We start from the raw sequence: 57,671 nt of genomic DNA on the forward strand, positions 1-57,671 counted from the left end.
TTTTCCCGGAACATCAGGACAAGAAAGTCTATGGCATTCTCGCCGGAGTGGATGTTTCCCGTGATGTCAAAAAAAGAGCCGCGCAGGAAGGCGTCTATTTGGCGCTGATTCATGATGACCTGTTTGACCTCAAGGTTCCCGCACATTTCCAGCCCAGAGCGATCACCGCCCCCATTGCCAATCCGTATTGATTTTACTCTGCACTCGGCAGGATTCAGTCACGGATGGTAACAGGCAAACCATTCCGGATGCGTAATCCAGTCCTGTCTAAATTCTTCCAGTTTCTGGATGGTGCCAATGTCCTTCCAGTAGCAAGAGCCTGTGTTGAAGCAGCGAACAGGGTATTTCATATGACTGAGGCGGAGGTAAGTGTCGATGATGGAAAAAGAGCCTGATTCAGTCATGACAGGGAAAATTGAGGGTGAAATGACATGAATGCCGCTGAAGCCTGCTTCATACACCTTTCCTTCCGGAGGACGCGTCTGCACCCGGAGATCTTTTTTATAATAGTGAATGCCGCACAGAAAACCGGACTCATCCACGAGCAGGCGTGTTTGGGTTTCTCGTTCCTGAACACAGAGAGTGGCAAGATTCTGTGCTTGCAGATGATACTGATAGGCCTGCTTTAAATCGGCATTGCAGAAAATGTCGGCATTGTGCAGAAAAAATGGGGAATCGTCCCAGAAATCAAGGGTTTTAAGCAGTCCACCGCCTGTTCCCAGAATTTCCTCTTCATGCGAAGTTTCGATTTTCAGTCCATCGGCCGGACGGTTTTTCAGATATTGCTTGATTTGATCCGCAAGATAATGCGTATTAAGGATGACGGAGGTGACTCCCAGATATTTTAACCGCTGAATCGTCCATTCCAGAGCTGGAATATTGTCCACAGGCACCAGTGCCTTGGGAAGTGCTAATGTGATCGGTTGAAGTCGTGTGCCTTTGCCAGCGGCAAGAATCATGGCTTTCATAAGAAGGACTCCTCTTTTATTACCTGAAATCTGGCTTGTTCAGGGCTTGGTCAGATAAAGACAATTGTCAAAACGTCGATCGTTTTATGGGAGATCGTTATGTTAAAAAAAGTAGCTACGCGCACCATTGATGACCTGTTGTTTGATTTTTCTCCGCACAAAACCAAAGATATCAAACTTCGGGAGTTGTGTGAACGGATTTATTCGCTCTTTCAGCAATGTGCTTCTCCTAGTGGAAAAAATCTGGTGGAGGTTCTGGAAGACATCAATGAAACGCATTATCAGTATATTTTTGAAAAAATATGCCAGCATGTGCGGCAAAAGTATTATCATTCGCTGTCAGACGGTTTGAAGCAGAATCGAAGCTATGTCAAGGAATATGAAAATGAGTTTTTTCTGGCAAACTATCAGTCTTTACGAGACATTCTGGGGTTGTTCAAACTCCATGAAAACCATAAACGAATGCCAACCTATCTTCAAAAACGGGTTTCTGAAAAGATGGTCACAACCCTGTATGAAGAAATTATTCCCAAATCAAGAATTCTGTATACACATCGCCATAATCTGCTTCGTGCTCTGGATAACAAGATTGAAACCATTGAACTGATTGATTACCACTATGATGGCGAACCGATTCCCCTGTTCATCAAGAATATCTATATTCATAAAATCAATAAATTTCAGGGATACTCCATCAAAGTATGGGAAATCACTCCGGCCAAAGTGACTCAACCGACTCCGGTCTGTCTGATTCCCGGTGTTTCCGGCAATTATTTCAGTTTTCATTGTATTGGCAATAACAGCCTGGATTACCATCTGGTCAAGGAAGGCAGTCGGGTGTTTGTGCTGGATCACGATTGGGAAGGACATAATGCCAGCATGGATTTTTACGCGGAATATCTGATGACCGCCATCATTGATTTTGTGAAACACCGAACTGCCAGGTCACAGGTGATGTTATTGGGACATGGTCTGGGTGGTTCGATGATCCTGTTCAATCAGGTTCTCAACGCGGTTCAGCATCCTCGTTTGATTGATGCGGTCAAGGCGATCCTGCTGGTGAATACACCAATCACCATCAATTCCAATCATCCGCTGTTTAAAAAGTTGAAAAAAACGGCGGAATTTGCGGTGTCGATGCTGGATCGGCAAAAATATTTTTCAATCAAAAAAACAACGTCCTTGCTGGCGCGTTTCCCCGGTCTGATTTCGTTGCTGAGTGTGGATTTTCAACTCAACACAAAAATGGTGGAATGGGTGGAACAACAGACACAACAGCATTTACCCTGGGAGGGAAATCATTTTCAGTTCAATCCTTTCACCAATCATCCGCAGGCGTTGAAAACCCTGTTGGAACGGGGCATGACCGATCCTCCGCATATGGTTCTGAAACATTTGTTGCATATCCTCAACTCCGGAGTGGATGGAATGGTTTCTGCCAATTATGAGGAAGTTCACTCTGCCGCTGATGGAGAAATTAAAGACATTCAAAAAGATTGGGAACATGAATGGGAGCATAACACACCCTCCAGTCAGGTGTTGGGCATCAATTATACGGAAAATCTCTATCGCATACAGGGCAATGTTCCGATTCTGGCAGTTCATGCCTCTAACGATGTGCTGTGTCCTCCGTCCGGATTTCTCAAATATTGGGATTCCCTGCCACATCTCAACAAGCTTAAACTGGACAGTTCCCCCAGAGATTTCAGCAATCAGGAAAGCAATCTGCGGGAGATTGAGCGGTTCATTGAGTCTGGCCGTTGCTCCTCTGCCATCCATGTCACTGTTCACGAAGGTCAGCACCTGGATTCGTTGATCACGCAGAAACGTGTGTTTTCAACCTTCATTCACGCTGTGGAGCAATTGCCCATGAAACCTGAAGAGGCGGTGCGCAAGGAACTCAAGGTGTTTCAGGAATGGATGAACAAAGACATCAGTGTGGAGAAAAAACTGATTCTGACCAAGGACCTGTCTAATAAGATACGTGCTCTGGAACCACATTTTTTCATGAGTGAAACCATGAAAATCATTGATATTCTGCTTGAGGTTCTATTGCTGGAAATTCCTTTGCCGGGATATGACAAAATTTTTCAGGATCTCATGGTTCGGGGTGATGAACAGATGGCAGAGCCTGAAGAACTCAAACACAATGTTTACTGGTGTACCATTCAGACGATTATTTCCCTGGAACCTGATCCTCAGGAATTGATGGGGATTGTGCTGGAACGACTGCGGGAGGGTAAAAAACTGCCGGACGTCACAGTCAGAACATTTCTTGATCTGGGGTCCGCCTTGTATGACTATTCCCTCACCCGGAAAAAGGAGCTGACTCAGGCTGTCATGACTTTGTTTGAAGCGATTATGATGGAAGGCATTAAACATTCAAACAGCAAGGTGGCCCTGCATGCGGTGAGAGGTTTTTTTCACACCAGAAATTCAGATTTTATTCACAAGGGAATTGATCTCTACCTGGGGTTCCCCAAGGCCTGGAAAGATAAAACCCGTACTATTTATTGGGATGAAATCAATAAATTCATTTCAGAATCACTGCATCACACGTCTGAGGATATTGTTTCCAGCATGGAAGCCTTTCTCAAATTGTATGATGAAATTGGAACTCACGCAGAACAAAGCGGTGTGTGACTGTCATAATCCTGGAGCACCATGGAAGCAAAAAATTCTTACATCCAGTATCTTAAAGATGCGCAACCCGGTTTATGGCATTCGGTCGTGTCAGCCGCTAACGACGGCCTGATCATGGTGGATGAGGACAATGACGCGGTTACAGCTACCAATCGTTTGTTGCTGACTTATCCGGGGTTGCATGACGTTCTGTCATTTTTGCATGATCAATGGGTTGAGCAGTTTTTGGATGATCATGGAACACTCTCTACCCTCCTTCAGAATCTTCCTCAAAAAAAATTAGATTAGGCATTCCTATTTCTTTTCAAACTTGTTAAGTCTCAGTTTAAGGTGGGAACCGTCAGAGGTTCCCCGGTTGCGTTGAACACGCGTCAGAATTGTGAAACAGTTTCAGCCTTGGGGATTCGTTTTGTCGCCGGATGCTCAACGGGTTGGTTCTGTTTTACGGTTTCTACTCAATCATAACAATGGTGACAGACAGGATGAGTATGGAATTGGCTGAAAAAATGAAATCTCTTCTCAGTTTTGCCAATCTGCAAACAAGGATCGGTGAAACTCACAAGAATACGGGCACTCTGGGCTATGATCCCTGGGGGTATAACGAAGATAGATTGCGCCAGTTTGCGAAACTGGGACAATGGATCTATGAAAAATATTTCAGGACCGAAGCCTTTGGACTGGAAAATATTCCGTCCCAGGGACGTGCGCTGATCATTGGAAATCATAGTGGGCAGTTGCCGATGGATGGTATTCTCGTTTCTATCGCGCTATTGACCAATCCGCATGGATCCAGAGTTCCACGGGCCATGATTGAACGGTTTTTTCCCACAGTTCCTTTTCTGGGAAACTTCCTGAATGAGATTGGTGCCGTTGTGGGCGATCCGGTGAATTGTATTAAAATGCTACAGCGAGATGAATCTGTGATTGTTTTTCCCGAGGGGGTCGGTGGTTCGGGTAAACCCTGGAAAAAACGCTATGAATTGCAACGGTTTGGAACAGGTTTTCTCAAAATCGCGATTGAAACCAAGAGCCCGATTATCCCGGTGGGGATTGTCGGCTGTGAAGAAACAATCCCGTCATTGGGAAGTATTGACCCCCTTGCCCGAATGCTGGGGTTGCCCTATGTTCCGATTTCATTGCCGGTGATTCTGCCAGCAAAGGTCTATCTCCATTTTGGCAAACCCATGATGTTTGAAGGAGATCCCACGAATGAAACACGGCTCAAGGAAATGGTAGAGGAAGTTAAAAACTCAATCAGATCTTTAATTCAGGATGGTTTTGATAAACGTCAAAGGGGGCGTTGATTTATGGCACAACAAAATAAACCACAAATATTGATCACCGGTGCCGGTGGAGAGCTGGCTCATCGGGTCGCTGAAAAACTGAAAAAAAATTATGATCTCATCGGTGTCGATTTCCGTGATGATTCCCACTATGATGATGAACTGGTGAAATACCGTCTGGATTTTTCAAAGCGGGGATTTGAGGAAGTATTCCGCCATCATGAATTTGAAGGTATCCTGCACCTGGGACGTTTGCGCATGACTCAGAAAGACCGGTTTAAACGGTATAATGTCAATGTGCTTGGAACACAGCGTCTATTGGAACTGGGCCGCAAATATGGGGTGAACCATTCCCTGGTTTTGTCCACTTATCATGTTTATGGTGCCCATCCTTATAATCCGTCCTTGATTGATGAAAGCTTTCCAATGAAAGCCGCGAACTGGTCCTCGGAACTGGTGGATGGTGTGGAGTTGGAAAATCTGGTGGCCATCAACATGCTGCGTCATCGCCGATCCCGGGTGACCATCCTGCGCCCCTGCAATGTCATTGGACCGGGAGTGAAAAACCAGATCAGCGGGTTGTTGTCGCAGAAAAAAGCACCGGTGATTTCAGGGTATGCTCCACTGATGCAGTTCATCCATGTGGAAGATCTGGCCGAAGCCATCGCCAAAGCCTACTCAACCAATCACCCCGGTATTTATAATGTGGCAACTGAAGACTGGATTCCTTATACGCGGGCGCTGGAACTGGCAGGTTGTGAAACTTTTTCGATTCCATCCGTGCCGCCATTGCTGACGCGACGGATCTGTTCTGTGATGAAAATCAAAAATTTGCCACCGCACATGGTCAATTATTTCAAATATCCCATTATTCTGGAGAGTTCATTGTTCAATAAAACATTTCATTTTGAGCCTAAATATACTTTGGATGAGATGTTTGGCTATTATCGTGGACTTAAATCGAATCAAAAAGATTGAACAAGGATAAGCTCCTTTGCAAAAACGCACGATCGATCAGAGCGATTTTTTTAGACGCACGATCGTGAGTTTTCACGCTGGATAGCAAATCGAACAATGTTTCAACTTTCGTAGTATAATCCAGATTCGTCAACAGGGTTTTTTCTGATGAATCCTGTTGACGATTCAATCAGGTTTTTAAGGCTTTTATTTTATGTTTTCCAATCGAACTCTTACATTCCGGCATACATTGCTGTTGTTGTTTCCATTGCTGACAGCATTGATTTATTTTGGATTTCTGGCCTTTGACAGCGTCAGCGAATATTTAAAACTCCAGAAAATTGTTCCCGTCACTGATAATTTGCATCCAATGCATCAGGTGGTGCACGGGCTACAGGATGAACGAAAACAGACGTTTCAATTTTTACTGGCCCACAACAGCCCGGACATGCAATCTTTGAAAATCCTTCAAAAAACCAATGATTCTCTGATACAAAATTTGATTGGCGGTCTTCGTCAGATGGAACCTTTTCTCAACAATAAATCAAAAACTGATATTCAAAAAATCATTTCAACACTGGATTCGCTTCACGGTTTAAGAAAGCAGGCACTATCGCGGTCAGTCTCAGCCTCAGAATGGTATGAGGGGTCTGATAAAATCATCCATCAACTGCTTGAGTTTCAGCTTGAGGTGGTGAATCTCGAAATGAGGGATATCACCCGTGAGTTTTATACCTATATCAGTGTTCTGGAAATCATGGAGCGACTGAGGGGGGAACAGCTCCTGCTGTATGCGGTGTTCCTCAATCAAACGCTTCCAGTGGGAGGGTATGAACGCTTTCTGGCCTTAGTGAATGAGCAGGATATTTATTGGCAGTTGTTTGAAACCTTTGCCGGGGATTCAACGATGGCAGGGCTTGGGCGAATTCTCACTCCGGAAACTTTGAATCCTGTGGAAGTCGGTCGAAACGCGTTCATTCAGGGAATTGCCGAACAACGGTTTGAATATTCTCCGGATGACTGGTTGCGAGCCTGTGAAGAACGTATCATGGCTCTGGATAATCTTTTTGAACAAATTGAACAGCATTTGAGCCTGCGGGTTCATCAGGACATGAGTAATCATTTCCGGCATAACCTGATACTGCTGTCGGTTGGCGCCCTTACCCTGTTGGGGATAATCATTTTCTCCGTTAAATTAACACGTTCCATGATTGAGGATTTGAGCAGGGATGTGTTCACACTGAACAGAACGACCGATCAATTACAAACTGCCTCGGCGATGCTTGCAGAGTCCAGCGAAGAACTGGCCAGAGGATCCATGTCCCATTCCTCTTCAATTGCGCATGTGTCAACCGCGTTGGAACAGATTGCCAATCATATCCAGGATAATGCCAGAAATTCACGTCAGGTTCAGAAAATGGCGGATCAATCTGAATCTGAAATCAGCACCTTGTCCGCAACCATGACACTGCTGAAAGATTCCAGCGGTAAAATTTCAGGAATCACCCAAACCATTGACGATCTGGCCTTTCAGACCAATATTCTTTCACTCAATGCCGCCGTGGAAGCGGCCCGTGCGGGAGAACTGGGGATGGGCTTTTCTGTAGTGGCTGATGAAGTTCGAACCCTTGCGCTTAAAAGTGCGGAAGCGGCCAGAGATATTTCATCCTGTATCGAAGAAAACGTCATGAAAACCATTGATGGCGTGGACATCACCGCCAGAGTGATTTCTTCTTTCAAAAATATCAACAAGCACATTGCTGAAATTGCGACAGCCTCTCAGGAACAGACACAAGGTATCACGCAAATTCATACATCCATTCTGGAAATGGATGATTTCACACAGCGTAGCGCCGCGACAGCCGAGCAGAATTCAACGGCGGCATCAGAGTTGTCCATGCAGGTGCTTCAGTTGCAGGGCTTTGCTGAACGCCTGTTGAGGCTTTTGGGGTTAGATGTTGAGACAGCCAATTCCCAACCACCTGCGCCCTCTCCCAGGGATGAGGCTGTGATTTCCCTTGATTTCCATTCCGATCCATCCTCCTGACTATGCTTTTCTGACAAAACCCTGTTTTGTGATTGTAATTTAATAAGGTTTTAAAAAATTTTCTTTTGTCAGAAAAACTTCTTGACAGTCAAAAAACCACTATTACTATCTCATGGATAATGCGCGAGTGAATTAGCCGCCATTGTTTTTTACGGAACAGGTGACAGAATTATTTTTGGATGTTGCCGCAACATGGAGTGTGTTTATGAAAGTTTATGGATATATCAGGCTGAACGAACAGCGAGCCCCTAAGACCAGTTTTTTATCTCTGGAAAAACAAACTCAGATGATTCGGGATTATGCCGCTGAGCATCAGTTAGAGTTGGAAGAAATTATTGAAGATTCTGAGGTCACCAGTGCTTCTCTCAAAATGCCGGGAATTCAAAAAGTACTGGAACTCGCACGAAACCACGAAATGGATGCGTTGATCATTGCCCGAATGGATCGGGTGACCCGAACAGTCCGCCTCTTCAATGAATTTTTGGAAAAGATTCATATCAAACATAAAGTTCGGTTTATTTCTGTTGAGGAAGAGCTTGATTCAGGGACTGAAAGCGGCGCTTTGGCAATGAAAGTGATCAATATCATCGGGAAATGGGATCTCAAAATGATTTCAGACCGGACCAAGGATCTGATTGAACGCAAACGTGAGGTGGGTGAGAGTGTCGGACATGCGCCCTTTGGTTACGTTTATCTCCACAAAAAATTGGTGCCCCATATACCAGAATTGAAAATCGTGCATTTGATCCTGGAAAAACGTGATAATGATTCATTGAGTTATCACAAAATCGCACGCTACCTGAACGAGCACATGATCCCCTCCAAACGTGGCGGTAAATGGTATGCGGAAACCGTCAAAACCATTTATGAAAATCCACTGTATAAGGAACAGGAAATCGCGAAAATTATTCAGGCTTCGTGATCATAATTCTCATTGATCCAGCTTTCAGTGAGAACATGCCAGATCCAGCACTTTGTAAGCACCCTCATACACACCGGCCTGCTTCAGTTTTTTGATATTGTGCACATATCGCTGGAGCAATCCGTCTTCCTGTATCAGCAGATCCAGGGTTGGAAAGAGCAGGGCATTGCTGTCACACTCAATCGTACTGTCTCCGATTTCCGCGCCACGGATCGCCCCCCATTTTTCATGCCCACCGACTCGTTTTATAAACAGTTTCGGGATCGGATAAAAGGCGAGTTCACTGGGTTTGGTGATCAGTAAATCACTGATGCGCATGAGCAGATTTGTGGTATAAACGGCTGAAAAAATATCCTTGTTTTTGAACAAGTAGATTCCCTGGAGTTTTTCTGATTGTGCCATGTCCAGAAATTCCCGCACTTTCTCCAGATTATCAAAAACCTGATGCGCTGATCGGCTTTCTTCCGGAAATGCTTTTTGGAATTCAGACCAGACTGCATCGTGGTCGCCCATATTCAGCAGAATCGCGACTTTTTTCTGCTCAATGGCGGGCTTCAGATAGCGGATGATTTCCACCACAGTATCCATCTGGGCACCAGCGCCACCAATAGAAAACAGCAGTCGCCGTTCCTGCCTGTTGCTGATTCGGTCAAGGCGTTGGTCACAATCATGATCAAGATTGCTCACCAGTTCGTGATCGACATAATGTCCAGTCATTTGAATGTCTGATTCCGGCATGGGTTTCAAGGGCTGGTTGTCCGCTCCCATTTCTCTCAGCAAGCGATATCCCAGATAGGCGGATTCACTCTGAACCGCATGAATGCTGCCTTCTGCCAGATGCAATCCCATAGGCCAGTTGTCGGGAACAACATTGACCACATGTTTCATTCCCGCGGCCAGGGCGGATTGTGCGGCCCAGGCATGACAGGCAACCACCGGCATCTCGTTGGGCAATGTTTTGTAAATGGAATTCATCAATTGAGTCATGTGCAGATCTGCCGCATTATAGGACAGTTTCTTGAATCCCTCATAATTCAGGGGTTCCCAGTAATATTTGTTGAATGGTTCTATTTTTTGCGAAAGGCGGGATCCCAGAGAATAAAGTTGATTCAGCATGTTGATGATTCTGGCCCCTGCCGTCTTCTCGAAGGATAGCAGATCAAACCAATAGGGTACCAGGCCTCTGGATTGTGCGACCGAAGCGATAGCCATGGCAATCCGGTAGTGTCCATATCCCATCCGAATAGTTCCCAGCAGGACACCACGTTCCCTGTCAATTGGCGATCCGTGATTTCCAATTTCCACCTGCTGAATTCCGAGCATATCAGACAGCACTGTCGGCGTTGATGACAACGAGTAGGAAATATCAGGATTGTAGCGGAATATTTTTGAGAATAATTGTTTTTGTCGATTCGCCTTTTTAACGGTTTTGGAATCAATCGGATTTCCGTAAATATGCATTTCCTGTTTTTTCATAAAACACTCGTGATATGGAATTGAAGAATATTTTTAAATTTGATCAATGGTCAATGATGTCATTCAGACTGGAACAGTATTCTTGCTGAATTATGCTGATTGCCGTAGTTTCGTTTATCAGATTTAATGAATCAGTTGAGCTTCCAGGGCTTCTGCCAATTGACGCAATTGTTCCACGCTCTTTCGTTGTAATTCTGCAGTCGAAGTTTGAGGTTGTTTGAGGATGGATTCAAAGGCATGAATTTTCCCAATCCATTCGCCTTTTTCAATTCCCTGTTCAATTCCCTGTTCAATTCCCTGCTCAATTCCCTGCTCAATGCCTTTCATGGTACCAATTTGAATACCTTCCTGTAAAATGGCGTCTCGAATCATGATTCCCTCTTGTTTTTTAGTCAGTGTTTCAATGATGAGGTTTTTTTCCTCTGGCTGGATGTGGGCGTAACGATCCACAAAATCCATATATTTTTCAAACATCCGTAAGCTCAATACTCCTGATAGCTGAGTATAGGTCTTTAGGGCTATATCTAACCGTTCCTCTGGCCGATAGTCAAGTGTCGGTACCAGAATGTTGAGCACTGGATTGTTACTTTCCAGTGCTTCTTTTGCGGACATGTCCTTGAGTTTGATCTTTTTGAAACGGAACAGCATCCACAAATCCCCCCACAGTTCGTTGCGGATTTCTGTCTGGATGTCTTTTCGCCATTTGCGCTCATCCGCAAAGATCACCATCGGAATTACCGGGATATCGCCAAACTGCTCCATGACATCCAGAGTGTAATGGGCCAGTTTGAAAATGCTGAAAGCGGCTTTGTCGCGCTGATGTTCGATGAGCACAATCAGCAGTTGCTGATGCTCAAAGGTGTATTGCACCGGCACATCCAGTTCCCGGCCTTCATCGGATAACCACTGTTTTTTCATTTCCTGACGGATGAAATCGACCTTGATGATCTTGCCAAACCGTTGCTCAGCTTCAGGCAGTAGCCAACGCAAGGTGTCTTCGGGAAAATCAGTGATCAAGTTCTTGAATGAAGGATCATGCTGGATGGAGTTGCTTTTATCAGATTTGCTTTGGTTACGTGGCATGAAAATGTCCAGGCAGGAGGAATCATCCGAGTTTAGTGTGAACCTGTTATAAAAGCTGAAACTGGGAGGATCAATTCTTTTCTGCTTCAGAAACGGGATGATTCAGTTATATGGTGTTTAAGGCGGAATTTTGGGATTCTATGGTTTGCCAGACGTTTTGAAATGCATGTCGCAATAAATTTGCAAACGTTTGGGCGAAATGGGGGCAGGGGTTTTGATTTCGGGGGCAAACAGAGTGATCCTGAATTCTTCCAATAGCCAGCGGAACTCTTCAAGAGCGGTAGTCTGGGCAGATGACAGGGATTGTGCTTTAATTTCTTCATACCGGGTTTTCCAGGGATGCCATTGCTGATATTTTTCGGCGTCCTTGGTGGCGTTGAAACTCATGCGTTCTAGGCGGATCTTGATGGCTCGTAAATATTGAATCATACGGGGCCAACGGCTATAGGGCACTGTTTTCAGAAAATCAACAGGCATCAATGCTTCAAAATGGTTCAGCAGATCTTGTCCGGCCCCGGTTGCCTGTAATTGTTTCAAGTGGGCATACACGATCAGACGTGTTTCCTGGCCTTGTCGGAGCAGTTGTTCCAGGCGGGGAGAAAAATCCGTGGAAATGGATTTCAGCTTCTGGAATGCCTGCTGTTTTCGGGTTTCATATTGCTGACGATTTTCGATCCAGTTGCTATCAGTCACATGCTGTCTGATACTGAATCTGGCGTATTCCTTGAGTTGGCTGAAACTGCCAAACATCGCATACAACGAACTCAGGGATTTCAGATCGTTCAGGTCTTTTTCCATCCAGGCCAGGTCTTTTCCCAAATCCTTGAGCAACAAGGAACCCAATGCTGGAATGGTAGACTGTCGTGCATCCTCCTGTTCATGAAATAAAGTACGGTGAATGCCCTGCTCATTTTCCAGCAGACCGGGATAGGCATACAGTGGAATTCCCTGAAATATTCCAAGTTCAATCTGTTTGGGCAATTGCTCAAACGACCAGGTTCCAAGCATCGGAATTTCCCATTCTTTCAATGCCTGTTGCCAGATTCCCAGCGATTCTCTCCGGTTGCTGTCAGACCAGAACTGCTCCCGTTCTTTCCTGTGTTGGTCCAACATTCCCACAATGTTTCGGCCTTCCGCGATGACCTGTTGCCTGTCATTCAGAATCTCAATTCTCAGTTGCAGATGAACAGGCAGACGAGACATGTCCCATTCCGCAGGATCAATTTGAACTCGATACAGCTTATGAATCTGTTGACTGAGTGCTTCAGCAAAAGTCTGAGCGGTCGGACTCATGTTTTCAGCCAGGGTTTTGGCGGTTTGAGGAATCGGCACAAACAGTTTACGCAGGGCTTTGGGCAAAGCTTTGAGCAGATACAGAATTTTTTCTTCCCATTGACCGGGAATGAGCCATTCCAGCATGTGGGGTTGGATGTGCGGTAGCAATTGTTCTTCAATTTTCAGAGTCGCGCCATCTTTTTCCTGCATGGGCAACATCCGGTAGGTCAGTGGCAGTTCCGCGCCGCCCAGATTCCAGGCGTCAGGAAACGCTTCAGCGGAAGCGTCCAGCACCGGTAGCATATCGTCCTCTTTCATGAACAGAAAATCAGTTTCTCCGGCATGGCGTTTTTGTTTGATGAGGCGATTGAGATCATGAAGGGAAAAAATATTGTACAGCCGTTGCTGATAAAACTGTTCCTGGGCCTGCTCCAGATCATATTCCAGATTCTTGCGGATTTTTGCCCCCTGGCTCAGCAGTTGGTGTTTCAAGGCCTGATTGTGGCGATAAAATTCATGGTTGGACTGAAGTTGTTCTTCCACGAGTCCCTGACGGATAAAAATCGCGGTGGCTTCCGCGGGGTTCACCTTGCCATAGGACACATTCCTTCGGGGCACGATGGTCAGTCCATACAGCGTGACTTTTTCTGTGGCGAGAACCCTGCCTGATTCCGGATCAAAGCGTCCATCGGAATAGCTGTGTTTGCAGAGCGGACCTCCCAGCGGTTCCAGCCACTTCACGTCAATGTTGGCCACCGTGCGGGCAAACAGACGGGAAGTTTCCACCATTTCAGCGGCAACAATCCATTCTCTGCCATTTTTATACACACCGGATCCGGGAAAAATAACGAGGGATTTGCCACCGGCCCCCTTGTATTCCTGTGTTTCCTGTTTTTGGGCAATACCGCTCAGATAGCCGCTCAGGATCGACATATGAATGGCTTCATTGTTGGCGGGTTGTTCGTTCAACTGGATCTGCCGTACCTCTTCCAGAATAGACCGGAGTTGCTGGTACAGATCTCGCCATTCCCGCATTCTTGGAAAGGATAAAAACCGTTCCTTGCAGAATTTCCGCATTTTTCGTTCACTGGCAAGGTTTTCCCATTCCTCGTGATAGGCGTTCCACAGATTGAGCAACGTGATGAAATCAGAATCCTTGTTGGAAAATGAGGCATGGATCTGGCGTGATTTTTCTTTTTGTTCTTCCGGATATTCACGGGGATCCTGAATGGAAATGCCACCCGCGATCACCAGAATTTCATGCAGGGCTTTCTGTTTTTCCGCTTCCAGCAACATACGGGCAGTGCGCGGATCAATCGGCAGACGAGCCATTTCCTGTCCCAACCGGGTGAGTTGATTCTGTTCATCCACAGCGCCCAGATCCTGTAAATCCTGAAAGCCTTGCCGAATGAGTCGGGTTGAAGGGGGATCCACGAAAGGGAATGATTCCACCGGACCGAGTTTCAGGGACAGCATCCTCAGCACCACCCCAGCGAGATTGGAACGCAAAATTTCAGGTTCGGTGTAAACCGGACGGTTTTGCAGGGTTTCTTCAGAATAAAGCCGGATACAGACTCCTGATTCCACGCGCCCGGCACGTCCGCTACGCTGGAGCGCACTGCTCCGGGAAATGAATTCCACCGGCAGTCGCTGGGTCTGGTTTTTCGGGTTGAATCTGCTGATTCGGGCCAATCCGCTGTCGATGACATACCGGATTCCGGGAATGGTGATGGAGGTTTCGGCGATATTGGTCGCCACAATCACTTTTCGTGAGGAAGACGGATTGAAAATGGCCTGTTGATCCTTGTTGGAAAGACGACCGAACAACGGCAGAAACACCACATTCTGTTTATGAGAACTCAAACCGCTCACCACTTCGCGGATCTCCCGTTCTCCGGGAAGAAATGCCAGAATATCGCCTTGCCAGGTAGTGTTCAGCAATTCCCGGATGGTGCGGATCATGGCGTCTTCCATCGAGATTTCCCCTTCATTTTCCTGTGCGGCGTCAAACGGGAGATATTCAATCTGAACCGGATACATCCGTCCTGAAACCTCCAGCACCGGTGCCTGATCAAAAAAATCAGAAAATCGTTGGGTATCAATACTGGCGGAAGTGATGATCAGTTTCAGGTCTGGACGTTTGGGCAGGAGTTGTTTGAGGTATCCCAGCAGAAAATCAATGTTGAGCGATCGTTCATGGGCTTCATCAATGATGAGGGTGTCATACGCATTGAGAAAACGGTCTCCTTGCGTTTCTGCCAACAGAATACCATCTGTCATGAATTGAATGAGGGTGTTGCCCGAAATCTGATCGGCAAACCGGATTTTGTAACCAACGACATCGCCGGTGTTTCCGCCCAGTTCACGAGCCACCTGGGCCGAAATGGAGGTGGCCGCGACACGGCGAGGCTGAGTGCAACCGATTTTCCCGAAGATCCCTCGTCCGGCTTCGAGACACATTTTGGGAATCTGGGTGGTTTTGCCTGAACCGGTTTCACCCGCGATGACCAGCACTTGATGTTTGTTGAGATTTTCCAGAATCGCTGTGCGAAACGCTACAATGGGCAAAGCGTGAGGGTACGTGAGGTTCGGACTTGCCTGGAGTCGTGATTCTGCAATTTTTACGGAACGTTCAATGTCCGCTTGAAGTTGGCTGATTTTATCGGGATGAGATGGATGTTTCTGGAGGTTTCGGAGTCTGGACCGCAGTTTCCAGCGATCCAGAAGCATGGTTTTTTCAATGCGGGTATTGATTTCGTCGAACATGGTCCGCAGTGATTATTTGCCGAGGATGGAGCGAGCGATGATTTCTTTCATGACTTCTGATGTTCCGCCATAGATGCGTTGAACTCTGGCATCCACAAAAGCACGGGAAACCGGATATTCCAGCATGTATCCATAGCCGCCAAACAGTTGCAGACATTCATCAGCAATCCGGTTCTGCATTTCAGTGGCCGAAAGTTTTGCCATAGCCGCGGTCGTGGCATCCAGTTTTTGTTCCATGTATTGAGCCATGCATTTTTCCACAAACGCCCGATTGACTTCAATCAGTGTTTTGGCTTCGGCCAGTTTGAACCTTGTGTTCTGGAATTTGGCAAGCGGTTGCGCAAACAACTGACGCTGATGGGCATAATCGAGAGTCCACTGGAGTGTGCCTTCAGAAGCGGCAACTGCCATGACAGACATGCCAAGGCGTTCACGGGGAAGTTCATTCATCAGATGCATGAAGCCACCATTTTCTTTGCCAAGAATGGTGGTTTCCGAAACTTTGACATCTTCAAAGTACAGTTCAGACGTGTCGCCGGAATGGAGCCCGATTTTTTCGAGATTGCGGCCTTTTTGAAATCCCGGTGTGTTGACATCCACCAGAAACAGACTGATACCTTTGGCTCCGCCTTGAGGGGCTGTTTTGGCGGCGACAATCACCATGTCGGCGTGCTGTCCATTGGTGATGAACGTTTTGGAACCATTGATGATGAAATGATCTCCCTGCCGAACAGCAGTAGTCGTAATTCCTTGCAGATCACTACCTGCACCAGGTTCGGTCATGGCAATCGCACCGACGGCTTCACCTGACACCATTTTAGGCAACCAGTGTTTTTTCTGTGCTTCAGTGCCCCAGTGTAAAATGTAATGTGCCACAATGTCAGAATGCACCAGCACACTCGATGCCAGAGCCGCGGCGCCAATCCGCGAAAGCTCTTCCAGAACGATCATGGAAAATGGAAACGGAGCCTCCGGTCCGCCATAATTTTCCGGAAGATCCACGCCAAGAAAGCCAGCTTCACCGAGTTCATTCCAGACGGTACGTGGAAATATTTCTGCTTTTTCCCATTTGAGATAATCGGGTTGGACCCGGGTTTCCAAAAACTTCCGGAGGCTTTGGCGAAAAATATTGAGTTCACCTGAATCAATGCTGGTCAAGGATGTCATGCATGCCTTCTTAAAAAACATTTAATGAGATAATCACCAAAGGTTCTACCGCATTTGGAAAATATTCATATCCCAGACGGAATCTTCCCTTCGAATCATAATAAACACGATTTCCTGCTGGTGTTAATGGACAGACCGTTGGATTTCGAAGAATTCTCTGAACTGCTAACATAATTTCATTGAACAAATTTCGATCTTTACGCAGTGACGATATCAATAAGTCACAGGCATCGCTATACCAATCAGCCACTTAAAGCCTCGGCGATTCGTTGTTCTACTTCTGCTGCTGGAACTCTGTGTTGTGTTTTTTTGATGCGTTCAATTTCCGCATCCAGTAGTGCCATTTCCATTTTTTGATATTCTTCTTTGGGGAGAAGAATCATATTACCTGTCTTATGGGTGATCTCAACAGGTTTATGTTCTCGCACAAGCCCAAACAGTTGTTTACGCGCCTCACTCACAGATACTACTTCCATAGTTCCTCCAATTGCAAAAACGATAAATGTACTACGTCATCGTATATCATGGTGCGTTCAAAAAGACATGCTTCTTGTGCGATATTTTTATACGTTCTGAAATCAATGTCCGCCAAAGGAAATGAAAGTGAACATCGGGTATTTTGACAATCGTTTTCGTCCACCCAGTTCTGGCAATTCAATGACGCAGGCGCATCCGACCACAACCCCGCCGGACTGCTCAATGAGTTTGCAACTGGCTTCCAGGGTGCCGCCTGTGGCGAGCAGATCATCGACAACCAGCACACGGTCGCCCGGTTTGATGGAGCCTTCATGCATGTGCAGACTGTCGGAGCCATATTCCAGTTCATAGGAAACATGGATGGTTTTTCCAGGAAGTTTTCCGGGTTTGCGGATGGGTATGAAGCCTGTTCCCAGATTCAGGGCCAAGGGTGCGCCAAGAATGAATCCACGGGCTTCAATTCCAGCAACAACATCAATTTTTTCATTTTCATAGTGTCCGGTCAGAATACCGACGCATTCACGGAATCCTTCAGGATCTGCCAACAGGGTGGTGATATCCCGGAACTGAATGCCGGGTTTGGGGAAATCAGGGATGGTTCGGACCAGATTTTTCAGATGTTCCATTGGGACCTCATGCTTTGAGTTGTGAAATTTGATGGGGTGCGACGATGCCTTTTTCGGTGATAATGCCTGTGATGAAACGAGCCGGTGTGACATCAAAGGCAGGGTTGGCAGACTGGCTGAATTCCGGCGTGGTGCGTACCCGCACGATGTTGCCGTCATCATTCAGTCCCCAGGTGTAATGCACTTCATCCTGCGAACGTTCCTCAATCGGGATTTCCGCTCCGCTAGGGCAATTGAAATCAACGGTGGAAAGTGGTGCCGCGACATAAAACGGGATGTTGTTCTCCTGTGCCAGAACAGCCTTGGTGTAAGTTCCAATCTTGTTTGCCGCATCGCCGTTGGCGGCGATCCGATCGGCCCCGGTAATCACCATCTGGATTTTTCCCCGACTCATAAAATGTCCTGCGGCATTGTCCGCAATCACCAGATGATCAATGCCAGCCTGTCCGAGTTCCCATGCCGTGAGTTTCGAGCCTTGTCCACGGGGACGGGTTTCATCGGCATAGACAAAACATTTTTTTCCTTCCTGTGCCGCGTAATAGATTGGTGCCAGGGCGGTTCCCCAGTCAACACATGCCAGCCAACCGGCATTGCAGTGAGTGAGAATGTTCCAGCCATCCTGAATCAGTTCGGCACCGAGTCGTCCGATTTCACGGCTTGAGTTGACTTCATCATCGGCCAGATTTTGAGCTTCGGTGATTCCACGGTTGATTGCCTCCTGCAAGTTCGTTGCCTGAAGGATGGCACGTAGCACACGCTCAATGCCAAAAAACAGGTTTTGGGCGGTGGGTCGGGTGGATCGCAGTCGCTGTGCGGCGGTTTGAACTTCCTCTTTCCAGGTTTCATTCGGCGCATTGAGTATCGCCAATGCCATGCCGAATCCTCCCATGGCACCAATCGCTGGTGCGCCCCTGATCAGCATGTGTTCAATGGCATGGGCCGCTTCTTCATAGGTGGAAAGAGTGAGAATATTGAAGAAATGCGGTAAATCGTTTTGTTGGATGAAACGGATCCGGTTTTGTTCAAACCAGACTGTGCGGTAATGGGTTCCTTGTACCAGCATGGATTCCTATAAATTGGAGTTGGCGGCTAAATTCAGGAGTCTTTGAAAATTGACGGTGGGATTGAGCGTCTTCAGAACCTCGTTCAGAGTGAAAATTTGATCTGATCAAAAATTTGCAGGAGCTTGTTTGATATGGAATACAGGAGAAGCACTGGTCTTCTCCTGTAACAGGAGCAAAAATTAGCGAGCCATGAATTCCACCACCAAGTGGTCATCAACCTGAATCGGAACTTCTTCTCGTTCAGGAGCACGGACCAGTTTGGCGGATAAATTGGCTTTATCCCGTTCTACATAGCCTAGGGGACGTTCAAAAAACTGAAACCATTCTTTGTAGCGTTCAATACCTTTGCTTTTTTCACGCAATTGAATCGTATCCCCCACCTGAATCGCATAGCCGGGTTTATTGACATTTTTGCCATTGACCAGCAGATGACGATGAACCACCATCTGTCGCGCGGCTCTCAGGGTGCTGGCAAAGCCCATTCGATAGACCATGTTATCCAACCTGGTTTCAAGGGCTTGAACCAGAGCGATGTTGGTCTGCTGCTTGGTTTTGGAGGCTTTGGTGTAATAGATTCGCAGTTGGTTGTCTGAGATCCCGTAATAGGTTTTCAGCTTCTGGGTTTCTGTCAACTGAAGGCCATAAGCCGAGGGCTTGGAACGTTGCTTGGAGGCACCATGTTGTCCGGGGGCAACATTTCTGCGTCCGAGTGGACAGTTGACGGAACCACAGACAGAAATACCGAACCGTCTGCATGATTTGTGACTGAATGTGAGTTTATTTGCCATAGTGTTTCCCTTCAGATGACATCTGCGAGTGTGTAGAAATAATAAATGATTTAAACAATTTTGATGTGAATGCGGAGTCTTTTCCTGACAGGATGTCATCCCATAAATGGTCCCGACTGTCAGTGACAATTACGATTCAAAAGCTGAATTTTTTAGAGTCCCTTGAATCAAGAGTCAAATTATTTTTAATGGCTAACAAGGTTGTAAAGCTGACCCCAAATAATGTCATGATGCCTTTTTTTTATGCATAACCCCAAGGTGTGTGTTTATTTTTTGAGCGTTTATTTTGCGGGGTAATCAATGTCTTGCTATAAAATTACAGCGAGAAAATCATAAAAATATTTCTGCTTGAGTGTTGAAACATTCTTGTTTAGCGTCTCTTTTCCATGAGGTTCAGGCAAAGCAACGGGGAAAAATAAATCCTGGTGGTACTGAACTTGAAGAAGGCTGGGTAGCCGGTCTTCAGGGAAATGTATTGAGGCCTGAATCGGATGTCTGTTCCGGTTGTCCGGAAGGACAACTTCACTATAATTGTTAAGATAGTCATTGATTGATAACACTTAAGGAGTTTCTATGTTTAAAACCGCTGAGGAAGTGATCAAGTATGTCAAAAATGAAAAAGTGGAACTCGTAGACTTCCGTTTTCTGGATTTGTTCAACACATGGCAGCATCTGAATGCACCCGCCAGCGCCATTGGTGAATATATGGAAGGAATCGCGTTTGATGGATCCAGTATTCGCGGATGGCAGGCCATCAACAACAGTGATATGAAACTTGTACCTGATCCTTCTACCGCTAAACTGGATCCGTTTACTAAAAGAAAAACCCTGGTGCTGATGGGCGATATCGTGGACCCGATCACTGGCGAAGCCTATAGTCGTGATCCTCGGAATGTGGCCAGAAAAGCTGAAAATTATCTGAAAAGCACAGGCATTGCTGATACCGCGTTTTTTGCTCCAGAAGCAGAATTCTTTATTTTTGACAATGTCCGCTATGACTACGGTATGGGTCATTCCATGGTAGAATTGTTGTCAGGCGAACTGCCCTGGACCACCGGTGACGGTTCCGCTCCCAATCTGGCGTATAAGATTCGTCCCAAAAGTGGATATTTCCCTGTTGCGCCTACCGATTCCAACATGGATCTGCGAGATACCATGGTCATGACTCTGGAACAAATCGGCCTGCAGGTAGAGCGCTCTCACCATGAAGTGGCGCCTGCTCAACATGAAATCAATTATAAGTACAACACCATGGTGAAAGCCGGTGATGATCTGCAATGGTTCAAATATGTTTTGCGAAATTGTGCTCGCCAGGCAGGAAAGACCGTGACATTCATGCCAAAACCAATTTTTGGTGACAATGGTAGCGGAATGCATACCCACCAGTCTTTGTGGAAAAATGGAAAACCTTTGTTTGCTGGCGATGAATATGGCGGTTTGAGCAAGGACGCATTGTATTATATCGGTGGTATCCTGAAACACGCTCGCTCAATCGCGGCTTTCACCAATCCCTTGACCAACTCCTACAAACGTCTGGTTCCAGGATTTGAAGCTCCGATCAACCTTGCTTATTCCGCAAGAAACCGCTCTGCGACTATCAGGATTCCTGTCGTTGATTCTCCTAAAGCCAAGCGAATTGAATTCCGCTGTCCTGATTCAGGGGCTAATGCGTATCTCGGCTTTACGGCCATGATGATGGCCGGACTGGATGGGATCATGAACAAGATAGAACCGGGCGATCCGATGGATGTCAATATCTATGATTTGCCACCCGAACAACTGGATAAAATTGAAAAAATGCCCAAATCTCTGGGTGAATCCCTTGAAGCGCTGGAAGCGGATCACGCCTATCTGCTCAAAGGCGGTGTCATGACGGAAGATCTGATCAAGGCCTGGCTGGAATATAAGTATCAGGATGAAGTGAAACAGGTCAATTCACGTCCTCATCCTTATGAATATTACCTCTATTTTGATATTTAATCCTACCTTTTGCGGAAACCCCTTGTGGTTTCCGCCTCCTCTCCTGAGTGCTGCTTTTAAGTCTGTAATCTGTTGTTTCAAACATGCGTTACAGACTTTTCTTGTGCCATCATTTATTTTTGTGAAAATGGGACATGGTATGCCTGTAAAACACAAATCAGGTGGAACAACAAAAATCAAATTTTTGACAATGGCCGAAAATATGACCAACCCCAAATGTTCAAAGTCCAGGTATTTTCAAGACCTTGTTTTTTACCCGCCCCCAAATCCGGTATAATCAGAAAAAAATTTATTGATCAAAAGTGCAACAAAAATCCCAGTCGATATTCCCGTTCACGGGCCGGAATATGGTTTTCGCGGTTTTTGGGAAACATCCCGACGGTGGCCCCAAATTCCTCCTGGCTTTCAATGACGGGATATTCGTAATGAATATTGGTCAGGTTTTGAATCCCCAGAAATGTTTCCCACTTGAAAGCCCCCTGAGAATACAGAGTCCATTGGGCGTTTCCAACCGTATAGGCATCCATGAAGGTCTTGCCGATCATGCTGATTTTCTGTGGACCACGATAGAGCCAGGAAGTGTTGAAATGTAGCGATTGAGTCAACGGTACACGATAAATCAGATTCAACATATCTTGTGATATCAGCAGATTTTCCAGATTTGTGGTGATACCGTTGTCCTCATGAGCCATAATTTGTGAATACAACTTTGTGGTGTTGAGTGTCAGCGAATGTTGAGGTCTGAACTCCGCTTTGAATTCTGTTTCCAATCCCTGAATATTCGAGGCCGCACCATTTTTCGTGCCCCCATCTCCGGGAATAATGATGTTCTCAATCCTGCTCTGATAAGCGTTGAGTTTAAATTTGTAGCTTTGAGAAATTCCATAATGGTAAGCACCTTCCCAGGTATGAACAGTTTCAGGCTTTAGCTCGTTTTCTGTAATCACCAGGGGAAATGGCTGAAAGGAAAACCGTTCCACAAAGGATGGTGCTCGAAACGCGCTACCATACAGCAGTTTCACTACCTGCTGGTCGGTGAGACGCAATACCAGCCCGCCACGTGGATTGAAGGTGTGCCCGAAATCGCTGTATTCATCATAGCGTGCGCCAAGATACATGGAGAGCCATGAAGTGATACGCATATTATCCTGGAAATAGACCCCTTCAATGGTTCGGCTCTTGTCTTTCAGACCGGTTTGATAATGGAGCGATGCCACAGGCAATGGCGAAAACTCCGGGGTTTCGATGAAATTACGGATGAAGCCGTTTTCTTCAATGGTTTCCTGAATCAGATTAATGCCGGCATCCAGCACATGATGCTCACCAACCTTCTGAGTCCACTGGACATTTCCTGCCAAACGATTTTCTCGTGAATAGGTGCCATACAACATGCCCTTGGGAAATAGTTCCAGAAACAAATTATAAAAAGAATCCTGATATTCTTCAGGTACGGCTTGAGATGCCAGTGTGGCGAGTGACCTGGATTCCAATACCGGACCAACCAACGCAGAGGTGAAGCGGGAATACTGTAAATCAAACAGGATGGATCCCTGTTTTAACGGAACTTCATATTCAAGACTGCTGAGCGACGACCGTCCACGGGCAAACAACTGGGGATCATCATCCAATGCTGGATTTTTGAAAATTGTGAAGGGATCATTTTCATAATGGGACTGCTGATATTTGAAAAAGAATCTTTTAAATTTCAGCGACACAGACGCATCGTCCATCTGGATGCCATCATAAACATTTTCTGAACCACCAAATGTTTTGTCCAGCCTGTGGTTCTGGCCTTTCTCCGCTTTATACATCCCATGAAACAAATATTCCCAATTGCCCTGTTTATTCCCGACGGTCAGGCTTTGGGTGAAGCCCTCATGATTGGTGAAAGTTGTGGTGCTTTCAACGCCTCGTAGATCGCCGCCTTCGCGGGTGATGATATTCACCACACCACTGAAGGCGCCGGTTCCGTAGCGTGCCGCGCCCGGACCACGGATTATTTCGATACGCCGGACCTGTTGCAGTGGAATAAAGGGAAATACATCATTGGTTCCACCAGTTTGTACACTGTTGATGCGATGGCCATTGATCATGATTAAAACAGGGCGATTGTCACCCAGAATCACACCCCGCATGGTCATGACTTCTCCGGGATATCCGGCTTCAAATTCAAAAGCATTGCCTCTGCGCACCTGAATGCCGGGAACATACTGCAGGATCTCGCCAAGGGTCTGGGCACCACTGCTGCGAATATCTTCTTCGGTGATGATTGTGACAATATTGGGCACTTCATCCACAGTTTGTGCTTGCCGGGACGTGATGGTGACCAGTTCCGTGCTTAAAAGATCCTCCAGACTGTCATCAAAATGAAAGCCTTCTTCTTCAGAGATATCTTCCGCATGTGCCAGCAATCCGAAAAACAGACACCAGCACACCAAAACAGCATAAAAAATATGAATACGGAAAGTCATGATTCCTGTTCAATCCTGGTTCACCACATGAACCATTCGTAAAAAATTGGAGTTAAAATCCACACCTGTATGTTCAGCGGCGTTTCTGTTGAAAAGAAACTCCGGCCTGGCACCCTGATTGACCACTCCCAGCGTGATTCCTGAATAGATATAATCCCGAACACCGGTGGTGGTTAAGATTTTCAGGGATTTGCTCACCGCCATGATCGAAGACAGATAACTCTGACTGCCGGGCGTGATGTAGTACATCTGGATATGATTAGAAAGCGTCTGTTCCTTCAACTGTTCGAACCCCTCAAACAAAATGGGAGAAATCTGCAATTTGTATTCACGGAAGGTGGTATTGGGTTTACCAAATGTTTCCAGAATTTCGCTCACCATCTCTTTTGAAATGGAATCGCCGGGATGGATGATGCCCACATGAATCTGTGCAGGATCCAAAGTATTCTCAAATCGATTGTAAGTGGAAGCTGTGATCAGAAGTTTGAATTGAAGTTTGACCGGAAGTTCCATGACTTCATCTGAAACCACCCTATGGACTGGAAAGCTGGCCAGCAACAGGACTGCCAACAAACAAAAGAGGTGTTTTTGTCTGAAAAACCACAGGTCTTTCATGCGCCTATTCCTTATGCGGTGTCTGTTACTAACTCGACAGTGGTAAGTTCTCAGCTTTCAGTTCTCAGTTTCTTTGAACTGGTTGAAATTATTATGATTTTTTATATGAACCTAAAAGATTCTTTGAAAGTCTGATATTCAGAAAACTTTTAATTTTAGTGACTTACGAAAAGCTGAAGGCTGATAACTGAAAACTTACAACTCATGAGTTACTAATCAGTGATAAAGCCAATCAGAGACGGTTGTTGTATAATTCCCAAAGTTCCGGTGCCAGATTCCGGGTACGAGCTTTCTCGGTAAAATTGGGATCCACGCCTTCCAGCAGATAGGTTCGGATGGGACGGACCAGTCCTTTGGGAGTAATGGATTGATGCTCTGAGGTCAAGATAAATTCATGGATCAACGCCCACAATTGATGGCTGATCATCACTCTGCCCGGAGGACAGTTGCTTTCGAGTCTGGAGGCCAGATTCACTGCCGGGCCGATCGCCGTATAGTCCAGGCGGGATTCTGTTCCGAAACTGCCGACTGTGGAAAATCCGCTGTGAATTCCGATCCGCACCTGCAATGGTGTTTCCACGCCCTGAAGGTACCATTGTTCACGCAGATTGTTCATGACCTGTTGCATTTCAATGGCCATCAAGCAACAGCGCAGTGCGTCTTCCTGTTCTCCCCGTGAATTGGGTGCGCCAAAAAACACCATCAAGCCGTCACCCATGTATTTATCCAGTGTTCCATCGTATTTATTGACCAGATTGGTCATGGTGTTCTGATACAGGGTGAGCAACTGAAACAACGCTTCGGGGTCAAGCTGATCGGTGAGGCTGGTGAATCCCTGAAGGTCTGAGAACAATATGGTGAGTTTCTGCCGGGATGGACTGGTATTGACGCTTTCACTTCCATGCTCCAGAACATTTTGAACCAGTTGTTTGGGCAGATAGGCTGACATGAAATCAACCAGTTCCATGATTTTCCGGGTTTGTCCCGCAAGCTCTTCCCGTTTTTCATGAAGTGTCCTGGCCATAACCTGAAACGATCCCGCCAATTGTCCGAGTTCATCGCGGGATTTGATCTGTTCAGTCAGCCTTTCAACTTCATAGTTGCCCTGTGAAATTTGCTGTGTTCCTGCATGCAACCGTGAAACAGGCCGAAGAATGATGCGATTCATCAACCACAAAATCACCAGAAAGGCGATGATGCCCAAGGCAGTGTTGAAGCCCATGGCCAGATTGACATCCTGTTTGATTTGCTCACGGGATCGGGCCAGATCCAGTCCCAGAAACAGATAACCCACCAGCATGGAGCCATCTCTGATGGGCACCATCACCTTGAAATAGTTTTTTTCTCTGATGGTGACGGTTTCCTCAACGGGTGATTCCGGTAATTCTAGCAGCAAAGGTTCTGTCTGAAATTCCGCAAGAACCGCTCCTTGCGTATTCACAAACGCGGCACGCACCAAGTCAGGATTTTTTTTCAGTCCTGAAAGTGCCTCAGACAAAACAGCACTGTCCTCAAACACCATGCTGGGAGCGCTGTTGAACGCCGCGTATTCCGCAATGGTCACAGCCTTGGTTTCCAGAGCTTCCAGAATTCTACTGGAGGTGCGCACATACACATAAATGAAATTCAAAAAGGAAACACTCCAAATGGCCAGCATGAGGATGATCAGCAGTTTCCAGCGAATGGACATCTTATGATTTTTGAACATAGCGACTTTGGAATTTTGTTACAGGCTCTTGTCCATGAGAAAAACTATCGAATTTCTGTCACGAGTTTGTTGAGATTGGCCACAATCCGATCCACCACAACCACAGCCTGCCTTCCTCGTTCTGAACCATCCTGGGTGTTTTCCGCGGTATGCGCTACTTCGTCAATGTGACTGGTGATGGTATGTGCCCCCTTGGCGGCTTCCTCCATTCGGGATGTGATCTCATGGGTCGTGTGGGTCTGGTCTTCAATCGCAGTGTAGATTTTCCCGGAAATATCATTCATTTCTTCAATAATATCACTGACGTTCTGAATCGCTTCCACCGCCAGTTTTGAATCTTTCTGGATGGTTTTGATTTTTGTCGAAATTTCTTTGGTTGCTTCAGAAGTCTGCTGTGCCAACGCCTTGACTTCACGGGCGACCACCCCGAAGCCTTTTCCGACTTCTCCGGCTCGTGTCGCCTGAATGGTCGCATTCAACGCCAGAATATTCGTTTGCTGGGCAATCCGGTTGATAAGTTGAATAATGACGCCGATGGACATGGAACTTTTTCCGAGCGCACTGATAATCTTTGAAGCTTCCTGGGAAGATTCAACAGCCTGGCCAGACATATGCGTGCTGCGCGCTACCAATTGTTCATTGGAAGTCAGGATGTTCGCCATTTGTTCCACCGCATTGGCAATATGCCGGATATTGCTCTGAATTTCCTTGGCTTCAATCACAACCTGCTGGGTTTCCCTGAAGGTTTTGGAGGACCCGACCGCAAGATGTTCGCTCATGTTCAACAGATCCTGGCTGGCAGATGCCAGTTGCTGTGAAATGATGCGAACCTGCTTCTGGAGGTTCTGTCCCTGTTCCTTTCTGATTTTTTCGATGGTGATGATTTGCCATGCGAGTGTTGGCCCGAGAAAATTGCCATCACTGTCATACACTGGTGTTGCTTCAAGGTGGATCCATTCATTGCCAATCTGGATTTCTGTATGAAAGGGCAATTGGGTAGGGTCCAGCAGAATGGTATTCAACTCATCATTTTTCAGGATAATTGAGCACGGTTGATTCAATACGGTGGACGCAGGTACCGGAAGATAGTGTTGGAGCGAAGTGAGCATGACCCTGGACGCGGGGTTCATGTATTTGATAATGCCTTCCGCATTGAGCAACATCAGACTGGTTGGCGCATTTTCCGCCAGCGCGTTTGTCTGGGTCAGAGCCAGTTTATGCCGTTCTTCTTCCTGAAAAGAACGGTACTGGTTGTCAATCATTTTCTGTAATCCCTGAGAAAGTTGATTGAGAGCCTGATCGCCAAAATCAGGAGGGCTCACCGTCAAATTACCATGTCCAACTTCTTCCACTACGTCCAGTAACAATTCAATGGATCGTTCGAGTTCTCTGGATTTGTGCTGTTCTTTCTGGCGCAGTTCCTTATCAATTTTCTGAGCGTTCTGCAGTGCGACCAGCATGTGATGAACTCCTGTTGAAAGCTGTTTCATCTGAGGGTCATCAAATTCCGGAATGGCTGTTTCCATATTGTTTTCACCAATCTGGCGAAGGGCTTCAAGCAGTTGATTGATGGCATCCTGGGTTTCATGCTGTTTTTGTTGTGATTCATTGAGCAGGACGTCACTGAGATTTTTGGATTCCTGTAACATTTTATGGGCCTTTTCCAAAGCAAGCGTTTTTCGTTGTAACTGGTTATCAAAGGCTCTTAACAGGAATAACGTCCAGAAAACTGAACTCATAAAGATCATTTCCACCCAGACTTTTCCAGGGCGGGTGATGGCCAGCAGATCATGAACCGCTTGTCCGCTGAGTCCCTGCAAGTCTCTGATCCAGTAATAGGGCCAGATATCCAGTACAAAATCACAAATCACAACGCCTTCAATTGCCAGGAAAGACAGCACGCCCAGCAGAATAGAATATTGAATCCCGGCAATGAGGTAGTAACAAATGACGAGAAAGATGACAAACGCGGCAAGGCCTGTGCTGACGGAACCTAAAATAGACGCGCCAAAACCAAGAAATCCCACAACAAAAAAAATCTGGAGGTAAATGGAATAAGAACGCCTGGAGTTGGTCCGAACTTCAATCAGATTCACAATGGTGATTGTCAGCAACGTCAGCGCAATGATGATCAAGTGAGGCAGAGCTTCCTGGTACATGCTGGTGGCCAATACCAGAATGGGACAAATAAATAGCCAGATAGCAATATTGATTACAAAAGTTCGTTCGTTCAAACTCAGACTGAGAAAATGCTTGATCCCGGTGCTTAAGCGGATAATTTCTCCAATCATGGAAAATCTCCTTGTCAAATCAGTAGATCATGAAGTGGGTGTAGTGGACTTTTATGTTCTGTAACACATATTATTGAGAATGGTAATACTTGGTGATTGTTTTGTTTCTAAACTGTCTGGTAACACTTATAAATGGTGATCATGAAGACCTGATACTCGCATGAAAACCGATCAGAAATTATAGAAAATCTGTTCGTAAATTTTAGTTGCGTAAAGTTCTGCGAGTTTGTCCAGTGTCTGATTTCTGTTGAAGGAACTTACACCGGTTTGAGACTCACCCTCTTCATAAAACAGGGTGCTGTCAGCCGTGACGCGTTTTGTCCAGATCGTTTTTGCCGGTTCTGGTTTTTCCAGATTGACCTGTCCGATCAGGGTCAATTGTTGTTCAATGACTTGTCCATTGCTGGAAACCGATGTTTGCACCGTATTCAACTGCGACAGATTGATGATGATGTGCAGTTGTGCTGACGCTGGTGATTCCAGTCGCACCGATGAATTTTCCCGTAATTTACGGCGGATGTGTATTGAAAGAAGTGCTTCAATTCCAGACTGATAGGTCTGGTTCTGGATGGGAAGCAACGCAATGGATTGCGCGTTTTCAGGGAGCGGTGGATTGCTACCCACCATATGATATCCGCAACCTGACAGGAGAGCTGTTGCTTCAACCAGAATCAGGGCATGGATCAAAAACTTTTTCAGCATGAATTTTCCTGCGGTAGTTGGAATGATGACCATGTGAGGCAATTCATGAGTAGATCAGAAGTAACACCCCAGTGTAGGAATACAATTGCAACCCCTGGGGGATGGAGGCAAACTCATAGTTTCCAAAAAAACCCACCAAGGGAAACTCGCCCAACACTTCCGCAATGGCCTGTGTGTCAAAATCCGGCACGCCATACAGGGCTTCTCCCCGTGCGGTGCAATTGAAATAAATTCCAAAACTGGGTGTTTTCAGTTGTTTTTCTTCCAGACGATAAAGCATTTCATACAAATCCTGCTGGGCTGAAGCCATGCTTCTGAAAACAAAGGACATGGTTTGTCCCTGCTCAAAAATATGTGGGACCGCCAATCCCTGCGTAGGCACTTCCACTCCGCTGACATGCCGGATCAACGAGTTTTCTCCTGTGAATTGAGGTCTCTGCGAATCGAGCGGAAAACTGAGAAGGACATGCTGACCCGCACTTTCAAGATCAGACAAACCCATATTGTCAGCCAGGGTGACAAAAACATCCAGTGCGGGATAACCATCCAATGTCAAAATGGTGTTTCCCTCGGATTTGGTAATGAACATGGGTTCTCCGATTGGCGTACACGATTGTGTGATTCCAATCTGGTAATCGGTCATGTTTCCCAGGCACAATCCTGAAAGACCTTCCTGCACCACCATGTCCGAACCAAGCTGTGCCGAAACCTGAAATGTTCCATTGTCACAGGAACCCCCGCCAAAGATTTTGGGACTGGTTTTGACATAGTTGAGGGTGTTGATGAAATTATAGGGATGATGCTGGTAGGCATCGGGAAAAAACAACAGCAACGGATCCGGGGCTGAAAATGATTCGAGCGAAAGCTTTAACTGCCGGGAGAGGCTGACAGAATGCTCTGATTCCTGTCGATTTACAAAGGCATGAACCGGATGTTCAGGGGTATAACCCAGCATCAGGCTGATTCCGGGTTTAGTGGTGAGTTCACCATAATTTGACAGCACCCCGGAGCCACTGCATCCTGAAATGCACTCACAAGATGTCAATTCAAGCAGTGTTGTCCGGATTTGATCAGCATGGGGAATGTGTTCTGTGGTAAAAAATACCAGAACCCATTCCACCCGGGGAAGTTGGCCACTCGCTGATGCCTGTTGGAATGCCTGACGAACCGCCTCAATGGTATCAGGCAGGGACGACATTCCTACGCCAATTTGAATCACTGGTATATCCTGTGTTGAATAAATTGAAATATGTCCGGGGCTACTCTTCAAAATACAAGGAGTTCAAGCCCGCATAGCCTGCGCTGACGCCACCTTCATCATGTTCAATGGATTTGGTCCTGACAAGGTAGCCCGCGTCTTCATTCCTGATAATTCGATTATGTTCAGATAAACAAACACCATAACGACCGATTTCACTGACACATTCCTGAGCTTCAGCCTGGTGTTCAATCACCATGCTGGATTCATGCGACAAGGGTTGGATGCGTTCCATCAGGATGAAGGCCTGTTTTTCAGTATTTGACATTTGCCTGAGCGATTCAGCAATGTTTATGCCATAGATATTGTTACCGCCACCTTCCCGCTGAGGTTTCAGCACATACTTTTGTGGTGTTTTCATGGCTAATTCTTCAGCACTGTGATCGCCCAGAGATTCATTCAACTCAAAAATCCCCACAAAAACTTCCATCAGTTTCGCCGCGGGTTCTTCTCTCAGGAATTTTCTGAGGATCTCAGGTTTTGTCAGAACCTGCTGAATTTTTTTTGTACCCGCAAGGAGTGTGGGAATATCGGGGATTTTGATGGTTGACGATTTTTCAATCAGAATTCTGCCATCAATGGATGCTTGTGACAGGAAATCATCCGGTGTGTAGCCTGCCCGAAAATAAGTTATTGCCGCAATTTTATTCTGGACCCATAGGTGTCCTTCCCTGATTTTTCCAGTTTGCCCCACTTCATCCATTGTCATGCGAAGGGTGAAAATGCCATACTGTTCCAACAAGCGATATTCCAAACCCCGCTGATCAAAAATATTCCGTTCATTAGGCTGAACAATCATTAGCAGGCAGGCCTCCGGCATGTGATAGTGCTTGTTGAAGGCCAGATCAATATTTTCAGCGGCACACTGGACAGGCGCCGTCAGCAGAAGGTTGTTCCCGATAAGGTCATGGCCATACAGATACTGGTGCATCTTGTTCACCCGTTCAGACATGGTCAGAAATCCTGCGGCCATAGGATTGATTTCTACCTGTTTGGGGATATTCCGCTGGTTTACAGGATCCCGGGTCAGAAAAAAATCATTGCGCTGGATTATCAAATGACAGGGTTGAGTGTCTTCTTCCTGAAGCATGGAAAGCAGTAGTTCAATAAAAGGATCAGCCGATGCCAGTGGACTGAGATGATATTTCAGGAAATCATGATCTTGAATAATATGAATGAGGAGTTGATTGAAAATAGGGGTCAGTTCAATCATCCATTCCATATCCGCACGGTTGATTTTCAGGGGATTGAGAATGAAGGGAATGTGCGTCAGCCTGTGTTGCAGATTGTATTTGATAATCCCGTGGGAATACGCGTAATCCAGAGCGGCTGACAACAATTGCGATGGGGCTATGTTCATGGTAAAACTCAGACGGAAATGGAACCTTTTCTAAAATCAGATCGGGCAATGACGGCATTGATGAGTACAGGTTTTCCCTGACGTGACAAGTCCACGGCCTGACTCAGAATGCTATCTATTTTTTCCGGATCATCCAGCAGGAGTCCTTCAGCACCAAATCCCTGAGCGACCACATGATAGTCTGTATGTCGCAGAACGGTACCGACATCGTCATTCAGAATCTCGGTCTGGTCACGGGCAATCTGGCTCCAGCAGGCATCATTCCCCACAATAGCGATCGGACTCATCCCATGCCGGACGAACGTGTCAAATTCGCTCAAACTGTAGCCAGCGGAACCATCCCCCAAAATCAACCAGATCTGGGCCTTGGGACGGCATAACGAAGCGCCTGCCACAAATCCGCCACCCACGCCAAGCGTACCAAACACGCCGGGATCCAGCCATGAAAGGGGTTTCCGCGGTCTTAGGATATAGGCCGCAGTGCCGACAAAATCGCCGCCATCCGCAATAATCACACTATCATCCGCCAGCATCTGATCCAATTTTTTAAACAGGACCAACGGATTCACTTTTTCAGTCACGGCCCTTGCCTGCTGTGCGATTTCGTCTTCGCGTTTCTGTTCATTGGCTTTCAGTAGAGCGATCCATGCTGCATCAGGCTCTGCCTGAACACCGTGTGCCAGTTCTTTCAGGAATTGCATGGAATCACCCAGAACAGCCAACGTCGGGCGTCGGTTTTTTTTGAGTTCCTGGGGATTTCGATTGATTGAAATCAGGGTTGCCTTCCGGTTGAGATGATTTCCATAATCCAGACGGAAATCGCAGGGCACACCGGCAAGTATGATCAGATCAGCCTGTTTCAAGGCTTGTTTACGGTTGTGTCGGAACTGGATTGGGTCCGCGGCACCGAGCAATCCACGAGCCATGCCTGACAGGAACACCGGAATTCCGAGAGCCTTGACGGCTGTGACCAGTTCATGCACATTTCTGGAATCAATCAGTGCCTGACTGCCGATGACCATCACCGGTTTTTTGGATTTTTTCACATACTGAATCGCTGTATCAACCATCATGTTGATGGCGTGTGGCTTATGAAACGGCAGGGTTCCGGGTTCTTCAACACTGTCAACTCCGGCAAACATGCGCCGGGTGTGGAGTTGAAGATACCAGTTGATGACTTTTCCGGTCAGATTTCCGCCAGCCTGTTCATTGCCCTTGATGCCATACCATTCCCGAATCACCGATTCCGGATAAAGCAGATCAATGGGAAGTTCTACAAAAACAGGTCCGGGAATGCCTTCCTGCGCAACCTTAAACGCATGTTCCAGCACAGGGACGATGTCACGGACATATTTGACAGATGCGGCCCATTTGACATGTGGAGCGATCAGGGAAAGCTGATCAATGTCCTGCAACGATCCGCGACCTCTAAGCACAGTCGCACTTGCGCCGCCCAGCAGGATCAGTGGCGACTGTGCCAATTGGGCGTTTTTGACAGCGGTTATGGTGTTACTCACCCCCGGTCCGGCTGTGACAGCGGCCACGCCGGGAATTCCGGTCATTCTGGAAACCGCGTCAGCCGCAAAAACCGCATGAACTTCATGTCGGACATCCACCACCTGGATTCCCAGTTTTTTACAGCCGACCAGAATGGGAGAAATATGTCCTCCGCATAGGGTGAATAAAAATGAAACACCATGTGCTTTCAGTGCGCTTGCGACAAAAGATCCGCCATCCATCATGTGTTCTCCCTGTTAATTCGTTTCTTTAAGCATGTTGAGAAAATGTTTGAAATCACTGGTTCCAGCCTGTCCCAGCAACTGGAATAATAAAGTTTCAGTCGGCATCACGACGGCGCCCGCCTGTTCCATCAATTTCAAGCCGTGTTCCCACCGAAGTTTGGTGGAAGACTGAACCGCATCAGCCATCACATAGACTGAGTAATTACGTTGAAGCAAGTCTAAAGTAGTCTGCAAAACACAAATGTGGGTTTCCATACCTGTCACGATAATATTGGGACGATCCAACCCTTCAAGCTGTTCATTGAATGGGGCGTTGGAGCAACAACTGAACGTTACTTTTTCAAGGGCTTGAATGTCACCCAGATGCGGCAAAAGAGCGTCACTGGTATGGCCAAGCCCACGCACATATTGTTCGGTCACCAAAATCGGCGAGTTCCAGTGGCGGAACATCCGGATCAACTGATTGGTGTTGCGTAAAACCTGCTGAGTGATTTCATCATTCATAATTTTGAGCAGTTTTTCCTGAATATCAATCACCAGCAGTGTGGTGTTTGCGGTATTGAGTTTGCGAATTCTCATGACGGACTCCTTGTAAAGAGGTTGTAGATTAATTCAAGGACAACGGAAAGAACCTGAACTGAGCTGCACATCTCCTGGACGAGGCATACTGAACGCTTCATTGTTTTCAAAATACAATGTCACTTTTTCAGGTTGTACTGTGATGGAAACCGGTGGTGATTTCTTCCAGTTCATGTTGGTGCTATATTCCCGGTTGTAAACTCTGGTGCATAAATATCTGATTTCCTGCGTTTCCCTTGACGGGTACAGATAAGTCGGTTCGGAAGAACAACCTGAATACAGGAGCAACAACAGGAGGATGCAATGGAACCAAAGATAACGAAACATGGTGAATTTAAAGTTTGCTTCTCACAAGAAAAAACCTTATTAGGTCCAGTTTAAATTTTTCCATTGAAAAAAACTGGCTTCCAACAGTTCATGAAAACCAGCACAGAATGGAAAAATACGTTATTGTTTATAACCTGAGAATCAGGTGAATATCCAGTCTCTAAATCAATCGGGATGCCTTATGTCTTTAAAATGTGAATTTTGCGGAAAAAAACCGCTGTTTGGCAATAATGTGAGTCACGCTAACAATAAAACAGCAAGACGCTGGCTGCCAAATATCCAAACCGTCAAACTTGTCGATAAAGGCGGAAACAAAAAAGCTGTCCGTGTTTGCACCAGTTGCATTCGATCCGGGCGAACCATGAATGCCTCCATCTGAGGGCTTGATTAACAGAAGATGACGATTCCTGCCTCTACCCCAATTTTTACGCTCGGCCCACAGGGAACTTTCAGCGATGAGGCAGCACAATTGATCTGTGGTCCGGAAACACGACTGTCTTACACACGAACCTTTGTGGAAACCTTTCAAAAACTGGAAGATCATCCTGAGGCTCTGGCAGTTTTGCCCATTGAAAACTCTGTAGCGGGCATGGTGGATCAGGTGCAGGAACTTCTGGTTTCAAAAAACTCCATCATTCTGGGCGAAATCAATCTGCTGATTCGTTACGCCCTGATTTCAAACTGTCCCTATGAACAGGTGGAACGAGTTTTCACGCACCCCCAGGCGTTTGAACAAACAATCGATTTTTCCTCAAAAAACTTTCCTGACGCCAAGCCCACTTTCACCAACAGCAATACTGATTCAGGTGTTCAGTTTCTGGACGTCATGCACGAAAAACCGGGTTCCGTCGCGATTGTTCCCATCGGTTTTGCCCAAAAATTTCCAGAATGGCATGTTGCCTCAGATATTCAGGATTATCCCAACAACACCACAAGATTCATGGTTTTCAGAAAAAGGAAAACTGGTGATTTGATGGACTTTTCCTGTAAGAAAACGTCTTTATTTGTGGAATTCAGTGAGGACCATTCCGGAATGCTGTATGAGATGTTGAGCATTTTTAAACGGTTCGATATCAACTTATGCCGTCTGGAATCTCGTCCTTCCAAAAAAGTTCCGTGGATGTATGTATTTTATGTCGATTTTTATAACAGTCTTCATACTCCTGACTGCCTGAGCGAACTCAACGAGGCCTCATTTCAGCATAAAATTCTGGGAAGCTACAATATTTTGAATTAAGTCGGAACCTGTTATGCATCGCCATGCTGTGATTGCCCAGAAAAGTCAACAATATGTGCATAAGATGCTGTCAGACGATGAGTCTTTGCTGATTCAGTTGTGTGAGCATCTGTTTCTCTGTGGCTTTCTGTATGACGATTCCTCCGACAATGAAATCCATGAAGGTGAATTGATTCTGGAAGATTTTTTCCGGCAGGCACCGGATGTTTTTACCAGATGGGCAAACAAGGAGAAACTGCATCAATTCCAGAATTATATTCAGGGATTCAATTGGACTCAGGAACACCTCAAATACAGATTACACCAGAAAACCCTCAAAGCATTTGATCAGTTATCCACCGGACATTCTCACAGTTATAACATCCTTCACGGGGTCATGAACGGTTTAAAAAACTTTGATCGTCATCCCCTGCAGCAATTCATGCTTTGCCTCGAAACATGGTATCAGCTTTTGATTCAATCCGCTCAACCAGATGTGCTTGCCGAAATGGAAGCACCCGCTTCAGCAGAAAAAACTTTTACAGCGGCAGATATCCTCAAACTGCGACAAAACATTGTTTCCAGGATGGAACAACACAAGTTTGTGGAAACCTTGCTGAGCAGTATCACGAAAAAAGGAACTGTTCCCAAAAAGGTGGTCTATCAGCATGCTCCTCAATATCGCATTGCCATTGAGTTTTTCAGGCCATCCATGACGTTTGGAAACAATGTGAAGAGCCAGGGAGCTCCTGTAAGGTCAACAGCCTCAGCATCTCCTCAGCCCCCCCAAAAAACAGTAGCAACAACGCTGGGAAATCCACGGAAAGTTGAAACTGAAGCGGAACAGACACAAACTGAAACGATACTGGCATCTACAACGATAAAACCTGAAACCAAATCACTTCCACCACCACAAGAAGAATATTTTCCTGATGAGGACGAAGTTCCTGACGAACGTTCCAGCAATGCGGTCAACAGTGAATCCAGTGTGATCTATGGTACAGGAAAAATTTCAATGGATGCGATTTATGAGTTTGTGATGGAAAATCCTGACAGTGCCATCAAGTTCATCTTCCATAAAACCCTCGATGGCAAACCACTGGATCAGGGGCATTTGAAAATTTATGGAAAATGGGACAGTCGAGGTATGAGAAAAGCCAGTGTTCGAAAATGCCTTCTGGAATTGATGGAATGGGAAAATTTCCCGGAAATTCCGTTGTTTGATCTTCTGGAACAAATCAAGGATAAGATCTATGACATCAAGCATCAAAGGTGGTCTTCAGACAACGGTTGACGTGTCTTCTGTCTATTTTCTGTTTGTCGCAGGCGATGTTGAACTGAATTGTATTTTATCTGGTAAAGAACTTCCCTGTTTTACATTGGACCAATTCAACTGTTATCAGGAGGAAGGGGTCTGGATTGTTTATACAGGTGTTGGTGCCTTCAACAGCCTGTGTGCGACGCATGCGTTCCTGACGAACTACCGGCCTGCTGGTTGTTTTCATTTGGGGTTTTCCGGGGCGCATTTGCCGGAATTACCTGTTGGTTTGCCTGTGATCGCAGATAAGGTCGTGGCATTTTCCAGACATACAAAAACTCCAGATGGTACCCTTGTTCCCCGTAAAATTCTGATACAAAAAAATAACGCTCAGGAAGCGCTATCCGATTTGCCCTCAGACAGGGCTCTTTACACAAAACTCAAAGCCATGCTCAAAAAGCACCACATCCCTTTTGAAACAGGCATTATTGGCTTTGCGGACCAATTCAACAGTGACATTTCATTTATTAAAAAGATTCAGGAAGTGTATGGAACTTTATGTGAAGACATGGAAAGTGGCGCGGTGAGCTATATCGCCAAACGCTATGGAATCCCCGTTGCTGGAATACGTATTATATCAAACAACGAACTTTGGAAGAGTCCTGCGACTGGGGGGAGAACCGGTTTTGAGGCGATAGCGTTTGAACGATTGCGTGCTGTTGCGGATATTCTGATACAGACTCTTGCTGGACGAGATGTTTGTCTGTCCAGCACGTCAAATCAAGTCTGTGGTGAAAAAGCTGACGAAACTAAGGAAAAATTTTATTGATTTTATCGCTTAGGGTTTTTGCGTCAAACGGTTTGACAATATAGTTGCTCACACCGGCTTTCACTGCGGCAATGATGTTTTCCTGCAAGGCCTCAGCCGTCACCATCAGAACAGGAATGCTTTTCAGATTGGCATCTGTGCGGATCTCCTTGAGCAATTCCATGCCGGTCATTTTGGGCATATTCCAGTCAGTGATGACAAAATCAATCTTTTCAGATTTCAGTTTGGCCATGGCGGTCGTCCCATCATCTGCCTCAACGATGTTATTAAACCCCAACTGTCGCAAAATATTTTTGACAATTCGGCGCATGGTCGAGAAATCATCCACAACCAAAATATTCATCTCTTTATCTGCAGGCATTGGACTCCCTATAAAACAAATTGACAATTATTCTAATTCCAACAAAACAGTCTGTATTTTTATACTGATATAAAAAAAATGAGGATAGATTGTCAAGCAACTTTTCCATTATCCCATTTCTCTCAGCTTTTCTTCACTAGAAAAATACATGCAGACACTAGATAATTCAACGCAAGATCAAACACAAGAAATTACCGCATTATCTTCTGATGACGTTTATGAACTCCTTCTCAAAAACAATTTGCTGACCAGTTCAGTGCAATGGGATTTGATAAAAAAATGGGAAACCCTGATCGGACAGATCAATCAACAAATCAACCTGATTTCACGAAAAGACTGGAACAGTATCTGGGAAAAACAGGTGTTGCATTGCCTGAGTCTGCTATCGGTATGGAAAACCACACCCGGTATGGAAATATGTGATTTTGGCTCCGGCGGAGGTCTCCCGGGAGTTTTACTGGCGATTGTTTGCCCTGATTTAAAAATAACCATGATTGACGCCACCCAAAAAAAAGTGAAAGTGATCCGGCAATTGATTACGGATCTGGGATTAACCAACGCGGAAATGGTCGCTGGCAGAGGTGAAGACCTGGGAAAAACTCCTGAATATGCCCAAAAATTCTCTCTCCTTGTGTGCCGGGCAGTCAGCACTCTTGGCAACCTGGAACTCTGGACCCGCGATTTAAGGGCGCCCCAATCATCTTTGTATGTTTATAAAGGAGGCGATCTCACGCAGGAAATGGCGGAATTGTCTCAATGCCGAAATTTGAAATTCATTAAAAAATATCCGTTAACTCTGGAAGGGTATTCCGGATTTGACGAACAGGAGAAAGTGATTGTTCAGCTTTCTTTTTCAAATAAAAAAAATAAACCACGCAGCCTTCACTGAAGGCGGATGATCCACATGATTCCAGGGAGAAACCTGAATGTATGATGACAGAAAATCCATGCGTCACCTGCGGTGCCTGTTGTGCGTTTTTCAGAGTATCATTTTACTGGGCTGAATGTGATGACAGTGAATGGGGAACCGTTCCTGTCGACAGGACAGAAGTGATTTCACCATTTCACCGCTGTATGAAAGGCACCCATAAGAAACCCCCTTATTGTTCTGAATTGAAAGGTGAAATCGGAAAACTGGCATTATGTCAGATTTATGAAAAACGCCCGTCAACATGTCGTGAATTTGGAATTCAATGGCAGGATGGCTATTATGTTCAATCGCCGGAAGATTTGCTGCGTTGCAATCAGGCGAGGCTTTCCTGGAATTTACCGCCCATCGGAGGCCGACTGCCCTCAGTCGCATAGAACCATGCCTCCAAAGCTGATGTCATCACCGTTTATTCACCTTCTGGAAAAATTGCGCCCCTTATGATGGAATATTCTTATACGCTGCATGAATTGTGTTTGTGTCTCAACGGAACGACTGAAACCAGCGATTCCAACCTCCGATTTAACGCTTGTTCCATTGACACAAGAACATTGAATACCGGTGATATTTTTTTTTGTATTTCCGGTGAAACCACCGATGGCCATCTCTATGTGGCCAATGCTTTGGAAAAAGGTGCCGCGCTGATTGTCGGCAACCGCTCACGTATTCCCAGATCAATCACACAACTTTCCATTCCACTGATCCATGTAGAGGATCCCAACCGGGCATTTCTGGATCTTGCGGCCGATTACCGTAAACGTTTTCAGGGCACCGTGATTGGAGTGACCGGCAGTAATGGAAAAACTTCCACCAAAGAAATTCTCAAGGGACTGTGCCAGAACCTTGATCCCACAACACATGCGACAGCCGGCAATTTCAACAACCACATTGGTGTGCCGCTGACCTTGTTGAGCGCACCGTTATCCTCCGGTTGGTGGGTGGTTGAGATGGGAACCAATCATTTTGGTGAAATTGAAACACTGACACAGGTTGTCAGACCCAACGTTGGAATCCTGACCAGTATCGGTGAGAGCCATCTTGAGTTTTTTGACACGACTGAAGGTGTGGCTCACGAAAAATCCAGCATGTTCAACGGCATGCAACCCGGTAGTGTGGTGGTGTTTCCTGCCCACATCAAACATCGGAATATTCTGGAACAGGCGGCCCAACGGCAGGGAATCCAGATACGAACATGCGGTTTTGAGGCGTTGACTGAGGAGGCTGTGAAAGCAACGATTCTTAATCATGCCGATGAAACCACCATCTTTGAACTTTGGGGCACAACATTCGAGACAAGCCTGGTCAATCCCCTGTTGCTACTCAATCTGCTGGGATGTCTGGTGTTGCTTCAATCCTGTGGTGTTTCCATCCCTGAGTTACAACAGGCTGTAAAACAATTAAAACTGAGTGTGAAAGGCCGGATTCACACCATTCCCATGAAAGACTGGACTTTGGTGGATGACACCTATAATGCGAACCCGTCGTCGTTTCAAAGTGTGGTGAGCAGCTTGAAGCATTCTTACCCGGAACGACGATTGATTGTTGTCGCTGGAAAAATGGCGGAACTGGGACAGCACAGCATGTCCCTGCACCTTCAGACAGGCCAAATGTTTTATCAGTCAGGAATTTCGATGCTGCTGGCCTGTGGCGACAATGAATCTCAGTATTATCTCGATGGCTGGAAAAATGCAGGAGGTTCCGACCGGAATTCATTCCATGCAGGAGAGCTGGAGGATCTGTTCAATTATTTCCAAAATATTTTGAGACCCGCGGATATTGTTCTGGTAAAAGGCTCCAGAGCCGCGCGCATGGAAAATTTTGTCAAAAAATGTATCGAATCCTTGTCCTGAACGCATGATTTATCGAGTTGGTTTGTCGATAAAAGCCATGAATCAATGAAGAGCCTTGCATAACACATCTGGATGTTTTAGATAAAAACCTGAACTGAAGAAATCAGGTTCCGTGTTGCGGTTATCAGATTCACAATAATCCTTTTTTGATTCTAGCGGGTTTACTTGACCATTATGACCATGCCCGATTTGACACAACGAGAAAAAATACTGATTGGCGTCATGCTGACGTTGCTGGTCGTCTTTATATTGGGACTTTCTCTCAGGAAAATATCTCGATATGAAAGCGATTTACAACTACAGATCCTGGCCCGACAAAAGCAACTGGAATCGATCGAGAAATCTGGAAAAGAATGGCTCTCACTCCAGGAAGCACCCACAGCTCCCGTGATGCGGGACTCTCTCAGTTCGTTTATTGAACAGACGGTTCGACGCCTGGGAATGCATGAATTTCTTCAGTTGAATGTTCTGCCTACCAACCCCACCGGAATGGAAGGTGTTCAGGTCAGAATTGATCAACTCAATCTCGACCAGTTGTTCAATGTCATCTACACTCTGGAAAAAAATCGTCCAGTCCTGCTGATTGATCAGCTCGAAATCGCTGTCAGCCCCGGCAGCCGCCTGCTCAAAACATCCTTTAAAGTTTATAAACAAAGAGCGGAGTGATCCGTAATCTGAGGAGTTCGTTTCATGGTCCAGCAGCTTAATCTCAAAAAAAGTTTTCCCGGCGCACCCATGCTGATGGAAAAACTGCACTGGTTTCAGTTCCTGCAACATCCAGTCGCACGTCGTCTGAAAAAAATTCTGTTTTGGGTTGGATTCGTCATTGCGTTGTTCTCCTCTTTTTTCTGGGGATTGCAGCATAGCTTTCCAGGTGCGACCATTGCGGATTTCGTGGAAAACCAGATTCATGCCAATACCGGTATCACCGTAAAAATCAGTCCACTTCAACTTGGCTGGAAAACGCTCCATATTGATTCTGTTGAAATCATGGTGCCTGAACAAATGAATCATCCTGACATTTCGAAGCTCATCGAATTCCAGCAGATCGATGGATATCTGTGGCCGTTGCTGTCACAGGATATTGTCGTTTTATCCCAGGCGTACAATGGAAAAATCCGGATTGACACCGATATGAGGCATTTTAATCAAATGAACTATTCTCTCAGTAAAATCGCGTTGGATCAGATACCTGTGATGAATATTATTCCCTATATTTTTATCCGGGCAGATCTTTCAATGCGGGGTCAGATCACGAACCTGAGAGCGCTTCAGAACCGAAAGGAAATGTTTGCTCAAGGCAATGTTCAGGGTAAATTGGAAAACATGCTGATCCGACTGAAAGATTCTGTGTCAGAATTATTGCCGGGAATGCAACTGCCGGATGTGCAACTGGACGAAGTGTCGTTTCAGATTGATTATGGAAATACCATGAACATCAAAGAATTGCGTATCCGTGGAGATATTGAAGGCGTTTTAAAAGGTTCCATTCAGTGGAATCCGCAAAACCTGATGAGTTCCCGGGTTAATATTCAGGCTCGGGCCAAACTGGGAGAAACACTCCAGAAAGCCGCAGGTTCCATGGCGGTGCTGCTCAGACAATTTCAATGTGGCGAAACGTTTGATGTGGAGTTGACAGGCACACTGGGACAAATGAATCTGCCTAAACGAAGGCGTTGTACATGAGACGAAAAAAATCTCGCTGGCTTCTTAAAAGTACGCTGGGTTCTCTGATTCTTCTGATTTTTTTTATTCCGCTCTATCTGAATACCCCTGTTGGTGAAAGTGATGAAGAAACCATTGTCGAGATTCCGCCAGGGGCATCCTTCCGCCAGGTTTCCAATCTTCTGGCAGACAAAAAACTGGTCTCGTGGCCCTGGCTATTTGATATTCTGGCCTATGTTCGAGGAGATGAAGCAAAAATCAAGGCTGGTGAGTTTGAGGTTCACGGCAACTGGAATCCCAATGAACTGCTTAATTATCTGATTGCCGGAAAAAGCCGGATTTATAAAATCACGATTCCTGAAGGTTTGAGATATACAGAAATCACAGACCGTCTGGTGGAGCAGGGACTGGGGCGTCAGGAACGTTATCGTCAGTTGTTCAACAACAGGAGTCTCCTGGCCAAAACAGGCTGGAAAGACGCGACAACCCTGGAAGGAATGCTTTATCCTGAAACTTATTTCTTCACAAAACTTCAGACAGAAGAACAAATTCTGCTGAAAATGGTTGAACAATTGAACCACCATTACCCGGAATCCTATCATAAACGCGCCGAAGAACTGGGGTGGCAGGATTACAAAATTCTGATCATTGCGTCCATCATTGAAAAAGAAACCGGACAAGAACGGGATCGCCCCTTCATTGCCGCTGTTTTTCACAATCGCCTGAAAAAAAACATGCGGCTCGAAACGGACCCCACCGTGATTTATGGTTTGACAGACTTCAGTGGCAATCTGACTAAAAAACATCTCAAAACTTATACACCATACAACACTTACCGCATCAAGGGACTTCCCCCGACGCCCATTGCCAGTCCGGGAGAAGCTTCTATTCACAGTGCGCTTTATCCAGCGGAAGTTGATTATCTTTATTTTGTCGCCAAGGGTGACGGCACCACTTTTTTTTCCAGTAATCTGAAAACGCATAATCGTGCGGTTAAACATTATCAGATACAAAAAAATCTGGATCAACCATTCAACACCAAGCCTTGAATATGCCCATTTACACGTATCAGGCCCTGGACACCCGTGGAAAAATCAAACGTGGTTCACTGGATGCCGCATCGGTTCAGGAAATTCGTCAGCATTTAAAAAGCCAGCAGTTGTTTCCCACTGAAATCAAACTGAGCCGCTTTTCCAAAAAACAGCCCACCGCACTGGTGAACTGGAAAAAATGGATTCCAAAACGGAACAATTACAGCAAGCATTTGTCTGTATTTACCCGCCAGCTTGAAGTGCTACTGGATGCGACCATTCCTTATGACAAGGCACTGGAACTCATCATTTCCCAGACTCAGGATCCCGACTTTCAAAGCATCCTTTCCGACATTCGCGGCAGTGTGATGGAAGGCGGCCAACTGGCCGATGCGCTGGGACGTTACGCCAATGTATTCCCCCCCATGTATATCAGCATGGTCCGCTCGGGTGAAAGCGGCGGTTCGCTGGGACTGATCATGCAACGTCTGGCCAATTATTATGAAAATCAGGACAAAATCAGGGCTAAATTGAAATCCGCGATGACCTATCCCATTTTTATGGGAGTATTTGGTGTGGGTGTTGTGATTTTTATGGTGACTTACATTGTACCGAAAATTACCCAGATTTTTGAAAGCCAGGATGCCTTGTTGCCACTGCCGACCCGTATGCTGATTGCCTTGAGTGATTTTTTTGCCAATCACTGGCTATTGGTGCTGGTGTTGACAGGCTTGAGTATCTCTGGTCTGATGTATTTTTTAAAAACCCCCAAAGGCGTGCGGTTCAAAGATAAAATATCGCTTAAACTTCCACTGGTTAAAGGTCTGGTAATCAAAGTCATGGTACTGCGTTTCTGCCAAACCCTCGGAACACTCCTCAAAAGTGGCGTTGATCTGAAGTCAGCCCTGGACATTTCCAAGTTTGTGGTGGTCAATCATGTTTTCATCAACCGCCTGGAACAACTGATTCTGGATGTGAATAACAAGGGGATGCCGCTGTCTGCCGCCATGAAACGGATTGAATATTTTCCTGAATATGTGCACCACGTGGTCGCGATTGGTGAGGAAGCCGCTCGACTGGATGAATTGTTGGAACGTGTCGCGGAACGCATGGAAAATGAAGTCACCTCCACCATTGATGGAATGACCGCCTTGCTTCAGCCTGCCATGATCATGGTCATGGGGGCCGCAGTGGGCTTTATCGCGTTGGCAATTTTGTTGCCGATGTTGAATATGAGTCAGTTGTTGCAACAATGATTTAAATATTATACATACACCTCAGGTCGTCGGAATTCCTGATTGTTCCTGAAAAACCAGTGTGCTGGAACCTGAAGAGGAACCAGCCTCATGTGATGCTTGTTCAACCCCGAAAACAGGAGAGTTACCATGCGCTATCGAGAACCTCAAAACCACTCTGTCCGCCTGATCGAAAAACCGTCCGGATTCAGTTTCATTGAAATCATGGTGGTCATCATTATTCTGGGACTGCTGGCCGGTCTGGTGGGCGTGTCATTGTTTGATTCAGCCGCACAGGCCCGTGTGGACACCACCAAAACACAGATCAAGGGGCTTGAGACCGCTCTGGATCTCTATCGACTGCACAATTCACGCTATCCTTCCACCGATCAGGGACTGGACGCGCTGTTGAAAAAACCGGAAGTGGGCGTTCCCCCCAGAAACTGGAATGGTCCCTACCTGCGCAGTAAAAATATGCCTAAAGATGGCTGGGCCGCAGATTTTAAATATGTCAGCGATGGCAAGGATTATGAAATCATTTCGCTGGGAGCTGATGGTGCGGAAGGTGGAACGGATAATGATGCCGACATCAATTCCAAGGATTTGTAAGCTGAAACAATCCGCCAGCGGATTCACATTTATTGAAATCATGGTGGTGCTGGTTTTAATGTCCATCACCATGTCGCTGGCGATTCCACAAATTACCAGTTTTGCGGAAGATCCCTGGCAATCTGAATTTGGCAATCTGGTCAGAGTTTTTAAACTGTTGCGAAACGAATCCATTCTGGGACATCGGGACTATCACATTGTGTTTGATGTCAAGGAACAACAATATTATGTCGAAGTTGGACTGAAAAGTGGCCGATTTGAAAAGCTGGAAAGTCCCAAAATTCTCAAACCGCATACATTTCCAGAATCTTTTGCCCTCCAGCAGGTCAGTCTCACGGGAGACATCAATTCCCAATCAGCCTCCCGTGTGCTGAAACAACCGGTTGCTGTCCGCATTGACAGTTCGGGGTTTGTCACTCCGTTCACCCTCGTCTTTGTGGATACTGAAGCAAACTCCTTCTGGAAAATCGCCACCACCAACATCATGGGGCAACTTGAGCTTAAACAGGAATAGAAGAACCCCAAAGGGATTCAGTGTACTGGAAGTGCTGGTCGCCATTTCTATTTTGACAACCATGCTCATTGCGATTTACCAGTCATTCAGTACCTCACTGTTTATCCTGGCGTCTGTTGACAACCTCTGGAGGTCCATGACCTACACCCACAATGAACTGACCCAGTGGGAACGGAGTCTCAACGCTCCGGTCGCAGTCAATCAGGGAACCTTTGACGATAAGCATGCACTGGCAGGATTTCGCTGGAAACGGGAAATTCTGGATGTGTCGCCACTGCCCGGAGTGATTGTCAGAAAAGTCGGCTATACACTCAACTGGGATGAAGGAAAAAATGAGTATACGTATAACGCTGAAATATACATCAAACCCGACTGAGTCTTGAAACAGGAGTTGCTAACCGACTAAATTCCCCATGAATTGTTCATAAATCCCACGTACTTTTCTGGTGGTTTCCCGATAGGCCTGCTGAAAATCAGAAATTTCATGTCCCTGCCGTTGTAACAACTGTAGCAACGGTTCAGTTTCCAGTGATTTGAAATCAAGTGTGTTGGTGGATTTGTCATACAACAACCGCAGATAACTCTCGATCTGTCGGAGCATCCGGTAACACCCGAGCAGGGTTTGAGCCGTTGATTCATCCATCACACCAAAGGCGCTCATCTTTTCCAAAGCATCCAGTGTACTGTTCGTGTACAATGCCGGATGCCTGGGACCATGCAGTAACTGTAGATATTGGGTCATGTATTCCACATCCAGCAAGCCGCCAAAGCCTTCCTTCAGATTCATTTTCTGGTCCGTCTCTCCCGCCAGTTCCTCCTGCTTGCGATACCGCATGTGATTAATCTGCCGGCGCAGATCTTCCGGCGGAGTCCATTCGGTGATGGCCTGATGAATGCTGTTTTCCACGGCTTTTTTCCAGGGTTCATGCGCCAGATCTCCGGCAACCGGACGTGCCCTCAACATTGCCTGATGCTCCCACGGAGCAGAGGTTTGATGATATTTCAAAAACGCGGACAACGGCGTGACCAGCACACCAGCGTTTCCGGATGGACGCAACCGTGTATCCAGTTGATAGGCAAACCCTGAGCGTGTGAACGTGGACATGATCGTGATCAGACGCTGGATCAGCTTGACGTAATAGGCCTGGGCTGAAATGGATGTGGCACCATTGGTCATTCCATATTCTGAATAAATAAACACCAGATCCAGATCCGAAAGATAGGTCAGCTCCATTCCACCAAATTTTCCAAGCCCCAAAATTGCCAAACGGGTGGGCTCGCCCTGTTCGTTGAACGGTTCACCATAGCGGGATTTAACATAATCTGAAGCCATCATGAACGCGGCCTGCAGGATCACTTCGCCCAGATGATTCAATCGCTTCCGTGCCTGATCATAGGACAGCAACCCATCCAGTTCAGCACTGCCCACCAGAAATGTCATGGTGTGTTTGTAATCTCTCAAGCGATCCAGTTGTGCTTCTTCATCCTCTTTGTCCCGCACAATCTCTTCCATTTCCCGAGTCCAGATGTCCCGGGTATAAGCCCAGTTCTGCTGTTCCAGCAATTTCAGCAGATCCAGATGGTTGAGCAGATAATTCCATAAAAACTCGCTGGTTTCCGCGATCACAGCCAGACGTTCCAGAGACGATGGATGGTTCACCAGATGCTCATACAAATAAATCCGTGGCCCAATGTGTTCAAACAGACGCTGGAATCTTGTTTCCAGCAATGATTGTTCAGAACTTTGGAGGATTGGAGCCAACTGCGTCGCCATCGAATCAATGGTTCGGGCAATGTCTTCCGGAAAATTTCTGAATTTGGTGCTGTTGCGGATCGCGGCTTCAATTTCCACATGCTTTTTGCTGAACAGACCGCCAAAAATGGAACGTACCTTCGACATCACATCCTTGAGATCCTGGAGCAAAAACCGGCGGGATACTTCAATATCGGAATGAGGGTATTTCAGAATTCTGGCCAGACGGTTTTGCTGGGTCACATCGGCTGGCACCGTATGCGTCTGGAATTCTTCCCACAATTGCAACCGATGTTCTACTTTTCTCAAAAACAGATAGGATTCTCGTAAGGTTTGAACATCACGTTCAGATACCATCTTGCGCAACCCCAGTTGCTGGAGTGCTTCAAGCGTGTTGGACTTCCGCAACACGGCGTTTGGTCCGGCATACAGCATTTGAAACGTCTGCACAAAAAACTCGATTTCACGGATTCCGCCGACCCCGAGTTTGACGTTCAAGTGGTTTTCTCGCAAATGTTCTTTTTCAATACGGTGTTTGACGCTTTCCACTTCATGCAACAGATTTTCATCAATCAAGCGACTGAAAATAAACGGCGACATCATCTGTAAAAAATCCTCGCCCCCGGGACCTGCGATCACACTGGCTTTGATCAGCGCCTGACGTTCCCACAATTCTCCCTTGACCTGATAATAAACTTCTGCGGAATACATGGAGGCCACCAGCGGTGACTGCTCGCCTCCCGGACGCAACCGCATATCGACCCTGCAAACAAAGCCATCTTCTGTGACGTCCGACATGATGGAAATCATGGTTCTCGCGACTTTTTGACGGAGTGTCTCTTTTTCCAGAACATCCTCCGGTACCTGTTCCGGATCATACAGAAAAATCAGATCAATGTCTGAGGAGTAATTCAGTTCATTGCCGCCCATTTTCCCCATACCCAGCACAAAAAATGGCCATTCAGGGTTGTTCAATAAAGACTGAAAATCAATAGTTTCTGTTCCTCTGGCAAACGGCAACGAAGCCAGCAACGCGTATTTGACACAACAGCAGGCAACAGAAGTTAATTCGGCCAGGGTTTCTTCAAACGGACACAGTTCTGCCAGATCCCTGACCGTGATGCGTAGATATTCTGAATATTTATACTGTCGAAGCAGAGTTTTTAAGCGATGCACATCCAGGGCACCTTCTGCGGCCAGAAGATCACCCAGTTCCTGTTCCATCTCTGCCCGGCTTTTCATTTGACGCAATCTGGAGGAATTCAGTATTTTTTCTGCCCATTGCGGATATTTCACCAGATACCGGGTCAGGAATTCACTGCGTCCGAAAATAGTCAGTAAGGCAGGAAGTTCCGGATGCGTAAAGTTCCATGCGAATCCGCTCTGTTTTTCCCCGACATTCAGAAATACCAGAAATTGCTGCAGGGTCTGATCAGGATCATAGGTGGAAAGCAGAACCTCCAGCAACTCCTGTTGCTTCGAGTGAAATCCCGACCGTGTTTCCAGAGAGTCCAGAGCAGTGGCAATTCTGGCGTAATTAACGGGAGCATAAACCCTGGATGTTGCTTCAAAAGCACGGTTCCAGGAACCTTGCTTTTGTTTTTCCAGAATAAGGGTCGAAATCCACTCATTGATTGTCATGGGTTGCCTGTATGGGATTTTATGTGGTCGGAATCAAGCACGATGTAAAAAAGATCACCTGCTATCGTTTTTAAATGGATTCAAGAGGGTCAATGAATCATTCACGATCAATCCATCCTGCATATCCTCGGACAAAAAAAATCGGCAATTCATATGGAGGGCACATTGAACATGAATAGAATCATAAGGGGAAAAGGCATATTTTTGACAAAGTTTTTCAGCCTCTAAAATGATACCTGAAGAAATAAGTAACGGATTCCATGTAATAAACTGTCGCAGGAATTGATCTCTATAAGCAGCGTCAACCCAATGCGAAAATTTTCGAATTGCCGCATTTCTCCACTCACTCATGACTTGTACCGAGATCCGTCCATTTCCATTCTTAAAAAAATGTTCACAAAGAATTTGAGCTTTTTTATGTTTCTGAATGCCGGTTGTATCAATCAGGTAAATGAAGAGATTCGTATCCAGATAACACACAGCCTGTTGGTAATCATCGTTCATTCAACTGTTCCCGGGTAAGTTTATTTTGCTCCCAATTCAACGGAAACGAACGGTGGTTTTTAATGAATGTCAGAGCATCCTTCCATTCTTGTGTGTTTTCCGAAGGTAGCAGATTGGGGATTTTTTGTTGCAATGCTTCATCTACTATTTGCTGGATAAATGCCTCAATTTTTACTCCTGCCAAATGCTCCTGCAATGATTCAGGCAAATGCAGTCTGATGGAATAATCCATAAAATTTCCTGGAAAATATTAAAAATAAATCAAATATTCTATCAATGATTTAACAGCAGAGCAATGGGATGTCAAAAACTATTTTCCTTCAAGGCACCCTGGTTGAATCTAACTGTCTACCTGTCTGATACGGCTTTAAATAATGAGGATTGGGAGGCGAAATCAAGTGAAAGAATCTGAGGAGGATCTGACTATAGCGCAACCCCCTTCTGTTTGCACCGGGGCGTACCGCTCGCGAAAATAGTGAATGATGCGCATAAAAAAAGCTGAGGCAAGCCATATTCTGCCGCCTCAGCTTCTTATTGATGTTTGAAATATCATGAAAGAACCCGGTAAACCAAAACTACCAGGCTCATTTCATTTATCTAAACATATCCATGATCGTCGTAATGACGGTAGTGAGAGTGCTCGTATCATAAGTAAAGCGATAACCGCCAGTCTGCAAATGGCTGTTTAACGAAGTAACTCCAGCAATATCGCCTTCCTTGAGGAATGCGGCCCGGTGACATGCGCCACAGGCTTTCGCACCGGGGCCAACCACAACCGCCGGGGTCGCCGGGATCGGAGGCACACCAGTGACACTAACCTTTGTTGTTTCAGAGAGCACGCCTGGCATCGATTTGGCCTGATCTGGAACATCATAGGTTTTCCTGGAATATTCACCATTCAGTAATTTATCGGTTTCTCTGGTATCCCTATGGCATGACTCACAGTTGATAGACGTGAAATCCGGAAACACAAACTCAATGTGCTCGTTATATCTCGCTTTTTCTACTGGATCAGAGAAATCAATATTTTGAATAGTAAAGGGCTCGAAACGATGAATCGCATGAACATAGGAATCAATGGATCGTGACTGGCCCTGCAAATTACTACCCGCTGTGATCGGCACATGACACATTCGGCAAACCACGATATTGCCCCCACGATCAGCGCTGTGGAAGGTGGTGGCCAACTGATCATGGCAACGGTTACAACCGCTAAGTCCGCCGTTATTGGCTGTAGTCACATCCACATTCACTATGGCATTGGCGCCTTTGAAATAATCATGGACGTAACCTACAGAATCCCCACTGTCCACATTATAAGTTTTGGACACGGCATTGAGACCCACGTATGTGGTGCCACCAGTGACCAGAGGCAAACTAAGTCGGAAAGCGACTTCCATTTTGTGTACCTGACCGCCGGCAATCATATTAAGCAGAGTCTTACCACCAACCGAGGAACTTGCCGTGACAGAGGCTAAATTCATCGTCACTACCCATTTGCCGTCACTGCCGTCTGCATCAACTTCGGCAAAAGTGGTGCTTGCGGTACCCATGGTTTTGGAAATACCGGCGATGATGAAGTCCTTGGTATCATAGCCATAGAAGCCGACCGTAATGATCGGGGTAATATTTTTCACTTCCAGACCACCCGCAGTTCCTGTGGCACTGACGGTGATGGTAAGGGTATTGCCGGAGCGGGTCACGGAATCAATATCTCCTTTGATTTTATCCGCATACTTGTTTCCGGTGGAGTCATAAATTATAGGATCGTAGCCAGTGTGCAGTTTACTGAATACTGAAGCTCCGCCAGTTTTATGGCAAGAATTACAATCAGCCGTAGTCACAGCTCCACTGACAACATGGGTCGATGTCACATTCTTTGCTTCCCACAGAGTCTTCAACGCCGGACCGGATTTTGATCCTACAGGTGGATTGACCGTAGTATCCACTGTGTAATAGTAATTGCCTGAGCGATTTTTAATTTTTGAGATAGTATCTTTTCCACCAGTAACCGGGTGGCAACTCTTACAGGTTTCAAGGGTGAAGTTGGCATCCGTCAGGATTTTATCCAGTTTTCCAGCGTGGCAGGTAGTACAACTCTGCATGGACTGAGGATAAGGAAACTCCATGGCATGTGACATATGCACATCGTTCATCAGCTTGGTCTTGTAAGCGTATGTGGCTTTATCAGCATCAGATTTCTTTTTAGTTCCCAGAAAAATCTCCGCCCAATACGCTGGGTTGTCCACAGCGATCTGCCAGTCTTCATGGCCACCACTGGTGTTGTCGAGATGACATACTTTACAAGTCAAGAAGTCCTGACTTCCATTCTGGCTGACATCACCGATGATGTAGCCATGCTTATAATAGGGTGTTCCATGGCAGTTTTGACAACCGGAGGCATTCGCGCTGGAAGCATAGTCTACCGTTCCCAGGGTCAGAACTCCTGCAAACGGGTATTTGGCAAGACTGATGTGGAGGCTTGGAATGGATTCTTGCAGTTCATCATCGCCATACACAACAACCAGTGCGTTGAGTTTTGACAAATCGCCAAGAGATGTTTCAGTGCTGACATTTGTACAGACATTGGTCTTGGAATTGTAAGAAAGGGTATCCCCGGCTTTTCCAGCATTGGCTCTCAAACTCAATCTTTTAGGGGCCTGGAATTCAGCGTTGTCATCGCCTTTATATTCGCTCACGCCAATACTCAGCGCATCAGCATCAGTACAATCGAAGTTCGCACCATTTTTCATCATTTTGAACGTGATGGTGTCATTTCCGCCACCATTTTCGTAAGTGATATCCGAAACAGTGATGGCATTATACTGGAATAGCTCATTATATGCTTCCTGGTGACAAGCTCCATCTTTGGCCGCCAGTCCCTGATGACAAGTGGCACAGGACTCTGGTTGAACGTCAGAGGCCGATATCCGCATATTGCTGTGCGCTGTTTGCAGAGCACCGAGTCTCTCTGCACTCTTTTCAAAACAACGAGCCTTGATGGATGTTTCCTCAGAAACAGTCACACTCGTTCCATCTGTTCCATCTGTTCCATTCTGGCCGTCTTCGCCCTTTTCACTACAACCGATGATGAAGAGGGACATTCCCATCAACAGCATAAGAAGAAGTTTATTCTTCATCATTTTATATATATTAACCATATCTTACCTCCACATAACGTTTCGATCTATTTGACCTGTTATCTCAAAACCGGGAAAAATTTCTCTGGTCTGAGCACCGTATTGCCCATCAGTGGGACTTTCACTTCATCCACACCATTGGTTTGATTTACTAAAAGCGGAGAAGCAAATAAAAATATTCTTCGGTCCCGGTTGTTTCCGACCGGGCTGATGAAACACTGTTTATCCACGTTCCCACACGTTGCGTTCACAACTTAGCCATAACCATTCAAATCCCTTTCTAAAGGGCTCATAAATATTTTCATGATTTCCAGACAACCATTAAATTTGAGCCATATTCTCCTTGTATATGAGGTTATAATAATAGCTACATTTAGAAAATCCTGATTTGCATCAGGATACAGGGAACAACCGATTTGTCATCGTAGTGAAAATCGATTGTCACCATTATAACTTTGAGTCTTTTTAAACCGTTGCAATGGTGTTTACTACTTATAATTTTTCCCCTCCAAGGGCGACCGCAATCTGTTTGACTTGAGCCGAGGTAAAGGTAATCCCTCTCTCCTGATAGAATTTTACCATGTTGGCATCGGTCTCCAATGCTTTCTGAATTTTGTCCGCGTTGCGACTTGGTTTTTGGGTTGAAATAAACTGACCATGACAACTTGAACAATAGTTGTTTGTGTATAGATCAGCCCCTTGCACGGCATCTGAAACACTGCTGATCTGATCGTCTGAAAGACTCAGTGTTCCCATTCCGCCTTTATTGGCGGTAATAGCAGCCTTAATACCTGTGGCGGTTTTATCGGTGAAGGTGGCGGTTCCCAAATCTGTGTGGCATCCTGAATTGACACAACTCTGGGCATAGAAATAAGCCCCTCCCTGAAAATTGACGTTTTGCAAAATATTGGCAATAGCTGTTAGTTTTTCCCCTGGGACTTTTTTACTTTCCACCAGACCAATCAACAATCCCATCTCGCCTACATCGTCAAGAATCGCTTGTTGAATTTCTGTATCTGTACGCTTTGCTTCCGTAGTTTCTGACAGTGACTTATGACAAACCTCACAATATTGCGCATAAAGAGCTGTGCCGTCTGTTTCTTCGGCTTGATTCCCTATCACGGAATCAATGGAGTCTTCGCCCTCTTCAGGAGCACCGCAACTGATCACCATCAGACTGATGATAACAATACTCATAATCCATGTTGCTCGCATGATAATATCCTTTATAACACTGAAACGGCGCATATTTTCTCCTGACAATAGTTTAATTTTGGGTGATATCCTCTCTGAGGCAAATAAAGTCCAGCCATTTATTGAATTCTGAAGTTAACCACATCTCAGAATTTCTTCCAAATTGCTGATGCAAATAATTTCTAGTCCGCTACGTTGATCACTCTGTCGGTAGTCCGTTTTCCCCAATGAGGATCTTTTTCTGAGAGGCGTTCTTTTCTGAATGCGCCAATTTCGATCGGGACTGTCATTTTTGCCAGAAACGTAAAGATCAGTCCACCAATGGCCCAGATGCCTACACATACACCAATCTCATAAATGCTGGGGGAATACTCAACAATATCGCCCAATGGAGAAGGAATGAATCCCGGAATCACGAGGCCCATGCCTTTTTCGATCCAGATGCCAACAATCAACAGCAGGCAGGCGATGTTGAGAAAAAGCTTGTTATTACGCAACTTATGAACAGAGAGAATAAAAACAGCGGTCACATTCAATGCAACGGCAGTCCAAATCCACGGAACCAGGTGGTTATGTCCCTCTAGTCCGAAAAACAGGTACTGAATTGAACTGGCATGTTGGGTTTGACTATAAAAGTCCGTGAAAAATTCAGCACCAAGCAAAAACAGACTGATTTGCAGTGCAACCGCAGTAATGAGAGCCAAACTTTCAATAACCTTTGCACTGACTTTCAGTTTTGTTTGTCGATCAATCACCTGCAATATCAGAATCATAAATGCCGGACCCGAAGAAAACGCGGAAGCCAGAAAGCGAGGTCCGAGAATGCTGGAATGCCAGAAAGGTCGGGAAACATTGGATGAAAACAGAAACGCTGTCACGGTGTGGATAGAGATCGCAAAAAAGATGGAAAGTAACACCAAGGGAAAATAAATTTTCGGATTGGGTTCCCTGCCTTCAAATTTTGTATAAAGCATGTAGGTCGGAATAATCAGATTCAATATCAAGTAGGTGTTGATGACCACGACATCCCAAGCCAGCATGGAAGAGGGGAAATTCAAACGACCGATGAACGGAAGAATATGCCAAAGTCGATCCGGACGTCCCAAACTGGCAAGAATGAACAGGATGCACATGATGCACGCTGTCGCCGCAATGACTTCGCCCATGATGACGACTTCCTTGATGGACTCTTGATGAAAAATATACGCGGGAATGACCAGCATGACCGCGGCCGCGGCAATTCCAACCATGAAAGCAAAATTGGCGATGTAAATGCCCCAGGGAACTTCCTCTCCCAGATCGGTGGAGTGAAGAGCCCCTACCTGAAACTGGTAGACATAACAATAGAGCCCCACCAACGCCAGAAAACCCAGCATAGCGACCCACGTCCAATAAACGCGCCCTCCGCGAAATATTTCTAAAGCTGATTGCAAAAAAAACCGAACAACTTTCATCAGATCTCCTCTAATCGGTATAATACCAGAATTTGGGATTAGTATTTAATTCTTCTTTCAAGCGAAAAACGGTTTTGTTTTCCAGAATATAACGAATTTCGCTGTTTGGATCGAGCAGATTCCCAAAAACCCTGGCACCAGTAGGACAGGCTTCCAGACAGGCAGGTAATTTCCCTTTTCGGGTTCGTTGCACGCAGAAGGTACATTTTTCCATCACGCCACGTTCCCGGGGTCGGTTCCCCAGATAATGGGTGACAGGATTAATTTTTTCCGGAGGCAAATCAGGATCTTCCCAGTTGAAACGACGCGCCCAATAGGGACATGCCACCACACAGTAATGGCACCCGATGCACCAGTTATAATCAATGACCACAATCCCGTCATCCTCTTTCCAGGTAGCTTTGGTGGGGCAGGCTCTCACGCAGGGGGGATTTTCGCAATGGTGACACTGGATCGGGAGATACATTTTCCCTTCCTGGGGAACAGTTTCCGAATCATAGTAATGATTTGATTCTTCAATGTTCATGGAGCCTTTATCCATCTCCAGCACACGGATGTACTGAATTTGAAGAGCCCGGCTGGTGTTGTTTTCTTCCATACATGCGGTAACACATTTGCGATAGCCCTTACACTTCGAGATATTCAGAGCGTATCCAAACAGAACCCCTTCAAGCGGAGGATCATTATTGATCTGGATGTCTACACCATATTTTCGTTTGGTCTTCCGTTCCAGACGGGCAATGGCATCAGCCACTTCTTCTTTGGTCATCTTCTGATAATGCCCCTGAAAAAATTCCTGAACCGCATCGGTGAAAGCATCGCCATCAACCGGGGTGGATGCCATTGCCGTCGTAGCCGCAACGGTTGCCCCAGCAATACTGGCTTTTTTAAAAAATTTTCGTCGGGAAATTGCTTTCGTTGATCCGGAACCTGAATTTTCCGGGAGTTGTTCATTTGGGTCTGACATGGTGGTTCCCTATTCTTTGTCTTTTTTGTGAATATTCCACATGTGGAGCGTCGATTTATGTTCTGGTCTACTTACATGAACCACCGCATGATGCCTTCTGGGTGGAGGATCCGGTTGTTTGGGTTTGATGGAGGGAGAGTGCGGATCATGACACTCGGTGCATACCAGAATCTGACGCTCACCATTCCAGTTTCCTATCCGTTTTCCATGCGCGCCAAAATACCAATCTTTTTGGCGTGCAGCATGACACTGACCACACAGCAGATAGGATTGATTAAAGTCGATCTGCTGGTCCTTCAGTGACTTCAAGTAATTCATGTGATTCAGATTATGGCAGTTCAAGCACCAGAAGCGCTGTTCCCCATGATCCAGAACAATATTCGTATGCTCTTCAGTTAAGGTACGTTCCACATTCTTGTTGATCTCTGCGTCTTCATGACAGTCCAGACAAGGATAGTTTTCAAGTTCAGTCTTACGTGGAGGAACAACAAACGGTGGGAAGGCTTTTATTTTTTCTCCAGGTGTCACCTCTTCTCTTTTCCAGAAGTCACGGACGTAGGCAAGTGTGACCTGCGCTGTTTCACTCAACTTGATGCCCTCTTCAGCCTTTTCATTGGTATCTCCGGCATCCTGTTCGTCATTTTCATCATCGCCTTCGTCCTCTGCGGCATCGTCTGTTTCATCGGAAGGAGTCTCAGCATAAACCGGACTTTCATGGAGGGAAACAACGATCCACGAGCTCCCCCACAAACCGAGAAGCACTATCAGAATGCCTATCATGCTTTTAGTCATTTTGTTCATACAAAACCTGATCATTCGTAAGTTTCTGCTCCACCGGTATGGCAATCGGAACAATCCGTATATTCACTCATTTTTTCATTTTCATCATCGCCTTCTCGGATAGGATGGCGAAATTCCAGGCCTTTTTCAAAGTCAACGGTTCCGGA

The 57,671-nt window shown here is 46.0% G+C and carries 51 protein-coding genes (1 of these 51 cut by a window edge); 22 read left to right on the plus strand and 29 right to left on the minus strand.

Annotation, left to right across the window (positions count from 1 at the left end):
- Positions 1 to 191: hypothetical protein (locus HQM11_15125; GenBank protein ID MBF0352363.1), on the plus strand; the 191-nt coding region annotated here is incomplete at its 5' end.
- Positions 192 to 218: 27 nt separating this feature from the next.
- Here HQM11_15125 and HQM11_15130 read toward each other — a convergent pair.
- A complete protein-coding gene (locus tag HQM11_15130; protein ID MBF0352364.1) occupies positions 219 to 968 on the minus strand; it encodes a nucleotidyltransferase family protein in 750 nt (249 codons plus the stop codon).
- 99 nt (positions 969 to 1,067) lie between these two features.
- Here HQM11_15130 and HQM11_15135 point away from each other — a divergent pair, with 99 nt between their 5' ends.
- The 6 genes from HQM11_15135 (at position 1,068) to HQM11_15160 (ending at position 8,820) form a co-directional block, all read left to right on the plus strand.
- A complete protein-coding gene (locus HQM11_15135; GenBank protein MBF0352365.1) occupies positions 1,068 to 3,611 on the plus strand; it encodes an alpha/beta hydrolase in 2,544 nt (847 codons plus the stop codon).
- 21 nt (positions 3,612 to 3,632) lie between these two features.
- Positions 3,633 to 3,899 carry a hypothetical protein gene (locus HQM11_15140; protein MBF0352366.1) on the plus strand — a complete coding sequence of 89 codons (267 nt, stop codon included), beginning with the start codon at positions 3,633 to 3,635 and terminating at the stop codon, positions 3,897 to 3,899.
- 200 nt (positions 3,900 to 4,099) lie between these two features.
- Positions 4,100 to 4,915 carry an acyltransferase family protein gene (locus HQM11_15145; GenBank protein MBF0352367.1) on the plus strand — a complete coding sequence of 272 codons (816 nt, stop codon included), beginning with the start codon at positions 4,100 to 4,102 and terminating at the stop codon, positions 4,913 to 4,915.
- A gap of 3 nt (positions 4,916 to 4,918) precedes the next feature.
- A complete protein-coding gene (locus HQM11_15150) occupies positions 4,919 to 5,872 on the plus strand; it encodes an NAD-dependent epimerase/dehydratase family protein (protein ID MBF0352368.1) in 954 nt (317 codons plus the stop codon).
- Positions 5,873 to 6,065: 193 nt separating this feature from the next.
- Positions 6,066 to 7,898: a nitrate- and nitrite sensing domain-containing protein gene (locus HQM11_15155; GenBank protein ID MBF0352369.1), complete on the plus strand. Its 1,833-nt coding sequence runs from the start codon at positions 6,066 to 6,068 to the stop codon at positions 7,896 to 7,898.
- A 205-nt stretch (positions 7,899 to 8,103) separates the two neighbouring features.
- Entirely contained in the window at positions 8,104 to 8,820 is a 717-nt protein-coding gene (locus HQM11_15160) for a recombinase family protein (protein ID MBF0352370.1), read from the plus strand.
- Between the two features lie 24 nt (positions 8,821 to 8,844).
- Here HQM11_15160 and HQM11_15165 read toward each other — a convergent pair whose 3' ends face one another.
- The 8 genes from HQM11_15165 to rpsD all read right to left on the minus strand — a co-directional run bounded on the left by HQM11_15165 (position 8,845) and on the right by rpsD (position 19,542).
- Entirely contained in the window at positions 8,845 to 10,296 is a 1,452-nt protein-coding gene (locus HQM11_15165; protein ID MBF0352371.1) for a hypothetical protein, read from the minus strand.
- 123 nt (positions 10,297 to 10,419) lie between these two features.
- The gene (locus HQM11_15170; GenBank protein MBF0352372.1) at positions 10,420 to 11,379 is read right to left on the minus strand and encodes an Rpn family recombination-promoting nuclease/putative transposase; all 960 of its coding nucleotides are present in this window, start codon (positions 11,377 to 11,379) and stop codon (positions 10,420 to 10,422) included.
- Positions 11,380 to 11,517: 138 nt separating this feature from the next.
- A complete protein-coding gene (hrpA, locus tag HQM11_15175; GenBank protein ID MBF0352373.1) occupies positions 11,518 to 15,420 on the minus strand; it encodes an ATP-dependent RNA helicase HrpA in 3,903 nt (1,300 codons plus the stop codon).
- A 12-nt stretch (positions 15,421 to 15,432) separates the two neighbouring features.
- Complete coding sequence (locus tag HQM11_15180; protein ID MBF0352374.1) at positions 15,433 to 16,587, minus strand: acyl-CoA dehydrogenase family protein; 1,155 nt, start codon at positions 16,585 to 16,587, stop codon at positions 15,433 to 15,435.
- Positions 16,588 to 16,829: 242 nt separating this feature from the next.
- On the minus strand, positions 16,830 to 17,063 hold the full coding sequence (locus HQM11_15185; GenBank protein ID MBF0352375.1) for a hypothetical protein: 234 nt from the start codon (positions 17,061 to 17,063) through the stop codon (positions 16,830 to 16,832).
- A 102-nt stretch (positions 17,064 to 17,165) separates the two neighbouring features.
- On the minus strand, positions 17,166 to 17,690 hold the full coding sequence (locus HQM11_15190) for an adenine phosphoribosyltransferase (protein ID MBF0352376.1): 525 nt from the start codon (positions 17,688 to 17,690) through the stop codon (positions 17,166 to 17,168).
- A 7-nt stretch (positions 17,691 to 17,697) separates the two neighbouring features.
- Positions 17,698 to 18,753: an S-methyl-5-thioribose-1-phosphate isomerase gene (gene mtnA, locus HQM11_15195; GenBank protein ID MBF0352377.1), complete on the minus strand. Its 1,056-nt coding sequence runs from the start codon at positions 18,751 to 18,753 to the stop codon at positions 17,698 to 17,700.
- A gap of 180 nt (positions 18,754 to 18,933) precedes the next feature.
- The gene (gene rpsD, locus HQM11_15200) at positions 18,934 to 19,542 is read right to left on the minus strand and encodes a 30S ribosomal protein S4 (protein ID MBF0352378.1); all 609 of its coding nucleotides are present in this window, start codon (positions 19,540 to 19,542) and stop codon (positions 18,934 to 18,936) included.
- A 573-nt stretch (positions 19,543 to 20,115) separates the two neighbouring features.
- On the opposite strand from rpsD, the gene glnA reads away from it, so the two are divergent.
- Positions 20,116 to 21,522, plus strand: a complete 1,407-nt coding sequence (gene glnA, locus HQM11_15205) for a type I glutamate--ammonia ligase (protein MBF0352379.1) — start codon at positions 20,116 to 20,118, stop codon at positions 21,520 to 21,522.
- 296 nt (positions 21,523 to 21,818) lie between these two features.
- On the opposite strand, the gene HQM11_15210 is transcribed toward glnA, so the two are convergent.
- The 10 genes from HQM11_15210 to HQM11_15255 form a co-directional block, all read right to left on the minus strand.
- A complete protein-coding gene (locus HQM11_15210; GenBank protein ID MBF0352380.1) occupies positions 21,819 to 23,993 on the minus strand; it encodes a TonB-dependent receptor in 2,175 nt (724 codons plus the stop codon).
- Between the two features lie 9 nt (positions 23,994 to 24,002).
- Complete coding sequence (locus HQM11_15215; GenBank protein MBF0352381.1) at positions 24,003 to 24,608, minus strand: YfiR family protein; 606 nt, start codon at positions 24,606 to 24,608, stop codon at positions 24,003 to 24,005.
- 232 nt (positions 24,609 to 24,840) lie between these two features.
- On the minus strand, positions 24,841 to 26,316 hold the full coding sequence (locus HQM11_15220; GenBank protein MBF0352382.1) for a HAMP domain-containing protein: 1,476 nt from the start codon (positions 26,314 to 26,316) through the stop codon (positions 24,841 to 24,843).
- A 44-nt stretch (positions 26,317 to 26,360) separates the two neighbouring features.
- Positions 26,361 to 28,607 (minus strand): hypothetical protein, encoded by a 2,247-nt coding sequence (locus HQM11_15225; protein ID MBF0352383.1) that lies wholly within the window; start codon positions 28,605 to 28,607, stop codon positions 26,361 to 26,363.
- Between the two features lie 171 nt (positions 28,608 to 28,778).
- Positions 28,779 to 29,309 carry a hypothetical protein gene (locus tag HQM11_15230; protein ID MBF0352384.1) on the minus strand — a complete coding sequence of 177 codons (531 nt, stop codon included), beginning with the start codon at positions 29,307 to 29,309 and terminating at the stop codon, positions 28,779 to 28,781.
- Between the two features lie 43 nt (positions 29,310 to 29,352).
- Positions 29,353 to 30,528, minus strand: coding sequence for an FIST C-terminal domain-containing protein (locus HQM11_15235; GenBank protein ID MBF0352385.1), 1,176 nt, complete (start codon positions 30,526 to 30,528; stop codon positions 29,353 to 29,355).
- A 40-nt stretch (positions 30,529 to 30,568) separates the two neighbouring features.
- Positions 30,569 to 31,927, minus strand: a complete 1,359-nt coding sequence (locus tag HQM11_15240; protein ID MBF0352386.1) for a glutathione synthase — start codon at positions 31,925 to 31,927, stop codon at positions 30,569 to 30,571.
- Positions 31,928 to 31,935: 8 nt separating this feature from the next.
- The gene (locus HQM11_15245) at positions 31,936 to 33,666 is read right to left on the minus strand and encodes a thiamine pyrophosphate-binding protein (GenBank protein ID MBF0352387.1); all 1,731 of its coding nucleotides are present in this window, start codon (positions 33,664 to 33,666) and stop codon (positions 31,936 to 31,938) included.
- Between the two features lie 15 nt (positions 33,667 to 33,681).
- Positions 33,682 to 34,248: an isochorismatase family protein gene (locus tag HQM11_15250; GenBank protein ID MBF0352388.1), complete on the minus strand. Its 567-nt coding sequence runs from the start codon at positions 34,246 to 34,248 to the stop codon at positions 33,682 to 33,684.
- Positions 34,249 to 34,281: 33 nt separating this feature from the next.
- The gene (locus HQM11_15255; GenBank protein ID MBF0352389.1) at positions 34,282 to 34,575 is read right to left on the minus strand and encodes a hypothetical protein; all 294 of its coding nucleotides are present in this window, start codon (positions 34,573 to 34,575) and stop codon (positions 34,282 to 34,284) included.
- Positions 34,576 to 34,756: 181 nt separating this feature from the next.
- Between HQM11_15255 and HQM11_15260 the strand changes: the two genes are divergently transcribed.
- The 4 genes from HQM11_15260 to HQM11_15275 are packed head-to-tail and all read left to right on the plus strand — an operon-like array spanning position 34,757 to position 37,878.
- Positions 34,757 to 34,954 (plus strand): 50S ribosomal protein L28, encoded by a 198-nt coding sequence (locus HQM11_15260; protein ID MBF0352390.1) that lies wholly within the window; start codon positions 34,757 to 34,759, stop codon positions 34,952 to 34,954.
- A gap of 18 nt (positions 34,955 to 34,972) precedes the next feature.
- Positions 34,973 to 35,812, plus strand: a complete 840-nt coding sequence (locus HQM11_15265; GenBank protein ID MBF0352391.1) for a hypothetical protein — start codon at positions 34,973 to 34,975, stop codon at positions 35,810 to 35,812.
- A gap of 13 nt (positions 35,813 to 35,825) precedes the next feature.
- The gene (locus HQM11_15270) at positions 35,826 to 37,085 is read left to right on the plus strand and encodes a hypothetical protein (protein MBF0352392.1); all 1,260 of its coding nucleotides are present in this window, start codon (positions 35,826 to 35,828) and stop codon (positions 37,083 to 37,085) included.
- Positions 37,045 to 37,878 carry a hypothetical protein gene (locus tag HQM11_15275; GenBank protein MBF0352393.1) on the plus strand — a complete coding sequence of 278 codons (834 nt, stop codon included), beginning with the start codon at positions 37,045 to 37,047 and terminating at the stop codon, positions 37,876 to 37,878. The genes HQM11_15270 and HQM11_15275 overlap by 41 nt, the downstream gene beginning before the upstream one ends.
- On the opposite strand, the gene HQM11_15280 is transcribed toward HQM11_15275, so the two are convergent.
- Positions 37,859 to 38,239 carry a chemotaxis response regulator CheY gene (locus tag HQM11_15280; GenBank protein MBF0352394.1) on the minus strand — a complete coding sequence of 127 codons (381 nt, stop codon included), beginning with the start codon at positions 38,237 to 38,239 and terminating at the stop codon, positions 37,859 to 37,861. The genes HQM11_15275 and HQM11_15280 overlap by 20 nt on opposite strands.
- A gap of 148 nt (positions 38,240 to 38,387) precedes the next feature.
- Here HQM11_15280 and rsmG point away from each other — a divergent pair, with 148 nt between their 5' ends.
- The 10 genes from rsmG to HQM11_15330 all read left to right on the plus strand — a co-directional run bounded on the left by rsmG (position 38,388) and on the right by HQM11_15330 (position 46,447).
- Positions 38,388 to 39,128, plus strand: coding sequence for a 16S rRNA (guanine(527)-N(7))-methyltransferase RsmG (gene rsmG / locus HQM11_15285; protein ID MBF0352395.1), 741 nt, complete (start codon positions 38,388 to 38,390; stop codon positions 39,126 to 39,128).
- A 41-nt stretch (positions 39,129 to 39,169) separates the two neighbouring features.
- A complete protein-coding gene (locus HQM11_15290; protein ID MBF0352396.1) occupies positions 39,170 to 39,544 on the plus strand; it encodes a YkgJ family cysteine cluster protein in 375 nt (124 codons plus the stop codon).
- A gap of 63 nt (positions 39,545 to 39,607) precedes the next feature.
- Positions 39,608 to 41,017: a UDP-N-acetylmuramoyl-tripeptide--D-alanyl-D-alanine ligase gene (locus tag HQM11_15295; protein ID MBF0352397.1), complete on the plus strand. Its 1,410-nt coding sequence runs from the start codon at positions 39,608 to 39,610 to the stop codon at positions 41,015 to 41,017.
- 165 nt (positions 41,018 to 41,182) lie between these two features.
- Entirely contained in the window at positions 41,183 to 41,683 is a 501-nt protein-coding gene (locus HQM11_15300; protein ID MBF0352398.1) for a type II secretion system protein M, read from the plus strand.
- A gap of 24 nt (positions 41,684 to 41,707) precedes the next feature.
- Complete coding sequence (gspN, locus tag HQM11_15305; protein MBF0352399.1) at positions 41,708 to 42,703, plus strand: type II secretion system protein GspN; 996 nt, start codon at positions 41,708 to 41,710, stop codon at positions 42,701 to 42,703.
- Positions 42,700 to 43,731, plus strand: a complete 1,032-nt coding sequence (mltG, locus tag HQM11_15310; GenBank protein ID MBF0352400.1) for an endolytic transglycosylase MltG — start codon at positions 42,700 to 42,702, stop codon at positions 43,729 to 43,731. Before gspN ends, mltG begins: the two co-directional genes overlap by 4 nt.
- A gap of 2 nt (positions 43,732 to 43,733) precedes the next feature.
- Entirely contained in the window at positions 43,734 to 44,969 is a 1,236-nt protein-coding gene (locus HQM11_15315) for a type II secretion system F family protein (protein MBF0352401.1), read from the plus strand.
- Positions 44,970 to 45,098: 129 nt separating this feature from the next.
- Complete coding sequence (gene gspG, locus HQM11_15320) at positions 45,099 to 45,557, plus strand: type II secretion system major pseudopilin GspG (GenBank protein MBF0352402.1); 459 nt, start codon at positions 45,099 to 45,101, stop codon at positions 45,555 to 45,557.
- Positions 45,526 to 46,071: a type II secretion system protein gene (locus tag HQM11_15325; protein ID MBF0352403.1), complete on the plus strand. Its 546-nt coding sequence runs from the start codon at positions 45,526 to 45,528 to the stop codon at positions 46,069 to 46,071. Before gspG ends, HQM11_15325 begins: the two co-directional genes overlap by 32 nt.
- Positions 46,052 to 46,447 carry a prepilin-type N-terminal cleavage/methylation domain-containing protein gene (locus HQM11_15330; protein MBF0352404.1) on the plus strand — a complete coding sequence of 132 codons (396 nt, stop codon included), beginning with the start codon at positions 46,052 to 46,054 and terminating at the stop codon, positions 46,445 to 46,447. The genes HQM11_15325 and HQM11_15330 overlap by 20 nt, the downstream gene beginning before the upstream one ends.
- 18 nt (positions 46,448 to 46,465) lie before the next feature.
- On the opposite strand, the gene HQM11_15335 is transcribed toward HQM11_15330, so the two are convergent.
- The 9 genes from HQM11_15335 to HQM11_15375 all read right to left on the minus strand — a co-directional run.
- Positions 46,466 to 49,465, minus strand: coding sequence for a hypothetical protein (locus tag HQM11_15335; protein ID MBF0352405.1), 3,000 nt, complete (start codon positions 49,463 to 49,465; stop codon positions 46,466 to 46,468).
- 54 nt (positions 49,466 to 49,519) lie between these two features.
- Positions 49,520 to 49,969, minus strand: coding sequence for a PIN domain-containing protein (locus HQM11_15340; protein MBF0352406.1), 450 nt, complete (start codon positions 49,967 to 49,969; stop codon positions 49,520 to 49,522).
- On the minus strand, positions 49,959 to 50,201 hold the full coding sequence (locus HQM11_15345; GenBank protein MBF0352407.1) for a hypothetical protein: 243 nt from the start codon (positions 50,199 to 50,201) through the stop codon (positions 49,959 to 49,961). The genes HQM11_15340 and HQM11_15345 overlap by 11 nt, the downstream gene beginning before the upstream one ends.
- Before the next feature lie 361 nt (positions 50,202 to 50,562).
- Positions 50,563 to 53,130 carry a hypothetical protein gene (locus HQM11_15350; GenBank protein MBF0352408.1) on the minus strand — a complete coding sequence of 856 codons (2,568 nt, stop codon included), beginning with the start codon at positions 53,128 to 53,130 and terminating at the stop codon, positions 50,563 to 50,565.
- A gap of 471 nt (positions 53,131 to 53,601) precedes the next feature.
- On the minus strand, positions 53,602 to 54,357 hold the full coding sequence (locus HQM11_15355) for a hypothetical protein (protein ID MBF0352409.1): 756 nt from the start codon (positions 54,355 to 54,357) through the stop codon (positions 53,602 to 53,604).
- A gap of 128 nt (positions 54,358 to 54,485) precedes the next feature.
- Complete coding sequence (gene nrfD, locus HQM11_15360) at positions 54,486 to 55,757, minus strand: polysulfide reductase NrfD (GenBank protein ID MBF0352410.1); 1,272 nt, start codon at positions 55,755 to 55,757, stop codon at positions 54,486 to 54,488.
- 10 nt (positions 55,758 to 55,767) lie between these two features.
- Positions 55,768 to 56,724, minus strand: coding sequence for a 4Fe-4S dicluster domain-containing protein (locus tag HQM11_15365; protein MBF0352411.1), 957 nt, complete (start codon positions 56,722 to 56,724; stop codon positions 55,768 to 55,770).
- 9 nt (positions 56,725 to 56,733) lie between these two features.
- On the minus strand, positions 56,734 to 57,525 hold the full coding sequence (locus HQM11_15370) for a hypothetical protein (GenBank protein ID MBF0352412.1): 792 nt from the start codon (positions 57,523 to 57,525) through the stop codon (positions 56,734 to 56,736).
- 11 nt (positions 57,526 to 57,536) lie between these two features.
- Positions 57,537 to 57,671 carry the 3' portion of a NapC/NirT family cytochrome c gene (locus tag HQM11_15375; protein MBF0352413.1) on the minus strand. 1,416 nt of this gene lie beyond the right edge of the window, so the window shows 135 of its 1,551 coding nt (coding positions 1,417-1,551); its start codon lies off the right edge, out of view; the stop codon is at positions 57,537 to 57,539.

The sequence above is a fragment of the SAR324 cluster bacterium genome (assembly GCA_015232315.1).
Taxonomy (GTDB): Bacteria; SAR324; SAR324; order SAR324; family NAC60-12; genus JADFZZ01.

Excerpts from the sequence above, each read along its gene's own strand:
- HQM11_15130 (MBF0352364.1), bottom strand. The coding sequence starts at position 968 with ATGAAAGCCATGATTCTTGCCGCTGGCAAAGGCACACGACTTCAACCG.
- HQM11_15135 (MBF0352365.1), top strand. The coding sequence starts at position 1,068 with ATGTTAAAAAAAGTAGCTACGCGCACCATTGATGACCTGTTGTTTGAT.
- HQM11_15140 (MBF0352366.1), top strand. The coding sequence starts at position 3,633 with ATGGAAGCAAAAAATTCTTACATCCAGTATCTTAAAGATGCGCAACCC.
- HQM11_15145 (MBF0352367.1), top strand. The coding sequence starts at position 4,100 with ATGGAATTGGCTGAAAAAATGAAATCTCTTCTCAGTTTTGCCAATCTG.
- HQM11_15150 (MBF0352368.1), top strand. The coding sequence starts at position 4,919 with ATGGCACAACAAAATAAACCACAAATATTGATCACCGGTGCCGGTGGA.
- HQM11_15155 (MBF0352369.1), top strand. The coding sequence starts at position 6,066 with ATGTTTTCCAATCGAACTCTTACATTCCGGCATACATTGCTGTTGTTG.
- HQM11_15160 (MBF0352370.1), top strand. The coding sequence starts at position 8,104 with ATGAAAGTTTATGGATATATCAGGCTGAACGAACAGCGAGCCCCTAAG.
- HQM11_15165 (MBF0352371.1), bottom strand. The coding sequence starts at position 10,296 with ATGAAAAAACAGGAAATGCATATTTACGGAAATCCGATTGATTCCAAA.
- HQM11_15170 (MBF0352372.1), bottom strand. The coding sequence starts at position 11,379 with ATGCCACGTAACCAAAGCAAATCTGATAAAAGCAACTCCATCCAGCAT.
- hrpA (MBF0352373.1), bottom strand. The coding sequence starts at position 15,420 with ATGTTCGACGAAATCAATACCCGCATTGAAAAAACCATGCTTCTGGAT.
- HQM11_15180 (MBF0352374.1), bottom strand. The coding sequence starts at position 16,587 with ATGACATCCTTGACCAGCATTGATTCAGGTGAACTCAATATTTTTCGC.
- HQM11_15185 (MBF0352375.1), bottom strand. The coding sequence starts at position 17,063 with ATGGAAGTAGTATCTGTGAGTGAGGCGCGTAAACAACTGTTTGGGCTT.
- HQM11_15190 (MBF0352376.1), bottom strand. The coding sequence starts at position 17,690 with ATGGAACATCTGAAAAATCTGGTCCGAACCATCCCTGATTTCCCCAAA.
- mtnA (MBF0352377.1), bottom strand. The coding sequence starts at position 18,753 with ATGCTGGTACAAGGAACCCATTACCGCACAGTCTGGTTTGAACAAAAC.
- rpsD (MBF0352378.1), bottom strand. The coding sequence starts at position 19,542 with ATGGCAAATAAACTCACATTCAGTCACAAATCATGCAGACGGTTCGGT.
- glnA (MBF0352379.1), top strand. The coding sequence starts at position 20,116 with ATGTTTAAAACCGCTGAGGAAGTGATCAAGTATGTCAAAAATGAAAAA.
- HQM11_15210 (MBF0352380.1), bottom strand. The coding sequence starts at position 23,993 with ATGACTTTCCGTATTCATATTTTTTATGCTGTTTTGGTGTGCTGGTGT.
- HQM11_15215 (MBF0352381.1), bottom strand. The coding sequence starts at position 24,608 with ATGAAAGACCTGTGGTTTTTCAGACAAAAACACCTCTTTTGTTTGTTG.
- HQM11_15220 (MBF0352382.1), bottom strand. The coding sequence starts at position 26,316 with ATGTTCAAAAATCATAAGATGTCCATTCGCTGGAAACTGCTGATCATC.
- HQM11_15225 (MBF0352383.1), bottom strand. The coding sequence starts at position 28,607 with ATGATTGGAGAAATTATCCGCTTAAGCACCGGGATCAAGCATTTTCTC.
- HQM11_15230 (MBF0352384.1), bottom strand. The coding sequence starts at position 29,309 with ATGCTGAAAAAGTTTTTGATCCATGCCCTGATTCTGGTTGAAGCAACA.
- HQM11_15240 (MBF0352386.1), bottom strand. The coding sequence starts at position 31,927 with ATGAACATAGCCCCATCGCAATTGTTGTCAGCCGCTCTGGATTACGCG.
- HQM11_15245 (MBF0352387.1), bottom strand. The coding sequence starts at position 33,666 with ATGGATGGCGGATCTTTTGTCGCAAGCGCACTGAAAGCACATGGTGTT.
- HQM11_15250 (MBF0352388.1), bottom strand. The coding sequence starts at position 34,248 with ATGAGAATTCGCAAACTCAATACCGCAAACACCACACTGCTGGTGATT.
- HQM11_15255 (MBF0352389.1), bottom strand. The coding sequence starts at position 34,575 with ATGTTTCGTTATCTTTGGTTCCATTGCATCCTCCTGTTGTTGCTCCTG.
- HQM11_15260 (MBF0352390.1), top strand. The coding sequence starts at position 34,757 with ATGTCTTTAAAATGTGAATTTTGCGGAAAAAAACCGCTGTTTGGCAAT.
- HQM11_15265 (MBF0352391.1), top strand. The coding sequence starts at position 34,973 with ATGACGATTCCTGCCTCTACCCCAATTTTTACGCTCGGCCCACAGGGA.
- HQM11_15270 (MBF0352392.1), top strand. The coding sequence starts at position 35,826 with ATGCATCGCCATGCTGTGATTGCCCAGAAAAGTCAACAATATGTGCAT.
- HQM11_15275 (MBF0352393.1), top strand. The coding sequence starts at position 37,045 with ATGACATCAAGCATCAAAGGTGGTCTTCAGACAACGGTTGACGTGTCT.
- HQM11_15280 (MBF0352394.1), bottom strand. The coding sequence starts at position 38,239 with ATGCCTGCAGATAAAGAGATGAATATTTTGGTTGTGGATGATTTCTCG.
- rsmG (MBF0352395.1), top strand. The coding sequence starts at position 38,388 with ATGCAGACACTAGATAATTCAACGCAAGATCAAACACAAGAAATTACC.
- HQM11_15290 (MBF0352396.1), top strand. The coding sequence starts at position 39,170 with ATGATGACAGAAAATCCATGCGTCACCTGCGGTGCCTGTTGTGCGTTT.
- HQM11_15295 (MBF0352397.1), top strand. The coding sequence starts at position 39,608 with ATGATGGAATATTCTTATACGCTGCATGAATTGTGTTTGTGTCTCAAC.
- gspN (MBF0352399.1), top strand. The coding sequence starts at position 41,708 with ATGGTCCAGCAGCTTAATCTCAAAAAAAGTTTTCCCGGCGCACCCATG.
- mltG (MBF0352400.1), top strand. The coding sequence starts at position 42,700 with ATGAGACGAAAAAAATCTCGCTGGCTTCTTAAAAGTACGCTGGGTTCT.
- HQM11_15315 (MBF0352401.1), top strand. The coding sequence starts at position 43,734 with ATGCCCATTTACACGTATCAGGCCCTGGACACCCGTGGAAAAATCAAA.
- gspG (MBF0352402.1), top strand. The coding sequence starts at position 45,099 with ATGCGCTATCGAGAACCTCAAAACCACTCTGTCCGCCTGATCGAAAAA.
- HQM11_15325 (MBF0352403.1), top strand. The coding sequence starts at position 45,526 with ATGATGCCGACATCAATTCCAAGGATTTGTAAGCTGAAACAATCCGCC.
- HQM11_15335 (MBF0352405.1), bottom strand. The coding sequence starts at position 49,465 with ATGACAATCAATGAGTGGATTTCGACCCTTATTCTGGAAAAACAAAAG.
- HQM11_15340 (MBF0352406.1), bottom strand. The coding sequence starts at position 49,969 with ATGAACGATGATTACCAACAGGCTGTGTGTTATCTGGATACGAATCTC.
- HQM11_15345 (MBF0352407.1), bottom strand. The coding sequence starts at position 50,201 with ATGGATTATTCCATCAGACTGCATTTGCCTGAATCATTGCAGGAGCAT.
- HQM11_15350 (MBF0352408.1), bottom strand. The coding sequence starts at position 53,130 with ATGGTTAATATATATAAAATGATGAAGAATAAACTTCTTCTTATGCTG.
- HQM11_15355 (MBF0352409.1), bottom strand. The coding sequence starts at position 54,357 with ATGCGCCGTTTCAGTGTTATAAAGGATATTATCATGCGAGCAACATGG.
- nrfD (MBF0352410.1), bottom strand. The coding sequence starts at position 55,757 with ATGAAAGTTGTTCGGTTTTTTTTGCAATCAGCTTTAGAAATATTTCGC.
- HQM11_15365 (MBF0352411.1), bottom strand. The coding sequence starts at position 56,724 with ATGTCAGACCCAAATGAACAACTCCCGGAAAATTCAGGTTCCGGATCA.
- HQM11_15370 (MBF0352412.1), bottom strand. The coding sequence starts at position 57,525 with ATGAACAAAATGACTAAAAGCATGATAGGCATTCTGATAGTGCTTCTC.